This window comes from Streptococcus lactarius (assembly GCF_016642265.1).
In the GTDB taxonomy this organism is placed as follows: domain Bacteria; phylum Bacillota; class Bacilli; order Lactobacillales; family Streptococcaceae; genus Streptococcus; species Streptococcus lactarius.
The window spans coordinates 115,967-160,007 of the sequence record NZ_MRXX01000015.1; the positions used below are offsets into that span (position 1 = coordinate 115,967).

Consider the following 44,041-nt stretch of genomic DNA (forward strand, 5'->3'; position numbering starts at 1 on the left):
AGCCGATATTGGCAATCGCAAGACCTAGGTAGCGAGCAAAGTTCTTGTAGACGATCAAGGCAAGCGCGTCTCCTTCTTTTGCAAGGTCAAAGACGATCTTGGCTGTCACTTCTTCACCATTGTCGATCAAGGTTTTCAATTGAGAAGTTCCTTCATAGACATCTGCATAGCGACGTGTCAAGTTGACAATCCCTGTAGCAGAAGCAACGGTTTCAAGACAACCTTTCTTACCGCAAGTACATTGGATTGGATCATCAAAATCAACTGTGATGTGGCCAAGCTCTCCAGCCGCACCTTTGATCCCGTGCAAGAGGCGTCCTTCAGCGACGATACCGCCACCAACACCTGTTCCAAGTGTCATAAAGACTACGTCCGGTTGGTTTTCACCAGCCCCTTTCCAACGTTCACCCAAGGCAGCAACGTTGGCATCGTTGTCGATGAAGAATGGAATATGAAGCGCACTTTCGATTTTTTCTTTGACTGGTTGAAGAGTCTTCCAGTTCAAGTTGTAAGCACCGATAACGGTTCCTTTTTCGCGGTCCACAACACCTGGTGAACCCATTCCAATTCCTTGGAATTCAGCAGCATCCAATCCCAACAATTTCAAGCGATGAGCGATAGACTCGATCATATCGTCTACGATATGGCTACCTTCATCCAAAATATTTGTTTTGATAGACCATTTTTCTTGCACTTCTCCATCCAAGGTGAGAATGGCGAATTTGATGGAAGTACCTCCAAGGTCAATCCCGATAATCTTTTTTGACATCTGTTTCTCCTTTCGAATCGCGTCAATGCTTCTCCCTTATTATAGCAGACTTTCTGCCAAAGGAAAAGGTTTGCAATGCATTTTTTTATTTTCTTAATAAGAGGCTAAAGGACTGAAATCCTAAGAATAAAAAGATCAAGCCAATGATATTCAGCAGAAAAACACTGATAGACAATGGACTTACAATTAAAAACAGGCCGATAAAGAGTTGAATCAAGGCGAAAAAGATAAAGCGCTTGGCCAACTCTTCGATCTTTCCTGAGTAGAAATTAGCTTTCTTGAAATTGAGTACAGCTCTGTAGATCAACCAGATCCCTAAGGTCACTGGAAAAACAATTGGGAGCGTTTGGTAGCCATAAAGGAGCAGATAGACTGCAAAGACTAGAGCGACCATACTGTGAAAGAGCTGTTGCTGCTTGATGATGCCGACCTGACGATAGCGAAAATAACGGAAAAATCGCGAAAGCGAGATCAGAAAGAATCCGCATGAAATCAACCAACTAAAGGAGCCAATATGCTCAATCGGATTGATAAATAAGACAAGACCAATCAAGGTAAAGATAGTTGCTGAAATCCCAAGGGATATCCGGTTTAATGGATTCATAGTGCCTCCTTATTCGTCTAGTTCACTGAGATATTCGTAGCGATCGTATTTTTCAAGCAGGTCTTCATTGGCTTGGTCCAACTCCTTTTGAAGGGTTGATAACTTGCCAAAGTCTGATCCATTTTCATTCATCTCGGCTTCGATCTCTGCGATCCGCTGTTCGATTTTTTCGATATCTGCTTCGATGCTGGCCCACTCCTGCTTTTCCATGTAGCTCATGCGTTTTTTCTCTTCTTTGGGTTTGGCCGTTTTCTCTTTTTCAAGCTTAGGACTGGTTGCTGCTTGCGCTGTTTCAAAGGCTTTTTCATCCAGATAGTCCGTATAATTGCCAAAGAACTCACGAATGCCCCCATTTTCAAAAGCGAGGATTTTACTAGCGACCTTATCTAGGAAATAGCGGTCGTGGCTAACGGTAATGACGGGCCCACAAAAGTGTTGGAGGAAGTTTTCCAGAACTGTCAACGTGGCAATGTCCAAATCATTGGTCGGCTCATCGAGGAGAAGCACATTGGGCTTTTCGATCAAGAGTTTGAGCAAATACAAACGCTTCTTCTCCCCACCGGAGATTTTTTCGATCAAGGTGCCGTGCATCGAGCGCGGAAAGAGGAATTGCTCCAAGAGATCCGCGATAGAGGTGGTTCCAACATTCGTCTTCACTTCCTCAGCCACTTCCTGCAAGAAATTGATCACGCGCTTGCTCTCATCTAATCCTTCGATTTGTTGAGAGAAATAAGCGATCCGAACTGTTTCACCAATAATGACTTGCCCACTCTGAGGGTGGAGTTTCCCAGCGATAAGATTCAAAAGAGTGGATTTGCCGACCCCATTGTCCCCAACAATCCCGATCCGGTCTTTGTTTTGCACCAAGAGATTAAAGTCTTGTAAAATCGGCTTATTTTCAAAAGCAAAACTCACATCTTTAAACTCGATCACTTTCTTTCCGATCCGGCTGGTCTCAAAGTTCATCTCCAAATCCGTCTGACTACTTTGACCAGACAAGTCCTGCTTAAGATCATGGAAACGATTGATCCGCGCCTGTTGCTTGGTCGCACGCGCCTGAGGTTGACGCCGCATCCAGGTCAACTCCTGCTTATAGAGTTGCTGCTTCTTATGAAGAAGGGCCGCATCACGCTCATCTTGCTCAGCCTTTAAACGGACATAATCCTGGTAATTGCCTTGGTACTCAATCAAACAAGCCCGATCCAACTCAAAGATCCGTGTCGAGATATTATCCAAGAAATAGCGATCGTGGGTAATGAAGAGGACGGTTTTCTTAGAGTTTTTCAGGAAATTGGTCAACCATTCGATGGTATCAATGTCCAGGTGGTTGGTTGGCTCATCTAGTAAAAGCAGGTCGTGGTGAGACAGCAAAACCTGTGCCAGTTGCACCCGACGACGCAAGCCACCAGATAGATCCCCAACCTTGGCATTCAAGTCTTCTATTCCAAGCTTAGAAAGAACGGTCTTGACCTGACTCTCGATCTCCCAGGCATTAAGCGAGTCCATCTCTGCCATCACCTTTTCAAGACGAGCTTGGTTTTGCTCTCGGTAATTGGCCATCAAAAGCTCATAGTCACGAATCAGCTGCATCTCCCGCAAATCGCTAGACAATACTGTATCCAACACTGTCTTTTGATCATCAAAATCAGGCTCCTGCGTCAAGTAGCCAATTGTATAATCACTCTTTGCAGAAAAAGGACTAACATCCCCGTCAAAGCCAGAGCGACCGGACAAGACATCTAACAGAGTGGTTTTTCCGGTTCCATTGACCCCGATCAGACCGATCCGATCCAAATCGTGGATAATAAAGGAAATCTCACGAAATACGGTCTTATCTCCGACAGATTTGGTTAATTTATCGACAATAAAATCGCTCATTTTTCCTCCTCTTTGAGTTGCTGAATAAAGGTCAGGATAGCCTCTTTGTCATTGGCCAATTCCCCATCGACAATGGCATATTCAATTTTTGTCAAAATGTCTCCCAAAGCAGGCCCAGACTGAAAACCGTAGTCTTTGATCAGCATCCCACCATTGACCACAACCTCGTGCTTATCATGAATAGTCAGGCTGTCATAGACCTGCTCAATCGCTAGGTAATCGACACTTAATTCAGAAGCCTCCCGTAATTCTTCCGCTAGTAGCAACAAACGCTTGTCGTATTTGTAGCAATCTCGCTTATCTAGACTTCTCTTTTGACGGATATTTAAGATTTCCACGATCCGCTCCACAGTCTTTGCAAAATCACGTGAGGTCTTCCAACATTTCATGAACTTGGGAATATCTTGAATCTCCAATGCCAAGACCAAGGCTGCCCAGGCTTGCTCAGAGGTGGTAAAAGTAAATTCCAGCTCTAAGTCAAACAAACGCTCGATCGCTTCTTTGCGATCCTTCATCTCTGGCAGATAGTGATAAGCTCCACTTACCATCATAGCCTCCAAGCCTTGTCTCCAGTAGGGCGAAAGCAAGAGCTTATCAAACTCAATAAAAGTGCGCTCAACAGAGATCTTCTCTAGCAAAGGAGCACATTCCTTCATGGCGTCAAACGTTGCTTCTTCCAGATCAAAGCCGAGACTGGCCTGAAAACGAAAGCCCCGCATAATTCGCAAAGCATCCTCATGAAAGCGTTCGTGAGGGACTCCTACAGCCCGTAGAAGTTTATTTTCTAAATCTTCTAAGCCATCAAAGAGATCGACAATCTCTCCTTTTTCATTCAAGGCAAAAGCATTGACCGTGAAATCACGGCGTTTGAGGTCTTCTTCCAGAGAGCGTACAAAAGACACGGAGCTAGGGCGGCGGTAATCTACATAGACATCCTCCGTCCGAAAAGTGGTGATTTCATATTCCTGCCCATTTTCAAGGACCAGAACCGTCCCATGCTCAATGCCAACATCCACTGTACGATCAAAGATGGCCTTGGTTTCTTCAGGATAGGCAGAAGAGGCAATATCGACATCGTGAATCGGGCGCTCCAAAAGGGCATCCCGAACCGATCCGCCGACAAAGTAGGCTTCAAAGCCCGCAGACTTTATCTTCTCTAATATTGGTAAAGCCTCCTGAAACTCAGAAGGCATCTTTTCTAATCTCATAGTAAGTGTTCCAAACCATAAACAAGCTCATGACGCTTGACAACTTCTTTAATTCCTAGATTTACTCCTGTCATGAAGGAAACACGATCGTAGGAATCATGGCGGAGAGTCAAGCCTTCACCTTGGCTACCAAAAATCACCTCTTGGTGAGCCACTAGGCCAGGCAATCGAACCGAATGGATGCGCATCCCTTCAAAATTAGCCCCTCTAGCTCCAGGCATCAACTCTTCTTCATCTACTGCACCTTGCTGGATTTTCTCGCGATTCTCTGAGATCAGCTCAGCTGTCTTAATCGCTGTTCCACTCGGTGCATCTTTTTTCTTATCGTGGTGCAATTCGATGATTTCCACATTTGGAAAATACTTGGCTGCTTGCGCTGCAAATTGCATCAAGAGCACAGCTCCAATAGCAAAGTTCGGTGCAATCAAGCCACCCAAGCCCTTGTCGCGAGAAAGCTCTGTCAATTCTTGAATCTGCTCAGGGATAAAGCCAGTCGTACCCACAACAGGCGCAAAGCCATTTTCAACTGCAAAGCGAGTATTTTCATAAGCCACCTTTGGCATGGTGAAATCCACCCAAACATCTGCTTCTAGACCCACAAGATCTTCTTTGCGGTTAAAGACAGGAACTCCTGCGACATCTGTCTCTTCTGCGAATGGATCAATCAAGGCTGCCAACTCCAGCTCAGGATCTCCTGACACCATCTGATAGGCTGCTTGCCCCATTCTTCCTTTAAAACCTGCAATAATGACTTTAATTGACATAGATTTCTCCTTAAATGACGGGAATATACCCAACTGCTATACTATGGTCTCCAAGGTGAGTCCCGATAACACCACCAAAAGTCGCAAACGGAATCTCTCCTTCCACACCATCAGCCACCAACAGTTGGCGAAGCGCTTCGGCTTTTTCAGGTACATTGGCATGGATGATAAAGACTTGGAAATGCCCTCCCGTAATCCCTTCATCAACGATTTCCACCAAGCGCTTGATCGCTTTCTTTTCCGTACGGACTTTTTCAAAAACTTCGATGACCCCTTGGTCATTAAAGTAAAGGATCGGCTTGATGCTCAAAAGATTACCAATGATAGCAGCACCATTTGAGAGGCGGCCCCCTTTGACCAAGTGGTCCAAATCGTCCACCATGATAAAGGCACCAGTTCCATCGATTTGCGTCTGCACATGTGCGACAATCTCGTCAAACGAACGACCCTCACCGGCCCATTTCAAGCAATTTTCAGCCATCATTCCTAAAGGAGCACTGGTGATTTTTGAATCCGGAAATTCGACGGTCAAGCCTTCAAATTCATCCTTCAAATACTGGATATTTTGGTAGAAGCCAGAAATCCCGGATGACAAGAAGAGACCAATGGCATGCGTATACCCTTTGGCTGTCAATCCAGCTAAGATTTCTTCTAGCTCGGCTACACTAGGCTGGCTGGTCTTTGGCAATTCATTAGATGCAGCCATCTTTTGGTAGAACTCCGCTTCCGTCAAGTTCTTCCCTTCTACATAAGACTCCCCATCGATATAGATCGGGATCTCTAAAATAAATAAGTCGTCGTGATGGATCACATCCTGCGGTAAATAGGCAGACGAATCCGTGATCACTGCTAATTTCATCGATTAAAACTCCAAATTAATCCCTGGTAAATCAAGGGCGATTTCTGTGACTTCATAGGTCAAACGGTTGAGCATATTCAAGCAAGGGCGAGCCAATTCTTCCACTTCATCTTTGCTGAATTCGCTTGGTTCATTAACATAACGTCCAATCAAGTGGTTAATCTGAGTGATGGTTCCACTGATTACAAAACCATCAAATACAATCATGTAGCTCAAAATCACAATCAAAGAAGTTGTGTTTTGTTGTTGATCACGATTGATTAATTGAAAGTTCACATCCACCTTTGTTTCAGGAATGCCATTTTCTTTTTCCCATTCAAAATTACGAGCGTCATAGTGGTATTGGCTGACAAATTCTTTTTCACGTTGGATATCCATTTTTATTCTCCTAAAAATATGCGTTATGCTTATTATACCATAATTCAGATCAAGATACCATTTCAGGATGATGTCAGTTTTGAGGATCAGAAAAAGAAAAGGCCGGGTGACCGACCTTTATAAACAAAGAATACCTAGTTCCGCTCGACCAAAGCCTGACGTTGCTTGTTTAGCTCATTATCCTTTTGTACGTCATAATATCTGTCAAACTCATCCTTGGTATTTACTTGATGTACTTGTCCATCTTTACTCAATTCTGCTGGAATCGTAATTCCTTCATAGAGATTGGTATTAGCAGGAACAAAGAGTTGGTACAAGTCAATAAACTGTTGGACATTGCCGTAGACTGTATCATCTTCAAATTTTGAGTCTAATAAGATATAAATTTGAGAGTCCTTTTCACTTAGTAATTGATAGGCTTTTGGATCTTTTGTCTCTAGTACACTATTTTTTAATACATTTTTTCTAAAAGATAGCATATTTTGATTTACACTATCAACCCCAGTTGTCGTACTAAGATTATCCGTAGTTTCTGAAATTCTATCTCTTAATTTACCTAAATCTACAAAAATATCTTGACGATTATTTCGTTGCATTTTCGTATCTTCCCACTCAATTTGCTTGGTCTCTAGATTTAACCAAAGATATTTGGTTTTTACTTTCCCTCCAGTGCTTTGATAGGTTTCGATAGGTAGGTAATCTTTTCCATCTTTTTCAACAATCGCTCCAATTTCTACTGGCTTATAAGTCTTATTATATTTTTTTACAAAACGATAAAGGTCTAGATCTTCTTTTTGTAAGGTGTGATCTTGTATTTTATAGATTGAAAGTTTGAAATAACCTTCAGAATCATCTTTTGGAAAAGACATTGTTGGCATATTCTTTAATCTTTTTATATTCTGACGAATAATATAGCGTTCATTAGATGCCCCATGCACACCTAAATAATTTTCGCTTATTTCTGGATTGTACTTGGCAAATAACTTATCTTCTTCTGGTGTTAGAGACTTCCAGTGTACTACAACTCCTCGTCCATCATCCAAGTATTTATAAGAATCGATTTCCCACTGACCTGTATAGTAATCATAGTTCTCGTATTTCTCACGCTCCTGCTTGGCTTTTTCTTGTTGCTGGTGATGTTGATAGGTCGCTAAGCCAAACATTGCAACCGCAATGGCTAAAATCAATGAACTAGCAATGATTAATTTCTTTTTCATTTATTTTTTCCTTCCCAACTAAGAATCTAATAAATTTCGAAAAATTTTTAGAAGGCTACTCGTCAAAAAGTTTTCCTTCTACACGAAGTGGACTACCGCTACCAATTCCTTCGATTACATCTTTCTCGCCGTTTTTACCGTCCTTTAAATAGACCAAAACACTCCAACTTGAATTTTGGATATGGTTAAAGCCTCCAAAGACCATAACAATTTCGCCACCTCCTTGTGGCGTACCATTTCCTATCTCATCCCATTGCGTTTCATCCCAAGCGATCTGAACAGATTCAACTTTAGGACTTTGAGATTTTACAAAATCTTCGATTTCTTTTCCATGTTTCTTTACCTCTTCTAACTGTTGTCCTTTGCTACTGACATGCTTTGTTGGATAGATCTTTTTTGAAAACAAATTTGGATGTTGTAAGCCGATGATTGTCCCTCCTGATAGGATCATGACTAGTATTCCCAAAATAAGGTATTTCTTCTTTTTTCTCATTGTTCCTCCAAGAAAAAATGCTTTTTACTATCATATCGAAATCTATAGAGATCCGCAACTTCATCACTAGTTGGTGTTTTTGGTCAATAAAAAAGGTTAGGAAGACCCAACCTTTTAGATATGCTTAGTTTTTAGGTTTGCGAAGCAATCCGAACAAGATACCACTTACGACTGCACCGATCAATACGAATACGAGGTAAAGAAGTGGATTTGATGTAAGGGCGATAACGAAGATCCCTCCGTGAGGTGCCATGAGTTTCAAGCCTGCAAGACCAACAAGGGCACCTGTCAAAGCTGAACCTGCGATAAAGCTTGGAATCGCACGAGCTGGGTCAGCTGCACCGAATGGAATGGCACCTTCTGTGATGAAGGAAAGACCCATGATAATGTTTGTCAAACCAGAATCGCGTTCTTCTTGTGTGAATTTATCTTTGAATAAGACTGTTGCCACGAATACCGCTAATGGAGGAACCATACCAGCTGCCATAACGGCTGCCATAACTACTGAACCACCTGAAGTTAATGTGGCTGCAAGAGTACCTGTACCAAAGACATATGCTGCTTTGTTAACTGGTCCACCCATATCGACAGCCATCATACCACCGACAAGAAGACCAAGAAGGACTGCTGAGCTCCCTGACAAGCTTGTAAGGAAGTTATTCAGACCAGTATTGATTGCTGCCATTGGAATATTTACAGCAAGCATTGCAAATCCAGTTAATGCCACACCAATTAGAGGCATCAATAAAATTGATTTTGCACCTTCAAGCGAACGAGGAACCTTTACGTATTTTTTAACTAACAAAACAATTCCACCAGCTAAGAAACCACCAACGAGAGCGCCGAGGAAACCTGATGACACCTGATGTGAAATAATCTTCATAATCGCTTCTTCAGCTGCTTTTGGATCCAACTTAGCAATTTTTGCATAAACGACAATATTTCCAAATGCAAGACCTGCTTTTGCAATAGCACCAGCCACAAATCCAGCAATTAAACCTGGTTTTTCAGCAATTGAATATGCAATAAATCCAGCTAGGATAGGCAACATAAAACTAAAAGCAGTATCACCTATTGCTTTTAATAGAGCAGGTAATTCGTGGTAACTACCTAAATGCGACAATTGATCTTGAGGTACCCCAAGAATTTGGTCAATCAAGAAGGCAAGGGCGATCAAGATACCACCACCGATAACGAATGGAAGCATTTGAGAAACCCCACTCATCAGGTGTTTGTAGAAGGCTCCACCTAAGCTCAATTTTTCTTGACTAGTGCTTGCTTCTGCCGCATTTTCTGCGTGGAAGACATCTGCTTTGCCATCCAAGATCGTTTGGATCAATTCTTCGGTTTGACGGATACCGGCTGCGACTGGTTTAGAGATCAATTTTTTACCATCGAAACGAGCGGTTTCAACTGCCTTATCTGCAGCAATGATGACCCCTTCAGCTTTTGCGATTTCTTCAGCGGTCAAGCGGTTGCCGACACCTGATGCACCGTTGGTTTCAACGCGAACTGTAACACCCATTTCTTCCCCTTTTTTGATGAGGGCTTCTTCTGCCATGTAAGTGTGGGCGATACCAGTTGTACAGGCTGTAACGGCAACGATGAGCGGTTTGTCAGAAGATACGGCTTCTTTGGCTGCTTCGGCTTTTTTCGCTTCTTCTGCGACTGCTTCTTGCTCTTCTGCATCAAAAGTTGCGATCACTTCATCTGGGTTGCTTGCTTGGCGAAGTTTGTCCGCAAAACCTGGTTTCATCAAGTATTTAGACAATTCAGCAAGGGCTGCCAAGTGAGTGTCATTGGCTCCTTCTGGAGCTGCGATCATGAAGAACAGGTCTGTTGGTTGACCATCAAGTGATGCGTAATCCACACCCTTGTTTGATTTTGCAAACAAGACTGTTGCTTCTTTGACTGCTTCATTTTTGCTGTGAGGCATAGCGATCCCTTCACCCAAACCGGTTGAAGTTTGTGCTTCACGGTTCATGATACCAGTTTTAAAAGTCTCAAAATCTGTCACCACACCATTGTCAACGAGCGATTGGACCATCTCATTGATCACGCCCTCTTTGTCTGTTGCTTGAAGGTCAAACAACATCACGTTTTTATTTAAAACGTCTTGAATTTTCATAGTTTTTCTACCTCTACTTTTTCATAAGTTTCTTTAATATAGTCCGCTGTCGCCAAATCATCTGAGAAGGTGGTCGCTGTGCCACAAGCCACTCCCCATTTGAAGGCTTCGATGACATCACCCGTCGTTGCGAGTTTCCCAGTAAAGCCTGCTACCATAGAGTCACCTGCTCCCACTGAGTTCTTGACTTGACCCTTGATAGGCTTGGCAAAGTAGGTACCACTTGGACTGACAAGGAGAGCACCATCCCCCGCCATGGAAATAATGACGTTTTGTGCTCCTTTGGCCAAGATTTCTTTGGCATAGCGTTCAATTTCTGGCAACTCCGTCAAGGTTACTCCAAAAATGGCTCCCAGCTCATGGTTGTTGGGTTTGACCAATTGAGGATTGAACTCCAAGGAATCAATCAAGGTTTGGCCTTCGAAGTCGCAAACGACTTGCGCCCCTGTCGCACGAGTTGTTGCGATTAGTTCTTTGTAAATGGCATTTCCAAGTGAAGATGGGGCAGATCCTGCAAAGACAACGACATCATCTGCACTTAAGCTAGATAGAATCTTGAGTAGTTCTTGCAACTGAGCTTCTGTCACTTCTGGACCATTTCCATTGATCTCTGTTTCTTGATCAGCTTTGATCTTGACGTTGATCCGTGTATCTTGGTCCACTTCAACAAAATTGGTAGAGATAGCTTCATTATTTAGGACATCTTCGATGAAACGGCCTGTGAAGCCGCCGATAAATCCAGTCGCTGTGTTCTCAATAGCGAGGCGTTTCAAAACACGACTAACATTGATCCCTTTACCACCGGCGAATTTATCCTCTGAAGCCATCCGGTTGACTGCGCCTGTCTCTACATGATCGAGACGAACAATATAGTCAATCGCTGGATTCAGTGTAACTGTATAAATCAAACCTCTATAACCTCCGTTTTTTCTTTTAAAACCTGCAATCGTTGCGGATCACACTGACTGGTGATAATGACAGCTCGCTTGATCGGAGCCACTTTGACAAAAGATGTCACACCAATCTTAGAATCATCCGCCAAGATATAGGTTTTTTTTGCATTTTCGATAATCGCACGCTTGACAGACCCTTCTTCCAGGTCCGGAGTGCTGTAATAGTCATCATCGATTCCATTCATTCCAAGAAAGGCCTTGTCAAAGTTCAACTGACCGATCTGATTGAGCGCGATCCCTCCGATACTGGCATCAGTGGAAGATTTGACCTTGCCACCGATGATCACTGTCGGAACATTGCGCTCGACCAGCTTGGTTGCGTGGTGAATCGAGTTGGTCACCACCGTTACCGTTGGATTTACAATTTCTTGTACCAGTAGCTCATTGGTCGTCCCAGCATCGATAAAGATCACATCATGATCTTGGATCATCTCTGCTGCTTTCAAGGCTATCTTTGACTTAAATTGGATGTTTTTGATAGATTTTTCTGTATTACTTTCTTCCTCTTGGAGAAAGTGCAGGCTTTCCGCACCGCCGTGAACCCGGCGAAGTTTGCTTTCAGCCTCTAACTCATCTAAGTCTCGTCGGACAGTCGATTCAGACGTTCCCAGCTCTTGTACAAGGGTATCCAAGGAAACGAAGGTTTCCTTTAGCACCTTTTCGAGGATGAATTGTTTTCGTTCAGATTTAAGCATTGCTCCTCCTTTGCAATCGATTACAAGACCTATTATACTCTATTTATATTTTTTGTCAACAAAAAATTATCACTTTCTGTCATTTTCTTTCATTTTTTTAAAAATAGCAAAAAAGCCAGAATGGATTATCCTGACTTTTTCTATGTTCACACATGTATAGGTGTATGTTTTAATCAATTTTTGTATGTTGCTTTTTCTTCTTGAAGCCGAATAATCCAGCTACAAGCCCGACTAGTACACCTGTCGTCGCTACGAGAACATTTTTACTGTTATCTGCTCCTTCTGGAGCTTGACTGTTTGCTTTTTTAGGGTTGATCACTTCAACTTTTGCTTCCTGTTTTGGCGCCGCTTGAGCAACTTCATGCTGGACTTGTGAATGGCTGTCACTTGGCGGAAGAAGAGTCGGTGCATCTGACAGGGTTGTCGGATTGCTGGAGCGAATATCACTTGGCAGATCTGCAGCTTTCAAAACAGTTGGCTCAATGCGAGAGGCTAGTTCCTCATACCGGGAGTTCAATTGTTCGATAGTCTGATGATAAGACTGCAAGGTTGCAAATTCAGCCTCTAGTGTATCCTTTTTATTCTCCAGATTGGCGACAGAAGCTAGCAGGTCAGACTGGGCTTGCATCAGCAATTCTGGTGCATGTTGCAGGTCTGAGAGACGTTTTTGTGCATCCTCTAGTTTTTCTTGAGCTGCCTTCAGATGACCATGCGCTTCTTGGACCACCTGAGCTTTCTGCGCCTCCTCTTCCTTCAGCAAAGTTAATTTCTCACGCGCAGCAGCTAACAAATCTTTGGCCTTTTGAAGTGCTTCTTCTTTTGGCTGAATGGATGATTCGATCCGATTGCGTGACACGGCAAGCGTCGCTTGGGCTTTTTCGACAGCCGCATCTTTTTGCACAAGAAGGATCTTGTAATGTTGGATGGTCTGTTGAGTGGTTCCTTTTTCCACTTCCAGATTAGCAAGAGTATGGCGAGCATCCGCTAGCTTTCCTTCTAGAAGGAGGATTTGAGACTCTTGGTTGCTCTTATCTACTTTGAGCGAAGCGACTTCATCTGCCTTGCTCTTCACATCTGCTCTTGTCGTTGTAGCTCCAGCTCCTTGACGAAGGCGATAAGCTAAAGCACTCGTCGTCACAGCTGAAGTTACCGGTGTGTGTATGAAGGCTGCTTCAGACATGGCATTGGACGGATCGTAAGCGACGGACAAAGCTGTGGCTTTATTGTCCATCATTTGAAGGTAGTGCCCCACCTTGGCAAAGGCTTCAGCCCCGATCTTCATATAAATAGCATTGGCATCGATCTGTGTTTCATCTATTGACAGGTCAAACTGAGCAGCCACTTCTTGGTAGGCCGCCTTTTCGTTGTACCAAAAATCGACCGCACCAGCAGGTGAAAAACCATAGGCAATGTTCTCGTTAGGCAGATACTTGAACATATGCCAGTTGGCTTTTTTAAAGTATTCTAGCTGAATTTGGCTAGCAGGAAGGGAATAAGGATCGATTTCAAGCTCCGCAAGACCCGCATTGCGACGGTAAGTATTGATAGCATCTGCGATTTCAAGGGCGCGCAAGTTGGCATGGAGAGAGCTAGATTCACCCACCGTAATGCCGTCTTCTTCACGGCCGCGTTTGTAGAGTGCCAAGGCACTTGCTGCTGCGTCGTTACCTTGATTGGCTAAGACTTGCAAGTAGCTCTCGTAACTGGCTTGGCTGAGCTGGACAGGACTATTTGCAGCTGCTTGCTCAATAGCCACCAATTCTGCTTCCTTGGTGTTAATGACTGCTTTCAGGTCTTCTAAGTGGATCTGAGCACGTTGGATTTCACCTTCTAGATGACCAACTAAGTCTGTTTCTTCTTGTTGGCTGGTTTGTATAGAAGCAAGATACTGCTGTGATTCCCGAATGCTTCGTTCAACTTGACTTTGCTCAAGCAGGGCTTGTTGCAAAACCTGTTCATCGTTCGAAATTGGCGCCTTGGCTTTTTTCCATTCATTTTCCGCAACATCGACCAAAGATTCCTGAGCCGTCACCTGGTTTTCTTGCTGGCGAACTGCTTCCGAGACCTGAGCATGCGCATTTTCAGCCTCTCGAACCTTGTCTTCTTCAATGGTCACATAAGCTTGTGCAACTTTGACACCATTTTCCGCATCCCTAATCTGCGTATCTGAAGTGGTCACGACCAAGTTTTCAGCATCTGTCACTGCTGTCTTTTTCTCATCTAGCTCTCGGCCAGCTGTTTTGACCTCTGTTTGGGCCTCAGATACTTTTTGTGCTTGGTATTGAACATCCTTGGACACTTGCCCTTTTTGAGCTGTAATTTGCTTCAATTCATCGACTGAAGCAGGTTTATCCACAACTTCAGTACTATTGGTCTTTGTTGTATCACTTTGCTGCATCTCTTCCGCACGCGCCTTGTGGCTAAACAAACCTGATAGCAAGGTCGTCGCAGCAACCCCCGTCGTGAAAACCGATTTTCCTAATTTCTTTCCCATAAACTCACCCCCAAAACCGAATCCTATCTCGAATTTTTTCACCTTCCTAGCATACCACATTTTGTTACCAATAACTAGTGCATTGAATAAGATTTTTCAATAAAATTTAAGGGAAAAGAAAAACAGCTGACGCTGTTACTCTTCTTCCTGTTTGATTTGCTCTATCATCTTGGCTTCTTCTGGTGTGAAGTCATAATGTTCTAGCAGGTCAGGGCGACGCTCCAAGGTCTTTTTCAAGCTTTGATAAAGTCGCCACTGACGGATATTTTCATGATGACCACTCATGAGAACATCGGGAACTGTCATTCCTCTGTATTCATAAGGCCGTGTGTATTGAGGATATTCTAGAAGTCCAGACGAGAAACTGTCATCCTGGTGGCTGGACTCTTTTCCGATCACTTCTGGAATCAAACGGACTGTCGCATCAATCATGGTCATGGCAGCCAGCTCACCACCCGTCAAAACATAATCCCCCAGAGAAATCTCATCTGTCACCAATGTCTTGATCCGCTCATCGTAGCCCTCATAGTGACCACAGATAAAGATCAATTCTTCTTCCTGAGCCAATTCTTCTGCATAAGGTTGGTCAAAGGTCCGACCGGCAGGATCCAGTAAGATCACGCGCGGATTCTTTTTTTCGATGGCATCAAAGGCATCGAAGATTGGCTGAGCGCGTAAGAGCATGCCCTGCCCGCCACCATAAGGTTCATCATCCACATGACGGGCTTTCTCTGCGTTTTCACGGAAATTATGGTAGTTGATTTCGAGAAGTCCCTTTTCACGCGCCTTTCCGACGATCGAGTGCTCCAAAGGCGAAAACATCTCTGGAAAGAGGGTTAAAATATCAATCTTCATCGTCTAACCCTTCTAAGATGTCTACATCCACTCGATTTCCTGGAATATCAATATTCAAGACTACTGGTGGGATATAGGGCAAGAGAAGGTCACGTTTGCCTTTACGTTTTACCACCCAGACATCATTGGCACCTGGTTGCAGGATTTCCTTGATCTGGCCGATTAGCTGGTCATTTTCATAAACATCAAGGCCGATGATCTCATGGTAATAAAACTCGCCATCCTCCAAATCCGTCAAGTCTTCTTCCGCAACCTTGAGGCTAAAGCCTTTGAATTTCTCGATGGCATTGATATGGTACATATCCTTGAACTTGATGATATCAAAGTTTTTGTGATTGCGGTGACTAGCAATGGTCACCGTTTGGACAAACTGATCCTTCTCATCAAAGAGAGCCAACTCAGCTCCTTTTTTAAAACGCTCTTCCGCAAAGTCTGTCACAGACAAGACCCGCATCTCTCCTTGTAAGCCTTGGGTATTGACAATTTTCCCAACGTTAAAATAATTCATGATTTCTCCAGTGTAGTTTATTCACTCTATTTTATCACGTTCAAGGGATTTTCTCAAATGCTCTTTTCTGCTAGAAACTGCTCCAAATCCTTCTCGTGCTGGTATTTGACAGCTGCTGTTTTATCCTTTTCAAAGATGGTTTTAGTGAGGTCGATGTCATTGATAGCTGCGATAGCGACTGTATAGTGAATGATATCAGCCAGTTCTTTGGCCAATTCCTCATTTGAGTCCTGAACCCCTTCTTTTCGTCCAGAACGACCATTTAAGACCTCGGCCACTTCCCCAATCTCTTCGACAAGCTTGATAAACAGACCTTCTTCCGTACGACTGTCTTTGTAATGTTCTTTTAAATAGGCTTGTAATTGCCGAATGGTCACTTCTTTCATAGCTTCTCCTTGCAACAAATAAACGGGACAGAGTCCCGCCTTTTTATTTTTCGTCAATAACGATTCTTACTTTTTTATCTTCAGTTGGGACAGAGTAGACAATCGTTCTTATCGCAGAAATGGTGCGACCTTTTCGACCGATTACACGACCAACATCGCTAGGATCAAGGTCAAGATGGTACTCCAAAAATTCAGGAGTATCTTCGATCTTGATGGTTAAGGCATCCGGTTGTGAAATCAAGGGTTTCACAATTGCAATAATGAGATTTTCAATCGTATCCATACATCAACCTACTTAAAAAATTATTTTGAGAATTTAGAATCGTGGAATTTCTTCATCACACCAGCTTTTGAAAGGATGTTGCGAACTGTATCTGAAGGTTGAGCTCCGTCAGCCAACCATGCAAGGACGCGGTCTTCTTTCAAAGTTACTTGGTTTTCTTCAACAAGTGGATTGTATGTTCCAACTGTTTCGATGAAACGTCCATCACGTGGTGAACGTGAATCTGCTACGTTGATACGGTAGTAAGGTTTTTTCTTAGAACCCATACGAGTCAAACGAATTTTAACTGCCATTTTTATAAGTCTCTTTTCTATATTTTAATTTTCGGTGAAATAGACAAGCTATTTAGCACATGATCTATTATAACACATTTCATCAACCTGTCAAGAAAAAAACTTGACAGTATTTAAATTTTTTAATTAAGCAGTAAATCGGCGATTTCTTGATAGGTGCTTACTTCATAAGTTGGCACTACTTGGCTGGTATTTTCCTTGTGATCTGGATTATACCAGACTGTATCAATACCAGCAGCATTGCCACCCGCGATATCAGCAGACAGAGAGTCTCCGATCATGAGGGTTTGATCCTTACTGAAGCCTGGAATCCGCTGTCCAACTTTTTCAAAGAAGGCTGGATCTGGCTTTTGGGTCTGAAGCTGCTCGGAGATAAAAACCTCTTTAAAATAAGGGGCGATGGTAGAATGTGCCATGCGCCCTTCTTGAATGGCCGTTACTCCATTGGTCGCACCATAGATCTGGTACCCTACTTGGACAAGCTCCGCCAGCATTTCCTCGGCTCCTGGGAAGGATTGCCCCTGAAGGCTGATGTAATCTTGGTAACGCAAAGCTATCTCAGCCCCATCTACAGTGATCCCAAAGTGGGCAAAGCCGATCGCAAATCGACTATCGACTAGTTCTTGCTTGGTGATCTTCTTTTGCTCCAAATCCTTCCAGAGGCCTTGGTTCATGGGTTTGTAGTAATCTTTAAAGGCCTCTACATCTGGAAAATTCATGTCTTCTAACATCTGCGTCAAGGCAGTTTCTTCAGCAGATTCAAAATCCAACAAGGTATGGTCTAAATCAAATAGTAAAAATGTATAAGCCATTACAAGCGCTCCTTCAATTTTTCAACAAATAAATAGGCGGCAGGGCAAGTCAGGGTGTTTTTAATGGTCAAGTGATTGATCTGGTAGATCTTCTTGCGATCAGTATGGGGAAATTCTCGACAAGCTTTGGGACGCACGTCATAGATGGAGCAAAGATTATCTCCACCAAGAAAAGGACAAGGCATGGACTTAAAAACCTTATCCCCATCTTCATCCACTTGAAGAAATTCTGCCTCAAATGCCGGAAGTTTCATCTTGAAATATTTGGCGATGCGCGTGATATCCGCTTCCTTAAAATCAGGACCTAGGGTCTTACAGCAGTTGGCACAAGCTGTACAATCGATTTCTTGGAAAACCTCGTCATGAATTTCTTGAGCAATTTTATCTAAATTCTTAGGTGGCTTCTTCTTGAGATTCGCCAATACCTTGCGGTGCTCCTTTTGCTTTTGGAGCGCTAACTGATGGTATTTTTCAATATCAATTTCTTGAGACATCCTCTATTTCCTCTTTTAAACAATAGAAAGATTATACCATAAAGACAGTAAAAAAAGATAGATCGAGCGATCTATCTCATAAAGTAGACGAGCATTTTTAAAGTAGAATAGTTAAAGTGCCTCAAAAAAATGAGTCCTCATTTTGTAGAATGAATCAAGAAAATATCAGAACGATTATTCTTCATCCATTGATAATACTGACAAGAAGGCTTCTTGTGGTACTTCTACCGAACCAATGGCCTTCATCCGTTTCTTACCGGCTTTTTGTTTTTCAAGAAGCTTGCGTTTCCGTGAGACGTCCCCACCATAACACTTAGCTAAGACGTTCTTGCGAAGGGCCTTAATATCCGTACGGGCCACGATCTTATGACCGATGGCTGCTTGGATGGGCACTTCAAACTGTTGACGAGGGATAATCTTCTTGAGTTTCTCAACAATCAACTTCCCACGTTCATAGGCAAAGTCCTTGTGGACGATAAAGCTGAGGGCATCGACCGTATCGCCATTGAGAAGGATATCCATTTTGACCAATTTAGATGGACGGTACTCAGACAATTCATAGTCAAAGCTTGCATAGCCACGAGTAGAGGATTTCAATTTATCAAAGAAATCAAAGACAATTTCCGCCAGTGGGATTTGATAGATGACATTAACCCGATTTTCATCAATATAGTCCATGGTCACAAAGTCCCCACGTTTGCGTTGGGCCAATTCCATCACAGCTCCAACAAACTCTTGTGGCACCATGATTTGAGCCTTGACATAAGGTTCTTCGATCGAAGCGATCTTGGTTGGATCTGGGAACTCAGACGGGTTGGACACATCTAGCGCTTCGCCATCAGTCAAATTAACCTTGTAGATAACAGACGGTGCCGTCATGATCAAGTCAATGTTGAACTCACGCTCCAAGCGTTCTTGGATCACATCCATATGAAGGAGTCCCAAGAAACCACAACGGAAACCAAAACCAAGGGCTTGAGAAGTTTCAGGTTCAAATTGAAGACTGGCGTCATTCAATTGCAATTTTTCCAAAGCTTCCCGAAGATCGTTGTATTTATTGGATTCGATTGGATAGAGACCAGCAAAGACCATTGGATTCATTTGCTTGTAGCCATGAAGAGGCTCACTTGCTGGATTGGCCGCCAAGGTGACGGTGTCTCCAACACGAGTATCTACTACTGTCTTGATTGAGGCAGCAATATAGCCAACATCACCCGTCGCAAGGAAATCACGGTTAACCGCTTTTGGCGTAAAAATTCCGACCTCTGTCACATCAAAAGTCTTACCGTTACTCATAAGTTGGATGGTATCACCCGGTTTGACCATACCATTGACCACTCGTACTTGAAGGATCACTCCACGATAGGCATCATAAACCGAGTCAAAGATTAAGGCTTGAAGGGGCGCTTCAACATCACCCGTCGGTGCTGGAACTTTCTCAACGATCTGCTCCAAAATCTCTTCAATCCCAATACCAGCCTTGGCAGAAGCTAGAACTGCTTCACTAGCATCTAACCCAATCACATCCTCAATCTCTGTGCGTACATGCTCTGGATCGGCAGCTGGCAAGTCAATTTTATTGATGACTGGAAGGATTTCCAAATCATTATCCAGCGCTAAGTAGACATTGGCCAGGGTCTGCGCTTCAATTCCTTGAGCCGCATCCACTACGAGAATCGCCCCCTCACAGGCAGCAAGTGAGCGAGAAACTTCATAGGTAAAGTCAACGTGTCCCGGTGTGTCGATCAAGTGGAAGATATAGGTTTCCCCATCTTTAGCGGTGTAGTTCAACTCGATAGCATTCAGCTTAATGGTAATCCCACGTTCCCGTTCCAGGTCCATGCTATCTAGGAGTTGTGCTTGCATCTCCCGACTAGACACGGTTTCGGTTTTTTCTAAGATTCGATCGGCCAAGGTTGACTTTCCGTGGTCAATATGAGCGATGATCGAGAAGTTCCGAATCTTCTCTTGTCGTTTCTTTAGTTCTTCAAAATTTGGCATAATCATCTTCCTAGTAAAATTAATTGTCTCTTCATTATAACAAAAAAGAGCGTCCTTTGCCTACCTTAAATTCACTATTTTCGTCAAATTAGACCGCTAGTGGAAGGGATAGTGATTGGTTCGGAGTAAATTAAAATACGATTTATTTCAGATCTACTTATTTCATATTTTTCAAGACTTTCTATTTACTTTTTCGATTTAATTCATTATAATAGAATCTGTAAATACAAGGAGGTGAGTAGCTTGGCTAGAGGTCGAGGAAAAGCAAGTCCTCAAGACAAAGAGGCAATACGGATTATATCGGAAAAAATCCGAGAATTACTGAAAGAACAAGGAAAGAAACAGATCGAATTATCTCGTATTACTGGAATTCCTGCTAGTACCTTGACGGGATATGTCAAAGGTACTTCTCTTCCAATTACTGAAAATTTAGAGAAGATTGCGAGCTTTTTCCAGGTCTCCGTTTCTGAAATCGATCCCCGTTTGCGCAAGGATTTTATTGCTATCGATTCGGAAATTGAGAGATTATACAAACAACTGGATCAAGACAATCAAGATAAGTTCCTTTCCTATGGAAAAGGGTTGTTGACGCACCAAAAAGAAAGACAAAAAATTGAAAAACAATACTACCCGTATACTGTCTATGATTCTTTTGCAAGCTATCAACATCAAAAACAAGCAGACACTGTCTGGTTTGATCAAAAAATCCCCCATGATTTAGCTTTTTGGATCCATACGGATTCCCTAGAGCCTAAGTATGAAAAAGGGGCCGTTGTTTTAATCAAGCAGACTTACTATGATCAGGCAGGGGCTATTTATGCCATTGACTTTGATGGGCAGACCTTGATTAAACGTGTTTTTCGTGAGGCTAACGGTATTCGACTGGTTTCCCTCAATAAGAAATATAGTGATCAGATCATTCCGCTGGATGAGGAACCTGGAGTGATTGGAAAAGTCATCGATGGCTTTATTCCGCTAGATTTGGAGGAGATCAAATGATAAAATTAATCGCGATTGACTTAGATGGGACTCTTCTACATGAAGACAAGTCCCTTTCAAGAGCCAATATTGAAGCGCTTCACCTAGCCCATCAAGCCGGTTATGACATTGTGATCTGTACGGGCCGTCCCTTATCTGGAGTGCGTCCTATTTTTGAAGCAATTGGTCTCCCTGAGGGCGACTATTACATGATCATCAATAATGGTTGTACCACTGTATCTACAAAAAATTGGGAGATTATCGGTAAGGAAGAACTGTCCTTAGACGATATGCACCGCCTCTACCAGTTGACTGAAGACCATAAGGTTCAGCTTACCTTGTTTGATCTGGATCATTATCTGGTCGTTGAGGAGGAAGCAAGTCAATTGGTCGCAAAAGATGCTGACATGGTCCACAATCAACCTAAAACAGTTCATGAGAAGGATCTCAGCCAATATTTGCCGATTTTTCAAGCTATGTATGTGGGGGAACCTACGGCTATTGATGCTTTCCAAGCTCAGAACGAGGCTGGATTAGAGATGGACTTTAACACCGTTCGCTCGCAGGACATCTTATTTGAAGTACTGCCAAAAGGTGCTAGCAAGGCTTCTGCTCTTCAAGCCTTGAGCCAGAAATTGGGCTACAGGAGAGAGCAAGTCATGGCACTTGGTGATGCCAATAATGATTTAGAAATGCTTCGTTTTGCTGGCTATAGCGTCGCTATGGGCAACGGCAATACTGCTGTCAAGGAAGTCGCAGACTTCATCACCTTGACTAATGATGAGGATGGCGTGGCCCATGCTATTCACAAATTAATTGAAACTGAAAAAGGAGAATGATTATGAAATACGCAAATCTGTTGGACCGTTTTCTTACCTATGTAAAGGTCAATACACGTTCAGACGAAAATTCAACCACCACTCCAAGTACCCAATCACAAATTGATTTTGCAACCAAGGTCTTGATCCCTGAGATGAAACGCGTGGGTCTTCAAAACGTCTACTATTTGCCAAACGGCTATGCCATTGGGACACTTCCAGCTAACGATCCAAGCTTTACACGCAAGATTGGCTTTATCTCTCACATGGACACCGCTGACTTCAATGCTGAAAATGTCAATCCTCAAATCGTTGAGAATTACGATGGGGGTGTGATTGCTCTAGGGGATTCTGGTTTCACACTGGATCCAGCTGATTTTGCTCATTTGAACAACTACAAGGGACAAACCTTGATCACGACGGACGGTACTACTCTTCTGGGAGCAGATGATAAATCTGGTATAGCTGAAATTATGACGGCTATCGAATATCTGACAGCGCATCCTGAAATCAAACACGGGGAGATCCGTGTCGGCTTTGGTCCAGATGAAGAAATCGGCGTCGGAGCAGATCAATTTGATGCAGAAGATTTTGATGTAGACTTCGCCTATACGGTTGATGGCGGTCCTCTTGGGGAGCTTCAATACGAAACCTTCTCAGCAGCTGGAGCTGAAATCACCTTCAAAGGACGCAATGTCCACCCAGGTACAGCCAAAGGTCAAATGATCAACGCCCTTCAATTGGCCATTGATTTCCATAACAAACTACCTGAAGGAGCACGTCCTGAATTAACCGAAGGCTATGAAGGCTTCTACCACTTGATGAACATTGAAGGAACTGTTGAGGAAGCAAGTGCCAGTTACATCATTCGGGACTTTGAAACTGAAAGCTTTGAGAAACGCAAAGACCTCATGCAAGCTATTGCCGATCAGATGAATGCTAAACTTGGTAGCGAACGCGTTCTCCTTACCCTCAAAGATCAATACTACAACATGAAGCAAGTGATTGAAAAAGATATGACGCCGATTACCCTTGCTCAGGAAGTCATGGAAGATCTTGGAATCACGCCAATCATTGAACCAATCCGCGGTGGTACAGATGGGTCTAAAATTTCCTTTATGGGGATTCCTACACCAAACATCTTTGCCGGTGGCGAAAATATGCACGGTCGCTTTGAATACGTTAGCCTCCAAACCATGGAACGCGCTGTTGATACCATTATCGGTATTGTGACCAAAAAATAAGTAACAAAAAGGATTCGGATAGATTGTCCGGATCCTTTATTGTATTGTAGAAAGCTTAATAATATCTTTGACCTGATCAATGGTCTGAATCAGTTTAAGACTTGTCTCATTGATAGGGAGATAATAGACTTTATCTGCCAAAGATTCTGTAAAAGGACGATTGGTGAGTAAGATCACCTGTTGTCCTTTTTCTTTCACCTGCTTTCGCACCTTTTGGTAAAAACGCTCATCGCGGATTTCTAGATCATCCACCAAGACACAAGCAGCATTCAAACCGAATGATTCATTGGTCCCGTTATGGGTCAGATAATAGGCTGCTCCCGCTTTGACCTCATATAAGCCAGCTGATGGCTCAACCGGAAGAAATGCTGGACTTGTATCAGCCTCTACTCCTTTTTCTAACTCCACTAGATTGGCCAAGACCTGCAAATAAACAGGTGCTAATTTACTCAAATCCAAGAGTTCTTCAAACTCAAAACCACGTTTCAAAGCTTCTAAGATATAGAAGAGCCGATGGGGCATATGACGAGCAATTTTCTGAATTAATTCATCATCGCTCATTTCCTCAGGAAAAATCGTCAGCAAGTTCTTATCTTTAAGGGTTTCTAGGGCTTGTTGGTAAGCTTCGTCTATTCTCTTTCCAAATCCATAAACTGCCCCATAAGAGTGAATTTGGGTATTGAGACGGGCATTTTTAGCAGCATCCGAAAAAATCGGGATCTTAAAGAATATATAGTCCAAACTCGGTTCGTAAACGGCCTTTAGATCCTTTAATAAGGGGTGAGGCAAATGCTCGAGAGAACGACCCAATTGCAACTGCACGCCTTGCTCAAACAAGGAATAGCCCAAGCCCATCGAGGCCATCGAGATACTATCTGAAGCAAATGGATTAACCTCTAAGATATAAAAAGCGTAGCTCGTCGGATCCAAGGCAAACTTAATGGAGATGGCTCCTGTTAGCTTCAAATAGCGACTGATGTGGATCGCTGCTTCACGAAGATTTTGAAACTCCCGGTCAGTCAGGGTGACTGCTGGCATAAATTGGTAAGAGTCACTAGAGTGGATCCCAACAGGATCAATGCTTTCAATAGAGGCCGCCAAGTAGTGATTGTCTTCACGATCCCGCATGACTACAAAATCCAGTTCCTTAAAGCCATAAGTCGAAAACTCCAGCAAACACTGCTGACTTGGAGAGACCGCAAGTCCCATTTCTACAGCTTCGCACAAGTCATCCAGGTTATGAGCGATCTTTCGCCCTTGCCCTTGCTTACTCGCTACTGGCCAGATCATAATAGGAAATTGAATGCCTTCAGAAAACTCGATAGCTTCTCGAACCGAACCAATCAGTGCTGAAGCCGGTACCTGATAGCCCAGCTCTTGAAAGAGACGTCGTTGATCTGCCTGCTGATAAAAGTTCCGGTAGCGTTGGAGGCTAGGTCCGACAATCGTAATCGATACTTCTTTGAAAAAACCAGTTTCTTCCAATCGAAACAAGAGATTCAAAATCTGTTTATCCGCAAAAGCTAGGAGCAAGCGAGATCCAGTATAAGAAAGAAGAGTCATCCTAAGAGCATCCAGCTTGAGCTTACAGGCTACAACTATATCTGCAGCTTCTTGGGTAATAGCATTTTCTTCGCCCAGATAAAGGACAAGAGCATTCCTATCCTTGGCGTTGAGTTTTTGTGCTTCATTTACCGCAGCTAAAAGGCTAATATCCTGATAAGAATCTCCACACAGGAGAAGCAATTTCTGGTTTTGTTTCATCATTCCTTCTCCCTTCTACTTTCGTGAATTTTGGCATCAATCAACTCTAAAAATTCATCGTAAAAATAGAGATTCTCTCTTGGACCTGGACTAGCATCTACTTGGAATTGAACTCCTAAAATTGGTTGGTAACGATGACGAAAAGCTTCAATACTATGGTCATTGACATTTTCATGTGTGACCAATAAATCATGGGGCAGACTGTCCCTCGCTATACTATACAAGTGATTTTGACTGGTTATCTCGATTTTTCCTGTCGCAATTTCACGCACAGGTATGTTCAAGCCGAAATGTCCGACTTCCATAGGGGCCAGCTCAGCCCCGTAAGCTTGTGCCAACAATTGAGCTCCCAAGCCCATACCCCAGATCGGAATCTGACCATTGAGCTTTTTGATCAAGCGGCAGAGTTTTTTTACCTGATGGGGATCGCCTGGCCCACTGGATAAAATAACCCCGTCTGGTTGCTGCTCCATCAGTTCATCATAAGAGATATCATAGGGATAGACTGTCACATTACAGTCCCTTTGACTCAGCTGGCGTAAGACAGAGTGCTTGACCCCTAGATCAATCAAGGCAATACTCTTTCCAAATCCAGGTACAGCATAGGCCGTTTTGGTCGAGACTTGACGCACTTGGTCTTTTGGAAGGACTGTCGCTCGCAACTGATCCAAGATATGCTCGATCGAATCTCCCTTGTTAATGACAGTCGCCTTCATCCGTCCATACTTGCGGACAATTCTTGCCACCTGGCGCGTATCAATCCCTACAATCCCAGGGATTTTTTTTCGCTTCAAGAATTCATCCAAGGTCATCTGTTGCCGCCAATTGCTCGGCATCTCCACTAAATGCTGAACCACCACTGCTAAACAAGTGGGTGTAATGGATTCAGAATCATCCCGATTGATCCCTGCTGCGCCAATAACCGGGAAGGTAAAGGAGAGAATCTGGCCACTAAAAGCCTGATCCGTGAGCAATTCTTGATAACCTGTCATGGCTGTAGTAAAGACCAACTCACCAGTCACATATAGGTCTGCACCAAAGGCTTCTCCTTCGAATACAGTCCCATCCTCTAGGACCAATAATCGTTTCATTGAACCCCTCCCATCTTTTTCAACTATTCCCATTCTATCATAGATCTGCAAAAAAAGGAAAGTCAGATTCCATGTAGCTGTCTACTCTGTCCTCTTTCTTTCCTTTCAATGAATCGTCAGTTATCTTATTTTGCTCCGCGACCTTTAAGGACGGCTTCAATGATGGCCATACGGACAAAGACACCATTGGTCATTTGTTCTACGATGCGAGATTTAGGAGCTTCTACCAAGTGGTCTGCTATTTCAACGTCACGGTTTACTGGTGCTGGGTGCATCAAGATCGCTGTATCTTTCATACGATCATAGCGTTCTTGTGTCAAGCCATGAAGACGGTGGTAGTTTTCTTTAGAGAAGAGTGATTCGTAATCATGACGCTCGTGTTGCACACGCAAAAACATCATCACATCAACTTGGTCAATCACCTCATCGATCGTCACAAATTTTCCATAATCTTCAAATTCTGCACTTCTCCATTCGTCTGGACCTGCAAAATAGAGGGTCGCACCCAAACGTTTCAAAATTTGCATATTGGATTTTGCTACACGGGAATGATCCAAGTCCCCTGCGATACAAACTTTCAAGCCATCAAAGTGACCAAATTCTTGATAGATAGTCATTAAATCAAGCAAGCTTTGACTTGGGTGTTGACCAGATCCGTCCCCCCCATTGACAATAGAGGCTGTAATCGTTGGGCTTTCCACCAATTCTTTATAGTAGTCCACTTCAGGGTGACGAATAACACAGACATCGACCCCAAGAGCTGACATGGTCAAGATCGTATCGTAAAGCGTTTCCCCTTTGTTGACTGAGCTTGTCTTGACATCAAAATCAAGCAAATCACATCCTAATTTCAATTCAGCGACTTCAAAGGCTTTGTGAGTACGAGTAGAAGGTTCAAAGAAGAGGTTTGAGATGATATGTTGGTCATCATAGGAAACTTTCGCTCCATTCTTGAACTCGATCCCCCGTTTGATCAAGGCCATTACTTCTTCATTGGTAAGAGTTTCCATTGAGACAAGGTTTTTAAGAGCGATTTGATTTTCAGACATGTTGATTCTCCTTTTAAAATGTGAATGCAAATAGTTTACAAATTGATTAGGCTTCTTTGATGAGGACTCGGTCTTGACCGTCTAGCTCCACCATCTCGACAATGATTTCCTCTGACTTACTGGTCGGGATATTTTTCCCAACAAAGTCTGGACGAATCGGCAACTCCCGATGCCCACGGTCGACTAGAACCGCAAGACTTACTCGAGCAGGACGACCGTGACTGACCAGATTATCAATGGCAGCGCGAATCGTGCGACCTGTATAGAGGACATCATCGATCAAGATGACTTCTCTATGAGCGATATCAACTGGTAAGACCGTCGTATCTTCTGTTGCCTTCATATCATCTCGGAAAGGCTTGGTATCGAGTTCTGCAACAGGGACATCAATTTGTTCCAGCTGAGAGAGGCGTTCTTGGATCCGACGAGCAATGTAAACACCGCGCGTCTTGATCCCCACCAGCACAATCTGGCTTAAATCTTTGTTTCGTTCAATGATTTCGTAGGTGATGCGGGTAATGGCCCGTTTCATCGTCAAATCATCAACGACTTCTTTGGTTTTCATTCAGTCCTCCTTAGTTGTAAAAGAAAAACCTCCTTTTTCAAGGAGGTTCAGCAAATGAATGGTCTAAGAGGATAGAGTCTCGCCCTATACTCCTAGCCATTGTTTTTCACAGTCTCCTTGCCTGACTCACGGGACAGGATTAAAGGATTTATTTAATTGAGATAACTATATCACAGTTTAAAATGACATGCAAGAAAAAACTCAACATTTTTCAAAAAAATTTAAAAACATGACTTTTCATCTGAATAATGTTCGCTTTTTTCTGAAAAACAGCCTATTTTCGCTTGATATTTTTGATCCCATAGAGGACATAGCCAGCCAAGAGGTAGGCGATAAAGATGATCACCACCCATTTGCCAACAAAAGCCCAGCCGTATTTATTGACATTGATAAAGAAATAAGCAAAAGGACTATCTTTTGCACCTGGAATCGGCCACTTCAGGACCAAACCATTGAGAAGGGCAAACAGCATATAAGCCAGCGGAATCAAGGTCCAAAGGAAAGGATCGAGCTTGCGGTATTGCTTGGCTTTATCAATCACTAGGGTATCAAAGAAGAACATCAAAGGAACGATGTAATGACAAAGGAAGTTTTCCAAACGATAAAACTTCTCAGGCGTGGCAAGAGGCGCCAGCATGAAATGGTAGATGACAAAGGTAATCATAATAGCCATGGTGACCGCTCCCTTCATGCGAAGGTAGCCCTGAGTCTGAGTCGAACGACTACGAAGCATGCGCCAGACCATGTCTCCCATGAAGAACATGACCAACATGTTAGACAAAATGGTGTAATAAAGCATCATACCAAAGCCACCATGCTTGGTCAGTTGCAGATAAACGCCGAGCACACTGAAGATAAACAATAGAAAACGATAGCTAAACAATAGTTTGAATTTCATAGTATTCTCCTGAAAGAAAAGGGGCTAGGCCCTTCTTCTTATCTTTAAATCTTCTTGACAAATTCTGATTTGAGTTTCATTGCGCCAAAGCCATCAATCTTACAATCGATGTTGTGATCGCCTTCTACGATACGGATGTTTTTCACGCGCGTTCCTTGTTTCAAATCCTTTGGTGCACCCTTGACTTTCAAATCTTTGATCAAGGTCACCGTATCGCCATCAGCCAATTTGTTTCCGTTGGCATCAACCGCTACGACACCTTCTTCTTCTACGACTTCAGCCGGGTTCCACTCATAAGCGCACTCTGGGCACACCAAGAGCACTCCATCTTCATAGACGTATTCAGAGTTACATTTTGGACAATTTGGTAGGTTATTCATTTCAATCTCCTTAGCAAAATTAACTCTCATAGTATACCATGAATGAGAATATTTGACAAATCTGGCTTGACTGTATAAAAAGGAGACAAATCGGCCTCCTTACATGGATGATATCTTTCAATCTTCTTGCAATTCTTGAATATCCCGAATCACGCGCACGCCTGCTTGATTCTTCTCGCGCAGTTCAGCATCAGAGTATGGGAAGGTATTGATCAAGATACTCTCCATACCGATACTTTGGGCGACAGCGACATCTGTCGTAAAGTCATTCCCCACCATGACCGTTTTCTCAGGGTTCAACTGGTGTTCTTTCAGCACTTCCAAGAGAAACTCTGGCTGCGGTTTGCGAATACCTGCATCAGATGACAAGTAAATGGCATGGAAAAATTCTCTCAAACCAACCAAATCAATTTCCGGATTGGTAAAATCTGCTTGGGCGTTGGATAAGAGATAGATCCGGCAACCGGCAGCTTTCATATCCTCTAAAACCTCTTTCGTGTGTGGATAAAGCTCCAATCGTTTGCGAGAAAGGATACGGAAGGTCCGTGCAATCAAACGTCCCCACTCTTTGAGGTGGGCAACACTGTTTCCACTAGGATGACTTTCTAAATACAATTGCACAAAAATGACCGTCAGATCAATCTCAGGATAGGTAACTTGTTTTTCCTTAGCCAAGTCTTCTTCAGCTTGCCGCACCAACTCTCTAAAACGCAGGCGCAGACCTTCTCCTGTGTAACTTGCCCCATAGGATTGGTAGATCTGGGCCATGGTATCCCATAAGACTGGACTCGACTCATCAGTTTCGATGTCGACCAAGGTTCCATAAAAATCAAAAATATAGTTTTTAAATGCGTACTTGTGCGGATTCATCTATCACTCCCGTAACAAACATGGTAAAGGTTGCCTTGCAGACATTGGCACCGTCTTGATTGGTAATATCCACATCCACAACTCGAGTCGTCCGTCCACTGTGGACACATTCGCCATGAATCGTGAGGACATCTCCCAGACGTCCTGCTTTCAAGTAATTGATGGAGGATTGCAAGGTCACACCATCGACCCCCTGAGAAACCACGACCAAACCACTGACTTGGTCACACAGGGTAAAGAGATAGCCTCCATGCGCATTTCCATAATAATTGAGAGAGGAATCAACGACCTTGGTTGTCACCACTACATGGCCATCTCTCATCTTTTCGATTTCGTAATTTTCAAATGCAGCAATTGCATCAAAGTGAAAATCTTTCATATACTTGCCACCTTTTCTAGCATCTTTTCAACTCCTCTATCATACTACAATTAAGGTATAGATACAAGCGAAGGAGCAATTCCTTAGAAACAGAAAAGGAGACTCCAACTAAGTAAGAAGACGATACTAGGAACAATGTATTTTCGTGGGTGCTTCCAACATTCCCTCTTTAAATTCCATTTTCTTAAAGGGAAATAGATTTCAATAAGTAAGTGCAAAAAAGCTTCCATTACTGCTAGAATCATGACTTCTAGTAAAAATAGAATCCCCAAGTCAGGCATGACCACTATTTTTAATAATAGAGCAACAAATAGATTCACAGCTAAGAAATAAGTCAGCAATACACGGTAATACATCAAGTAAAAGAACCGACTCTTAGGAAGGGACTTAACATGATCAATCAAATCTTTATCCGCGGAAATGAGGGTGGTTAATGGCGTATTGACAGAAGCCATCGTTAAAAGAATGATGATTTTTAAAGGAGCATCATAATCCTGTATCAGAATGAGAATGAGGAATATGAGAGTAAATACAAAATTGATGAAAAAATAGCGCTCTTGAAACAAGGAAATCCAAAAATAATTGCCACTTCTTCTCTTTGCGACGAGCAACTGATCATTTTTTGAAATCGCGACCAGGTCCTCATTTTTAAAAATTAAGACAGCAAGGAGGGCTGACAGTAAGATCATATAGGACACTTGTTGGACCCATAAAGAAGAGACTGTAAGAGCAGTCGTTACAAAAATGAGCACCCCTCCTAGAAAACTGGACCGTGTATTGAACTGGATAAAGACATAAAAAACACAAAATACCACCAGTAAAGATAGGAGGACAAGTTTAAAGGATTGTGGCAGGTCTAACTTGACTCCCAAAAAAAGGATCAATAACAGCACGCGCTCTAACAAATTGAGAAGAAAGGTTACCGTCAGAAAAGAACCTTTGAAACGAGTGAGAGACAAAGGAAGCTGGTAATAAGCCTGGACCCTGTTCATCGAAAAGTAGGAATAGAGCAATTGGAAGGTTGATAGAGCAGTGACAATAGCCGTACTGATCAATAAGACTTGAAAGCTCGTAGAAAATTTGGCCCCAACAAGATGGTAATAAAGAGCAAAGGCTAAGGAAGTCAAGAACAAGAAGAGCCGATTTTTGGATACCAAATCCCTAAAAATTGCTAGTAGCATGCTCTACCCCCTCTGACGATTGACGTCATGAAACCAATCTTCTAAATTCGATTCGATCGCGTCTAGGTGACCATCTTCAATAGAATAAGCTGTATCACAGACTCGAACGATACTCTCTGCGATATGCGAACTCATCAGAATAGATCCTTCTTCTTTATACTGCAATAGCAAACCATATAGAAATTCTGTCGCATCAAAATCAAGGCCATCAAATGGTTCGTCCAAAATAAGGAGGGGAGGTTTGAGATAGAAAGCTGTGATCAAGAAGACTTTCTTCTTATTTCCCGTTGACAAACTACCGATATCAGTGTTGAGAAATTCTTCAAAATGAAAACCTGAGATCAGGTCCTGCAATACCTTTTCATCTCTCTTTCGATGATACAAACGACAGACAAAATTAAAATAATGAACAAAATCCCAGTTTAAAAAACTATTGTTTTCAGTAAAAACTGTATAGGTACGGCTCTTATAGAAATTCGTATGAAAAGAGGTCGCCTTATCTTCTATGGTAACAGTCTCAACTGCATACTGCCGATGATCAAAGACACTACTTAAAGCTTTTAGCAAGGTTGTCTTCCCAGCTCCATTTCGACCAATCAACCCTACTACAGAATGATTAGGTACCAGCAAATTCGTGTCTTTTATAACGGGCTTGTCTTTTTTATACCAAACATTTAGCCCCTTAATGTTTAAACACTCAGTCTTCATCGACGCACTCCTTTATAAAGGTAGGAAGCCCCAACTAAAAGCAACAGCAAAGCGTATAACCATTCCTTTTGAAAGGCAAAGACTAAGGCACCGATCAAGAAGCAAATTCCTATAAGGATTCTAAATTGTAATTTCATATCTTGCCTTCTTTCTATTCACAGTATGAAAGATTACAATTGTATTTTATGCTTATACTATAGTACTTTTTAAAAGCAGATTCAAGCACGAATGGAACATTCTCAATGCTTTAGGCAACATTTTATCTTTAAAGATGAAAAAAGAACTAGATACCTCTAGCCCCTTTACTTAAAATCTTAATTTTTCCCAATCATCGTCTGTCCGTTTGCGATAATAAAACTCAGACAAGTCCGGGTCTTCCATCACTTCCAGCAGAGGAAGCATGTCGTAGGACAAGTCCAACTGTTCTAAGTTATCCTTCTCAACCCAAGAAACTTCTCCTTCTTCAGACGATCTGAGCTGGCCTGTAAATTCTGTCGCTTTGTAGCAAAAGACAATATAGCGGCCTCCCTCATCTGGCTCCCAGTCTTTAACTGCGACCAGTTTTGGATCTGCAATTGTCAGTCCTGTCTCTTCGTAGACTTCACGAATGACGGATTCAGCAATACTTTCTCCTTCTTCGATATGGCCTCCAGGAAAGGCATAGCCAGACCATTTCTTGTAACGCTCTGGTGACCGGTATTGGAGGACTACTTTATTCGTTGTACAGTCTTCGATCAGACATAGATTTGTTAAAATGGTAGATGTTTCGCGTGACATATATTTCCTTTCTATGATATTGACAATTAATCAATATAAACTTTTTTCTTTATCTTTTTTTTCATCACAAAGGGATTTACCAGCTCATGGTATTCATCATAAGCATCCAAAAGAGAGCCTCTCTGAAAGACAATTGTTTTCTCCTTTATATAATATTCCGAGTGAATTGTTACCAAATCGTGGCCATCGAAGCTAAAGAACAACTCAATGAAAAATACCAGAATCGCCATAGCAAAGAGACTCAAAAGAACACTAACAAGATTCTGCCAATTTGGAGCATGATTTCGATAGAAGCGATACCAGATGTGACAAAAAACCGTCACTGCACCTAGATACAACCACGGATTCCACAGGAGCGGCGTAAAGGCGTATCCATAGAAGCCCAAAAGTAAGTTGACAAAAACAAAAAGCAACAAAATCAGATACAAGATCCGAAACAGGTGCCGATACTTTCTCATGGTGATCTCCCTTTCTTAGTAATTGGTTTAAACTGGATCTCCTAAAGTAACATCAATAGAATATGATAACCAAACCGGAGCCAATGTTCTATAAGGGGCGTATCCGGATCACTTTTTTTGCTGTCTAAGAATAGACTGAGCGATAACAAAAGTAAGGCAGTAGCTATAACAATTCTCAGAACGAATCTCATACCGCCAAGAGCAAAAGAGACTATAGTGCCAATTAATGGTAAAGGGGAAAATATGAGTGCTACTAAGCCGAAATAGATCTTAATCAATGATAAAACCAATAATCCATAAACGACAATCTTCGTAAAAAGAGAGACTCTTTTACCTTCTTTTTTCAGTTGTGAAATGGAATAGATGACATAGATCATATACATAAAGAGCAACATATTTATTTCTTCTATTTCCCATAAATTTTATTTCTATTTTAACAAACATCCGTTAAGAATACAACCGCTTGCCTAGAAATGTCCAACAAAGACAAGGACAGGATCAAAGTTTCTTCACTTCTGCTGCGACCTTTTGGAGATGCTGTTCCCGCATGCTAGCAGTATTCACATTGCGGCCGACTTCTCCCAAAATGTTGACACGCTTGGTTTTAATCCCACAATGGTTCAAGACAGCATTTTTCAAAACAGAAATGCCATAACTATCTGGAATGTTCAGAGGGCCTGAAAAAATCTTGTACCACCAAGTAGGCGCCATGGAGGTCGCGTAAATACTGGCCGTTTTCCCTTTGAGTAACTTCTTGAATTGCTTGCCTCTCAGGTAATTCCAGATAAAGCTTCCCTGATCATTAGCCGAGTAGGCAATCCCCGGTGTAAAGACCCGATCAATCCAACCTTTCAGAAGGCTCGGCATACTACTCCACCAGATGGGATAGACAAAGATCAGGTGATCCGCCCACTGGATTAATTCTTGGGAACGAAGAATAAAAGAATCTTCCTCCATCCGTTTTCGATAGCCATAGCGAAGAACAGGATCAAAGTCCTCTTCATTGAGACTGATCACTTTCAGCTCGTGGTGATTTGGATCAATCGTTTCGACAATGGTTTGATAAATAGCCTGGCAGTAACTTTCCTTATCCGGATGCCCATTGATGACTAAAATCTTCATTCTTCCCTCCTACTAATCCAAGGCCTTGACTTCCAACATCATATCGCGGATTTGAGCTGCCAGCTCGAAATCAAGCACTTCGACAGCTTCTTGCATTTGACCTTGCAGTTTCTTGACCAGTTCCTTGCGCTCTTGGCGGTTGAGGCTGGTGATATCCACTTCCTTGTCCTCTTCCTTGGCCACCGCCTTGGTAACAGAGATGAGGTCACGGATTTCCTTCTTGATGGTTTGTGGCACAATACCATGCTCTTCATTATAAGCCATCTGGATTTTCCGACGACGGGCTGTTTCATCGATGGCTTTTTGCATAGACTGGGTCATGGTGTCCGCATACATGATCACGTGACCCTCACTATTACGGGCAGCACGACCAATGGTCTGGATCAGACCACGTTCATTACGGAGGAAACCTTCCTTGTCAGCATCAAGAATAGCAACCAAACTTACCTCTGGTACGTCAATTCCTTCGCGAAGAAGGTTGATCCCGACCAAGACATCAAAAACGCCCAAACGCAAATCACGGATGATTTCCGTCCGCTCCAAAGTCTTAATGTCCGAGTGCATGTATTTGACCTTAACACCCATTTCCTTGAAGTAGTCGGTCAAGTCTTCTGCCATCTTCTTGGTCAGGGTGGTGACAAAGGTCCGCTCTCCACGTTCTACACGCGCATTGATCTCACCCAAGAGGTCGTCCATTTGTCCCATAGTCGGACGCACTTCCACCTCGGGATCGAGTAGACCTGTCGGACGAATGATCTGCTCGATGACAGTATCTGTTTGTTCCATCTCATAGTCACCTGGTGTCGCAGACACATAGACAATCTGGTGGACATGGCTTTCAAACTCCTCACGACGGAGTGGTCGGTTGTCCAAGGCAGACGGTAAACGGAAGCCATAGTTGACCAGCATCTCCTTTCGCGACCGGTCTCCATTGTACATGCCTTTGATCTGTCCCATGGTCATGTGACTTTCATCAATCATAATGAGGAAATCTTCTGGGAAGAAATCAAGAAGGGTGTAGGGAGGCTCTCCTTCACTCCGGCCATCCATGTGGCGTGAGTAGTTTTCGACCCCATTGGTGTAGCCCATCTCCCGTAGCATTTCAATATCGTACTCGGTCCGTTGTTTTAGACGTTGAGCTTCTAGCAACTTGCCTTCTTTTTCAAAGACCTTCAACTGTTCTTCCAGTTCCGCCTGAATCTTGGCAATGGCCACTTCCATATGGTCGTCATTGGTCACGAAGTGAGTAGCTGGGAAAATGGCCAAGTGATCCACATCTCCTAGAACCTGGCCAGTCAAAGCTTCAATCTCACGAATCCGTTCAATCTCATCCCCGAAAAACTCCACCCGGAAGGCATGTTCATCACGCGAAGCAGGGAAAATCTCAACCACATCTCCACGAACACGGAATTTCCCCCGTTGAAAGTCGATGTCATTGCGCTCAAACTGGATATCCACCAAGTCATTCAGCAGTTTATCACGAGAAATCTCCAGACCTGGACGCAGGCTCACTACGCTATCTGAGTATTCCTTAGGCGAACCCAACCCATAAATACAGGAAACAGACGCGACGACAATGACGTCATTGCGTTCTAAAAGAGCGGAGGTTGCGGAGTGACGAAGCTTGTCAATCTCATCATTGACCGAACTATCCTTTTCGATATAGGTATCGCTCGATGGTACATAAGCTTCTGGCTGGTAGTAATCGTAGTAGGAGACGAAATACTCGACGGCATTTTCAGGGAAAAATTCCTTGAACTCCCCATAGAGCTGGCCCGCTAGCGTTTTATTGTGGGCGATGACCAGGGTCGGCTTATTGACCTGGGCAATGACCTGACTCATAGTATAGGTCTTCCCCGTACCAGTTGCCCCCATCAAGATTTGGGCCTTTTCGCCACCTTCGATGTTATCCACCAACTGTTCAATGGCCTGCGGTTGGTCCCCAGACGGTTGGTATTTGGATACTAGTTTAAATTTGTTGTCTGTTACTCGATTAATCATCTCTTTGTCCTCACATATATAGACCTTATTTTACCATAAATCAGCAGAATTCTCTGAGATGAGGAATGAAGAGTAAAAACACCATGTTACAAAATGATCCATTAAATCGGTACATGACAGAATTTAAGTATGATTAATTGGACACGCATTAGCATAAAAACTAAACAAGACTCTCGCAATTACTTCGAAAGTCTTGTCTTTTATTCTAAAACCATGCAATACGTAACAAGAGGCTGGGACAAAAGTCATAGCCTCTTAATTATTTTTGGATTGTCGAGCAAGACGCAGTGGTTGNNNNATTTCTGTCCCACTCTCGCAAAATTAGAAAAGTTTGCTTATCAGTATCATTTTTATTTACTACTTAACTTCTTGATTCCTTACCAAGAGGTAGAGAGTTGCTCCAAGTGAGCATACAAGTCCAATAACGTACGTACAGAGTTGCAAAGAGGAAACTCTCCCTAATATTGTTTCCGCAATAATATTATAAAATAGATAACTAGTCACTGGTTCCATTACTCTTTCTATGAATGGTTGTACTAAAATAGGAAATAGTAGCAAAATAGCTAAACTACCCATTGGACTTTTGAAAAAATAACTTAAGAAGTAAGAAATCAAAAAGTATTGGATGGAGCCAATCAAATAGAAACTGAAAATTTCTAAACTGACACCATTTTTGCTACTAAAAAAATGAAACCATATAAGCAGTACAATGAAATTTAAGGTTGATTGGAGTAGTACATCACATAACTCTACGAACAGGATCCGAATTGAGCTTAAGATCCTTTTTCCACTTACCAAATAAACTAGTTTTGTTTCGTGTGATTGTAACTCAACAAATGCATTAACACACCCAATACTAACAGATAGCATTGATGCAAAAACAAGAGCTTGCTTTATAGATAATTGTACAACAGTATCATTGATTGAAACTGGTAAAACACCTAAGAGACACACAAAACTTATCAAAAGTGACTGTATAGCTATCTGGTACTTTACGGGTTTTAAACTATATTTTTTGACGATAAGACTAAAAAATATTCTTGCCATTCTTCCTCCTCATTCGAATCATTTCTACAAGCATTATGAATACCAAGAACAAGATTCCTTCTACTACTAAAAGTGTAAATCCATACAATTGGCTCGTTTGAGTCCCTTCAATTCGGCCAAAAGCAAATGACTTTGCTCCAATCAAAGGCAATAGATTTTCTAATTTAGAGGAAATTCCTCTTAGAATACCTGATAAACTGATTACCAATAATAAAACGTCTGCAATTAATGCAGTCATTGATTTTTTCGTTACGATTACGAAAAGTAAAGCTAATAAAGTAAGAACGATTGCAAATATCATAACTCTTACCGTAACATCTAAAAACAAAGTCAATTCTAAATAATTCTTTAAAGTTGAATCTAGAAAAGTGAGTAAAACAACAGCATTGACTATAGAAAATACTAAAGTAGAAAGTATCGATAAGACAATCGAACTTGCAATAAAACCAGTAAGGCGAACTTTCCAGCTAGGAATCAATAATTGGCTAAAATAATCATCTCCAAATTGGTAATGGGTTGAATAAACAAGTGAAACCAAGATTGGCAAGAAAATAACACTTGCTTGGTAGGGTGAAGATAAGAGAGCATCCCTGACTGTATAGACTGGATTCGATGATAACATAGACGGATCAAGGTTAACTGCTTGTCCATTTCCTTCTACTAAGGCATTTATCACCTGGATATTTTGAATTGTAAAAAATATGCTGACTCCCAAAATAAGAAAAAAAGTAATTTTAAAAGCAGGTAAACTACTATATTTATAAAGGTCACTAAAAAAGGAACGCTTTAACATATTATTCACCTTCTTTCCCTTCGAGCGCCTTAAAATATGCTTCCTCAAAAGATCCAAACTGTTTCAAAATATCTTTTGTAGGAGCATCAATAACAATTTTCCCATTAGAAATACCAACTAGATGATCTACAGTTAATTCTAACTCACTCATATAATGACTTGTCATTAATACCGTCTTACCTTCATTGACAAAAGACTGCAAAAAATTGCGTACCCAGCGTATTCCTTCTGGATCTAGTCCATTGATTGGTTCATCTAAAATTAAGATGTCAGGATTTGCTAATAAGGCTGTTGCTAACCCAAGACGTTGCTTCATTCCTAATGAATAGTCTTTTACTTTTTTATTTTTAGCTTCACTTAACCCCACCAACTCTAAACATTCCTTGCACCTATTTTTGTCAACGCCACAAGCCAAGCCAATCCACCGAAGATGCTGAAATCCTGTTCTAGTTGGATAAGGTTGACAACTATCTAGGAATGATCCAACAATACAAAAAGGATTATCTCCCAATTGAGAGTATTTTTTTCCATCGATCAACGCCATTCCCATTTGACTATTTTCTAAACCAAGTAAAATTCTGATTAAAGTTGATTTTCCGGATCCATTCGGTCCAATCAATCCAGTAATCTCACCTTTTTTGGCTTTGAAAGACACGTTTTGAAGGACAATTTTATTATTATATTCCTTATGTAGCTTTTGAATTGTTATCATTCATTCTTTTTCCTTTCTGACTTTTAGTGAAATCCCACCTTCACTTTGAGCAAGTATAACAGGAGAAAATCAGGAAATTCTCAGAATAATTATTTTTTTCATTTTCAACAAATTACATTCTATATTTGCTATAATATGCTCATATAATTGGAGGAACTATGAAGTATAAAATTTTAGCCATTGACGATGATGAAAAAATCTTACGATTAATAGGGAATGCATTAGAAGCAAACAACTTTCACGTGGAAACTCGTAAAAACATAGAGGAGATCAATATCTGTGACTTTACTGGATTCGATCTAATTTTACTTGACGTCATGATGCCAATTTCTGGTTTAGAAATTTGTCGTTACATTCGTTCACAAATTACTACTCCAATCTTATTTCTAACTGCAAAAGATTTTGAAGAAGATATACTAAAAGGGATACAAGTCGGAGCTGATGATTACATCACAAAACCATTCAGCATTAAAGAATTGATTGCAAGAATTCAAATGCATCTTCGTAGAGAAGAAAGATCTCACCCTGACTCTAAAGAAGAAATGAATTCAGATATAACTTTTTATCGAAATCGTCAAGAAGTTTATTATCAATCAAAGAGAATATCACTAACTAAGCGAGAGTTTGATTTACTTTATCTTTTAGCAAAAAATAAGAACCGAATATTTAGCATAGAAGAACTTTACAATTATCTCTATCCTGTAGACTCTGATGCACAACTACGATCCATTACTGAATACATCTATCAAATCAGACAAAAATTTAAGATTCATCAAATTGACCCCATCAAAACAGTATGGGGAGGAGGATACAAATGGAAAAAGAATTGACAATCAAGCAACTCATTAAACGTACCTACCTCAAAATCATTTGGCAATTTCTTCTATGTCTGATACTTTTTTACATAGTTCCAGCTCTTCTATCTTCTGTATCTGGAATCAATGAGAAAAATGCCAGTCACTTTGCTTTATTTTTTAGCGTCAGTTCTTGGATTTATCTTTGCATCATTTTAATTTTTATCATTGTAATAAATATTAGACAATTATTGACCAAGATTCAAAAAGAAATGAACATGGTTTATCATAGTGGTCTATATTTCACAAAAAATGAACATCACCATTTGCAGATTAAAGAATTTATTGAAACAAATGATCTAATAGAAAAAATGCAATCTGATATAAAAAATAGAATTCAAAATGAAAAAGATCAAAAAAAAGAACTCATGTTTCAAGTATCTAGCGCTGCGCATGATCTTCGAACTCCTCTAACTGTCATAAGAGGAAATGCCGAATTCTTACAATCCACCGAGCAAACACCTCAAACAATGGAATGTCTAAAAGATCTTGAGCAAGCAAGTATTCAGTTAAACGATTATTTTAACCACTTTATCCAATATTCCAAAACCTTTTACGACCATGATATTCAACTTGAAAAAATATCAATTAAACAAGTAACTCATCAATTGAAGGAACAGATCACTCCTTTACTCCCCAGAAATACACATTTTGTTTTTTCAAATACAGTAACTCCATCAACACAAATTGCAATTCATCCCAATCTATTTTTTCGAGCAATCACCAATATTATTAATAATGCAATACAACATCAAAATGAAAATGATGCAAAGATCCAGCTAACAATGTCACAAGAAAATAATCGACTAGTTCTAACCATATGGAATAATCAATCTACTTTTTCAAAAAGTGTTTTACAACATGCTGGAAATCTTTTCTATAAAGAGGACCTAGCAAGAACACCCTCTCATGAAAGTCACTTTGGACTTGGTTTATCTTTCGTGAAACGTGTCATGAAACTTCATAATGGGACTATGCATTTAGAAAATATTCATAATGGTGCACAAGTCAAGCTAATCATTCCCATTATTATATAGGAAAAGCCGAACTCATCAATATGTGTTCGGCTTTACTTCATTAACAATTCCAAAAGATCAGCAATGCACGAAACTTCATGTCATAAAACCTAACATGAAAACTCGATTTTTCTTGCAAAGCAAAGTCTTTTCTGATATAATAGCTTTTGTAGAAAAACATAAGACCATTCATACTCGTTTTGGTATGAATGATTTGTTTTTTTAAGGCCATCCTTTGGTCAATGTGCTCATGGGTCAAATACCCTAAGAGAAAAGAATTAAAAGGAGACAGAAATGAAGAAAAAATTACTAGCATGTTTGCTTTTCTTATTTCCATTCGTTGCATTTGCTGGTCATGCTCATGCTGAGACGATCAAGGTCGTTTTCGACACAGCATATGCACCGTTTGAATTTAAGGATTCAGATCAAACCTATAAAGGAATTGACGTAGAGATCTTGGACAAGGTCGCTGAAATCAATGGCTGGGATTTGGATAAATCCTTCCCTGGATTTGATGCAGCGGTCAATGCAGTTCAAGCTGGTCAAGCGGATGCCATCATGGCAGGGATGACCAAAACAACAGAACGTGAAAAAGTCTTCACCATGTCTGATACTTACTACGATACAAAAGTTGTCATTGCAACTACGAAAGCTGATAAAATCACGAAGTACAGCCAATTAAAAGGGAAGACAGTCGGTGTCAAAAACGGAACTGCAGCCCAACGCTTCCTTGATAAAAATAAGGACAAGTACGGCTACAGTATCACAACTTTTGATACTGGTGATCTCATGTACAACAGTTTATCAGCTGGTGCAGTTGATGCAGTCATGGATGATCAACCCGTCATTCAATACGCCATCCAAAAGGGTCAGGACCTAGCGATCAATATGGACGGGGAAGCAGTCGGTGGCTTTGCCTTTGGTGTTAAAAAAGGTGGAAATCATGAAAAGTTGATCACTGAATTTAACAAGGCTCTCGCTCAAATGAAAGCTGATGGAACACTTGATAAGATCATCAAGAAATGGACAGGTGAAAGTCAATCATCAAGTAACAGTGCTGTTCCAGAAACAACTACTCCTGCTGGTCAAAAAGCAACTCCTAAAAAATCAAAATATGTAATTTCAAGTGACTCATCTTTTGCGCCATTTGTCTTCCAAAATGGAAAAAACAAATACACAGGGATCGATATGGACTTGATCAAGGCTATTTCCAAAGACCAAGGATTTACCATCGAGATTAATAATCCTGGATTTGACGCAGCGGTCAGTGATGTCCAATCCGGCCATGCGCAAGGAATGATCGCAGGGATGACCGTAACAGATGCTCGGAAATCAACCTTCGATTTTTCTGAACCATACTACACAGCCAACTCTATTCTTGCAGTCCAAGAAGATAGCAAGATTGATTCATATGATGACCTAAAAGGGAAGACGGTCGGTGTTAAAAACGGAACTGCATCGCAGACCTTCCTTGAAGAAAACCAAAAGAAATATGGTTACAAGATCAAAACGTTCTCTGATGGGGCTTCTATGTATGACAGCTTAAATTCTGGTTCTGTCGCTGCGATTATGGACGACGAACCGGTTATCAAATACGCTATTAAACAAGGACGTAAATTCAAAACACCTATCGAAGGAACTCCAAGTGGTCAACTAGCATTTGCCGTTAAAAAAGGTGAAAATCCTGAATTGATCGAAATGTTCAATAACGGTCTTGCGAACTTGAAGAAAAGTGGGCAATACCAAAAGATTCTCGATAAATATCTTAAGTCAGATAGCAAATCAAGTACTTCAAGTACAGCCGTAGATGAAACAACGATCTGGGGCTTACTTCAAAACAACTACAAACAATTGTTAAGTGGTTTGGGTGTAACCCTTGCCCTTGCACTTCTCTCTTTCGCCATTGCTATGGTGATCGGTGTTATCTTTGGGATGTTTAGTGTTAGCCCTTATAAATGGCTCCGCTGGACAGCAGAAATCTTTGTCGATGTTATTCGTGGAATCCCACTCATGATCCTTGCTGCCTTCATCTTTTGGGGAATCCCAAACTTGATTGAATCTGTCACAGGTCATCAATCCCCAATCAACGACTTTGTCGCAGGTACCATCGCCCTCTCCCTCAATGCTGCTGCTTATATCGCAGAAATTGTTCGTGGGGGGATCCAAGCTGTTCCGGTTGGACAAATGGAAGCCAGCCGAAGCCTTGGAATCTCTTATGGCAAGACAATGCGCAAAATTATCTTGCCTCAAGCAACTAAACTCATGCTTCCAAACTTTGTTAACCAATTCGTCATTGCGCTGAAAGATACGACGATCGTTTCTGCCATCGGATTGGTCGAACTCTTCCAAACTGGTAAGATCATCATTGCTCGAAACTACCAAAGTTTCAAGATGTATGCGATCCTTGCCGTTTTCTACCTCGTGATTATCACCTTGCTAACACGATTTGCAAAAAAATTAGAAAAGAAGGTTAACTAATGACTAAATTAAAAATTGATGTCCATGACCTCCACAAATACTATGGTGAAAATGAGGTCTTAAAAGGAATCTCAGCAAAATTCTACGAAGGGGATGTGGTCTGTATTATCGGACCGTCCGGTTCTGGTAAATCGACCTTCCTTCGGAGTCTCAATCTTCTCGAAGAAGTGACAAAAGGTCAAATTACCGTAAATGGATATGATCTAACCGATCCAAAAACCAATGTTGATTTGGTCCGTGAAAATATCGGGATGGTTTTCCAACACTTCAACCTTTTCCCTCACATGAGCGTCCTTGAAAACATTATGTTTGCGCCAGTAGAGCACAAACTGATGACTCGCGAAGAAGCTCAAAAAGTCGGGATGGAATTATTGGAAAAAGTTGGTCTCGCAGATAAAGCCGATGCCAATCCAAACAGCCTTTCCGGTGGTCAAAAACAACGGGTGGCCATTGCGCGTGGACTCGCCATGAATCCAGATATTATGCTCTTTGACGAACCGACTTCTGCCCTTGACCCTGAGATGGTTGGAGATGTATTGAACGTTATGAAGGACTTGGCCAAGCAAGGGATGACCATGATTATCGTCACCCACGAGATGGGATTTGCCCGCCAAGTAGCCAACCGCGTCATTTTTACAGCAGATGGGGAATTCCTCGAAGACGGCAAACCAGACCAAATTTTCGATAACCCCCAACACCCACGATTGAAAGAATTCTTGGATAAAGTGCTAAACGTTTAAAAAGATAATATACCCTCATGGTTTCTGAGGAGGCTGGGACAAAAGT

Annotated in this window: 45 protein-coding genes (1 of these 45 only partly in view); 7 read left to right on the plus strand and 38 right to left on the minus strand. The window is 41.8% G+C overall.

What is annotated here, in order from left to right:
* From BTU61_RS09560 to lepA, 21 genes are all read right to left on the minus strand, one after another.
* Positions 1 to 769 carry the 5' portion of an ROK family glucokinase gene (locus BTU61_RS09560; RefSeq protein ID WP_200773330.1) on the minus strand. 191 nt of this gene lie to the left of the window's left edge, so the window shows 769 of its 960 coding nt (coding positions 1–769); it begins with the start codon at positions 767 to 769; its stop codon lies off the left edge, out of view.
* Positions 770 to 854: 85 nt separating this feature from the next.
* Positions 855 to 1,373 carry a hypothetical protein gene (locus BTU61_RS09565; protein ID WP_187539907.1) on the minus strand — a complete coding sequence of 173 codons (519 nt, stop codon included), beginning with the start codon at positions 1,371 to 1,373 and terminating at the stop codon, positions 855 to 857.
* A 9-nt stretch (positions 1,374 to 1,382) separates the two neighbouring features.
* Positions 1,383 to 3,251 carry an ABC-F family ATP-binding cassette domain-containing protein gene (locus BTU61_RS09570; RefSeq protein ID WP_200773331.1) on the minus strand — a complete coding sequence of 623 codons (1,869 nt, stop codon included), beginning with the start codon at positions 3,249 to 3,251 and terminating at the stop codon, positions 1,383 to 1,385.
* Positions 3,248 to 4,459 carry a CCA tRNA nucleotidyltransferase gene (locus BTU61_RS09575; RefSeq protein WP_200773332.1) on the minus strand — a complete coding sequence of 404 codons (1,212 nt, stop codon included), beginning with the start codon at positions 4,457 to 4,459 and terminating at the stop codon, positions 3,248 to 3,250. The genes BTU61_RS09570 and BTU61_RS09575 overlap by 4 nt, the downstream gene beginning before the upstream one ends.
* Positions 4,456 to 5,223, minus strand: coding sequence for a 4-hydroxy-tetrahydrodipicolinate reductase (gene dapB / locus BTU61_RS09580; protein WP_200773333.1), 768 nt, complete (start codon positions 5,221 to 5,223; stop codon positions 4,456 to 4,458). The genes BTU61_RS09575 and dapB overlap by 4 nt, the downstream gene beginning before the upstream one ends.
* Positions 5,224 to 5,233: 10 nt before the next feature.
* A complete protein-coding gene (locus BTU61_RS09585) occupies positions 5,234 to 6,082 on the minus strand; it encodes a DegV family protein (protein ID WP_200773334.1) in 849 nt (282 codons plus the stop codon).
* A 3-nt stretch (positions 6,083 to 6,085) separates the two neighbouring features.
* On the minus strand, positions 6,086 to 6,460 hold the full coding sequence (locus BTU61_RS09590) for a DUF1149 family protein (protein ID WP_200773335.1): 375 nt from the start codon (positions 6,458 to 6,460) through the stop codon (positions 6,086 to 6,088).
* 134 nt (positions 6,461 to 6,594) lie between these two features.
* Positions 6,595 to 7,677, minus strand: coding sequence for a hypothetical protein (locus BTU61_RS09595; RefSeq protein WP_200773336.1), 1,083 nt, complete (start codon positions 7,675 to 7,677; stop codon positions 6,595 to 6,597).
* A gap of 55 nt (positions 7,678 to 7,732) precedes the next feature.
* Positions 7,733 to 8,170, minus strand: coding sequence for a hypothetical protein (locus tag BTU61_RS09600; protein ID WP_200773337.1), 438 nt, complete (start codon positions 8,168 to 8,170; stop codon positions 7,733 to 7,735).
* Between the two features lie 124 nt (positions 8,171 to 8,294).
* The gene (locus BTU61_RS09605; protein ID WP_200773338.1) at positions 8,295 to 10,298 is read right to left on the minus strand and encodes a PTS fructose transporter subunit IIABC; all 2,004 of its coding nucleotides are present in this window, start codon (positions 10,296 to 10,298) and stop codon (positions 8,295 to 8,297) included.
* A complete protein-coding gene (gene pfkB, locus BTU61_RS09610) occupies positions 10,295 to 11,206 on the minus strand; it encodes a 1-phosphofructokinase (RefSeq protein WP_200773339.1) in 912 nt (303 codons plus the stop codon). The genes BTU61_RS09605 and pfkB overlap by 4 nt, the downstream gene beginning before the upstream one ends.
* On the minus strand, positions 11,203 to 11,946 hold the full coding sequence (locus BTU61_RS09615; RefSeq protein WP_200773340.1) for a DeoR/GlpR family DNA-binding transcription regulator: 744 nt from the start codon (positions 11,944 to 11,946) through the stop codon (positions 11,203 to 11,205). The genes pfkB and BTU61_RS09615 overlap by 4 nt, the downstream gene beginning before the upstream one ends.
* 169 nt (positions 11,947 to 12,115) lie before the next feature.
* Positions 12,116 to 14,440: a CAP domain-containing protein gene (locus tag BTU61_RS09620; RefSeq protein WP_200773341.1), complete on the minus strand. Its 2,325-nt coding sequence runs from the start codon at positions 14,438 to 14,440 to the stop codon at positions 12,116 to 12,118.
* A gap of 135 nt (positions 14,441 to 14,575) precedes the next feature.
* A complete protein-coding gene (gene trmD / locus BTU61_RS09625; protein ID WP_200773342.1) occupies positions 14,576 to 15,295 on the minus strand; it encodes a tRNA (guanosine(37)-N1)-methyltransferase TrmD in 720 nt (239 codons plus the stop codon).
* Positions 15,285 to 15,803: a ribosome maturation factor RimM gene (gene rimM, locus BTU61_RS09630; RefSeq protein WP_049472536.1), complete on the minus strand. Its 519-nt coding sequence runs from the start codon at positions 15,801 to 15,803 to the stop codon at positions 15,285 to 15,287. Before rimM ends, trmD begins: the two co-directional genes overlap by 11 nt.
* Positions 15,804 to 15,856: 53 nt before the next feature.
* Positions 15,857 to 16,189, minus strand: a complete 333-nt coding sequence (locus BTU61_RS09635) for a MazG nucleotide pyrophosphohydrolase domain-containing protein (RefSeq protein WP_200773343.1) — start codon at positions 16,187 to 16,189, stop codon at positions 15,857 to 15,859.
* 43 nt (positions 16,190 to 16,232) lie between these two features.
* Positions 16,233 to 16,472 (minus strand): RNA-binding protein KphA, encoded by a 240-nt coding sequence (gene kphA / locus BTU61_RS09640; RefSeq protein ID WP_003001620.1) that lies wholly within the window; start codon positions 16,470 to 16,472, stop codon positions 16,233 to 16,235.
* A gap of 20 nt (positions 16,473 to 16,492) precedes the next feature.
* Entirely contained in the window at positions 16,493 to 16,765 is a 273-nt protein-coding gene (rpsP, locus tag BTU61_RS09645) for a 30S ribosomal protein S16 (protein WP_003007475.1), read from the minus strand.
* A gap of 122 nt (positions 16,766 to 16,887) precedes the next feature.
* Entirely contained in the window at positions 16,888 to 17,577 is a 690-nt protein-coding gene (pynA, locus tag BTU61_RS09650; protein WP_200773344.1) for a pyrimidine 5'-nucleotidase PynA, read from the minus strand.
* On the minus strand, positions 17,577 to 18,071 hold the full coding sequence (locus BTU61_RS09655) for a YkgJ family cysteine cluster protein (RefSeq protein ID WP_200773345.1): 495 nt from the start codon (positions 18,069 to 18,071) through the stop codon (positions 17,577 to 17,579). Before BTU61_RS09655 ends, pynA begins: the two co-directional genes overlap by 1 nt.
* 174 nt (positions 18,072 to 18,245) lie before the next feature.
* Positions 18,246 to 20,072 carry a translation elongation factor 4 gene (gene lepA / locus BTU61_RS09660; protein WP_200773346.1) on the minus strand — a complete coding sequence of 609 codons (1,827 nt, stop codon included), beginning with the start codon at positions 20,070 to 20,072 and terminating at the stop codon, positions 18,246 to 18,248.
* A 243-nt stretch (positions 20,073 to 20,315) separates the two neighbouring features.
* Here lepA and BTU61_RS09665 point away from each other — a divergent pair, with 243 nt between their 5' ends.
* The 3 genes from BTU61_RS09665 to pepT are packed head-to-tail and all read left to right on the plus strand — an operon-like array spanning position 20,316 to position 23,112.
* A complete protein-coding gene (locus tag BTU61_RS09665; RefSeq protein WP_200773347.1) occupies positions 20,316 to 21,071 on the plus strand; it encodes a LexA family transcriptional regulator in 756 nt (251 codons plus the stop codon).
* The gene (locus BTU61_RS09670; protein WP_200773348.1) at positions 21,068 to 21,889 is read left to right on the plus strand and encodes a Cof-type HAD-IIB family hydrolase; all 822 of its coding nucleotides are present in this window, start codon (positions 21,068 to 21,070) and stop codon (positions 21,887 to 21,889) included. Before BTU61_RS09665 ends, BTU61_RS09670 begins: the two co-directional genes overlap by 4 nt.
* A 2-nt stretch (positions 21,890 to 21,891) precedes the next feature.
* Positions 21,892 to 23,112: a peptidase T gene (pepT, locus tag BTU61_RS09675; RefSeq protein ID WP_200773349.1), complete on the plus strand. Its 1,221-nt coding sequence runs from the start codon at positions 21,892 to 21,894 to the stop codon at positions 23,110 to 23,112.
* Between the two features lie 36 nt (positions 23,113 to 23,148).
* On the opposite strand, the gene BTU61_RS09680 is transcribed toward pepT, so the two are convergent.
* The 17 genes from BTU61_RS09680 to BTU61_RS09760 form a co-directional block, all read right to left on the minus strand.
* On the minus strand, positions 23,149 to 24,879 hold the full coding sequence (locus tag BTU61_RS09680; RefSeq protein WP_200773350.1) for an ATP-binding protein: 1,731 nt from the start codon (positions 24,877 to 24,879) through the stop codon (positions 23,149 to 23,151).
* Positions 24,876 to 25,967: a carbamoyl phosphate synthase small subunit gene (locus tag BTU61_RS09685; RefSeq protein ID WP_200773351.1), complete on the minus strand. Its 1,092-nt coding sequence runs from the start codon at positions 25,965 to 25,967 to the stop codon at positions 24,876 to 24,878. Before BTU61_RS09685 ends, BTU61_RS09680 begins: the two co-directional genes overlap by 4 nt.
* Positions 25,968 to 26,092: 125 nt before the next feature.
* Complete coding sequence (locus tag BTU61_RS09690) at positions 26,093 to 27,016, minus strand: aspartate carbamoyltransferase catalytic subunit (RefSeq protein ID WP_187539951.1); 924 nt, start codon at positions 27,014 to 27,016, stop codon at positions 26,093 to 26,095.
* 46 nt (positions 27,017 to 27,062) lie between these two features.
* Positions 27,063 to 27,581 carry a bifunctional pyr operon transcriptional regulator/uracil phosphoribosyltransferase PyrR gene (gene pyrR / locus BTU61_RS09695; RefSeq protein WP_003001719.1) on the minus strand — a complete coding sequence of 173 codons (519 nt, stop codon included), beginning with the start codon at positions 27,579 to 27,581 and terminating at the stop codon, positions 27,063 to 27,065.
* A gap of 274 nt (positions 27,582 to 27,855) precedes the next feature.
* A complete protein-coding gene (locus BTU61_RS09700; RefSeq protein ID WP_200773352.1) occupies positions 27,856 to 28,479 on the minus strand; it encodes a Pr6Pr family membrane protein in 624 nt (207 codons plus the stop codon).
* 44 nt (positions 28,480 to 28,523) lie between these two features.
* Complete coding sequence (locus BTU61_RS09705) at positions 28,524 to 28,859, minus strand: zinc ribbon domain-containing protein YjdM (protein ID WP_200773353.1); 336 nt, start codon at positions 28,857 to 28,859, stop codon at positions 28,524 to 28,526.
* 117 nt (positions 28,860 to 28,976) lie between these two features.
* The gene (locus BTU61_RS09710) at positions 28,977 to 29,729 is read right to left on the minus strand and encodes an HAD family hydrolase (RefSeq protein ID WP_200773354.1); all 753 of its coding nucleotides are present in this window, start codon (positions 29,727 to 29,729) and stop codon (positions 28,977 to 28,979) included.
* Entirely contained in the window at positions 29,704 to 30,108 is a 405-nt protein-coding gene (locus tag BTU61_RS09715; RefSeq protein ID WP_200773355.1) for a PaaI family thioesterase, read from the minus strand. The genes BTU61_RS09710 and BTU61_RS09715 overlap by 26 nt, the downstream gene beginning before the upstream one ends.
* An 83-nt stretch (positions 30,109 to 30,191) precedes the next feature.
* On the minus strand, positions 30,192 to 31,289 hold the full coding sequence (locus tag BTU61_RS09720) for a hypothetical protein (RefSeq protein ID WP_200773356.1): 1,098 nt from the start codon (positions 31,287 to 31,289) through the stop codon (positions 30,192 to 30,194).
* A gap of 3 nt (positions 31,290 to 31,292) precedes the next feature.
* Positions 31,293 to 31,997, minus strand: coding sequence for an ATP-binding cassette domain-containing protein (locus BTU61_RS09725; RefSeq protein WP_200773357.1), 705 nt, complete (start codon positions 31,995 to 31,997; stop codon positions 31,293 to 31,295).
* A gap of 306 nt (positions 31,998 to 32,303) precedes the next feature.
* Positions 32,304 to 32,774, minus strand: a complete 471-nt coding sequence (locus BTU61_RS09730) for an 8-oxo-dGTP diphosphatase (protein WP_200773358.1) — start codon at positions 32,772 to 32,774, stop codon at positions 32,304 to 32,306.
* 26 nt (positions 32,775 to 32,800) lie between these two features.
* Positions 32,801 to 33,232: a hypothetical protein gene (locus BTU61_RS09735; protein WP_200773359.1), complete on the minus strand. Its 432-nt coding sequence runs from the start codon at positions 33,230 to 33,232 to the stop codon at positions 32,801 to 32,803.
* Positions 33,233 to 33,730: 498 nt separating this feature from the next.
* On the minus strand, positions 33,731 to 34,354 hold the full coding sequence (locus BTU61_RS09740; protein WP_200773360.1) for an NAD(P)H-dependent oxidoreductase: 624 nt from the start codon (positions 34,352 to 34,354) through the stop codon (positions 33,731 to 33,733).
* Between the two features lie 12 nt (positions 34,355 to 34,366).
* On the minus strand, positions 34,367 to 36,355 hold the full coding sequence (gene uvrB / locus BTU61_RS09745; RefSeq protein ID WP_155198901.1) for an excinuclease ABC subunit UvrB: 1,989 nt from the start codon (positions 36,353 to 36,355) through the stop codon (positions 34,367 to 34,369).
* A 357-nt stretch (positions 36,356 to 36,712) separates the two neighbouring features.
* Positions 36,713 to 37,402 (minus strand): hypothetical protein, encoded by a 690-nt coding sequence (locus BTU61_RS09750; protein ID WP_200773361.1) that lies wholly within the window; start codon positions 37,400 to 37,402, stop codon positions 36,713 to 36,715.
* Entirely contained in the window at positions 37,383 to 38,195 is an 813-nt protein-coding gene (locus BTU61_RS09755; RefSeq protein ID WP_200773362.1) for a hypothetical protein, read from the minus strand. Before BTU61_RS09755 ends, BTU61_RS09750 begins: the two co-directional genes overlap by 20 nt.
* Before the next feature lies 1 nt (position 38,196).
* Positions 38,197 to 38,907, minus strand: a complete 711-nt coding sequence (locus BTU61_RS09760; protein ID WP_200773363.1) for an ABC transporter ATP-binding protein — start codon at positions 38,905 to 38,907, stop codon at positions 38,197 to 38,199.
* A 158-nt stretch (positions 38,908 to 39,065) separates the two neighbouring features.
* Here BTU61_RS09760 and BTU61_RS09765 point away from each other — a divergent pair, with 158 nt between their 5' ends.
* The 4 genes from BTU61_RS09765 (at position 39,066) to BTU61_RS09780 (ending at position 43,995) form a co-directional block, all read left to right on the plus strand.
* The gene (locus tag BTU61_RS09765; RefSeq protein WP_200773364.1) at positions 39,066 to 39,737 is read left to right on the plus strand and encodes a response regulator transcription factor; all 672 of its coding nucleotides are present in this window, start codon (positions 39,066 to 39,068) and stop codon (positions 39,735 to 39,737) included.
* Positions 39,722 to 40,798, plus strand: coding sequence for a sensor histidine kinase (locus tag BTU61_RS09770; RefSeq protein WP_200773365.1), 1,077 nt, complete (start codon positions 39,722 to 39,724; stop codon positions 40,796 to 40,798). Before BTU61_RS09765 ends, BTU61_RS09770 begins: the two co-directional genes overlap by 16 nt.
* Positions 40,799 to 41,071: 273 nt before the next feature.
* Entirely contained in the window at positions 41,072 to 43,255 is a 2,184-nt protein-coding gene (locus BTU61_RS09775; RefSeq protein WP_200773366.1) for an amino acid ABC transporter substrate-binding protein/permease, read from the plus strand.
* Complete coding sequence (locus tag BTU61_RS09780; protein WP_200773367.1) at positions 43,255 to 43,995, plus strand: amino acid ABC transporter ATP-binding protein; 741 nt, start codon at positions 43,255 to 43,257, stop codon at positions 43,993 to 43,995. Before BTU61_RS09775 ends, BTU61_RS09780 begins: the two co-directional genes overlap by 1 nt.
* Positions 43,996 to 44,041 lie beyond the last annotated feature (46 nt).

Excerpts from the sequence above, each read along its gene's own strand:
- BTU61_RS09590 (WP_200773335.1), bottom strand. The coding sequence starts at position 6,460 with ATGGATATCCAACGTGAAAAAGAATTTGTCAGCCAATACCACTATGAC.
- BTU61_RS09585 (WP_200773334.1), bottom strand. The coding sequence starts at position 6,082 with ATGAAATTAGCAGTGATCACGGATTCGTCTGCCTATTTACCGCAGGAT.
- dapB (WP_200773333.1), bottom strand. The coding sequence starts at position 5,223 with ATGTCAATTAAAGTCATTATTGCAGGTTTTAAAGGAAGAATGGGGCAA.
- BTU61_RS09700 (WP_200773352.1), bottom strand. The coding sequence starts at position 28,479 with ATGAAATTCAAACTATTGTTTAGCTATCGTTTTCTATTGTTTATCTTC.
- BTU61_RS09775 (WP_200773366.1), top strand. The coding sequence starts at position 41,072 with ATGAAGAAAAAATTACTAGCATGTTTGCTTTTCTTATTTCCATTCGTT.
- BTU61_RS09615 (WP_200773340.1), bottom strand. The coding sequence starts at position 11,946 with ATGCTTAAATCTGAACGAAAACAATTCATCCTCGAAAAGGTGCTAAAG.
- pyrR (WP_003001719.1), bottom strand. The coding sequence starts at position 27,581 with ATGAAAACCAAAGAAGTCGTTGATGATTTGACGATGAAACGGGCCATT.
- BTU61_RS09705 (WP_200773353.1), bottom strand. The coding sequence starts at position 28,859 with ATGAATAACCTACCAAATTGTCCAAAATGTAACTCTGAATACGTCTAT.
- BTU61_RS09655 (WP_200773345.1), bottom strand. The coding sequence starts at position 18,071 with ATGTCTCAAGAAATTGATATTGAAAAATACCATCAGTTAGCGCTCCAA.
- BTU61_RS09760 (WP_200773363.1), bottom strand. The coding sequence starts at position 38,907 with ATGATAACAATTCAAAAGCTACATAAGGAATATAATAATAAAATTGTC.
- BTU61_RS09765 (WP_200773364.1), top strand. The coding sequence starts at position 39,066 with ATGAAGTATAAAATTTTAGCCATTGACGATGATGAAAAAATCTTACGA.
- BTU61_RS09635 (WP_200773343.1), bottom strand. The coding sequence starts at position 16,189 with ATGAAAGAAGTGACCATTCGGCAATTACAAGCCTATTTAAAAGAACAT.
- trmD (WP_200773342.1), bottom strand. The coding sequence starts at position 15,295 with ATGAAGATTGATATTTTAACCCTCTTTCCAGAGATGTTTTCGCCTTTG.
- BTU61_RS09770 (WP_200773365.1), top strand. The coding sequence starts at position 39,722 with ATGGAAAAAGAATTGACAATCAAGCAACTCATTAAACGTACCTACCTC.
- BTU61_RS09750 (WP_200773361.1), bottom strand. The coding sequence starts at position 37,402 with ATGGCAAGAATATTTTTTAGTCTTATCGTCAAAAAATATAGTTTAAAA.
- BTU61_RS09755 (WP_200773362.1), bottom strand. The coding sequence starts at position 38,195 with ATGTTAAAGCGTTCCTTTTTTAGTGACCTTTATAAATATAGTAGTTTA.
- pepT (WP_200773349.1), top strand. The coding sequence starts at position 21,892 with ATGAAATACGCAAATCTGTTGGACCGTTTTCTTACCTATGTAAAGGTC.
- BTU61_RS09715 (WP_200773355.1), bottom strand. The coding sequence starts at position 30,108 with ATGAAAGATTTTCACTTTGATGCAATTGCTGCATTTGAAAATTACGAA.
- BTU61_RS09565 (WP_187539907.1), bottom strand. The coding sequence starts at position 1,373 with ATGAATCCATTAAACCGGATATCCCTTGGGATTTCAGCAACTATCTTT.
- BTU61_RS09725 (WP_200773357.1), bottom strand. The coding sequence starts at position 31,997 with ATGAAGACTGAGTGTTTAAACATTAAGGGGCTAAATGTTTGGTATAAA.
- BTU61_RS09620 (WP_200773341.1), bottom strand. The coding sequence starts at position 14,440 with ATGGGAAAGAAATTAGGAAAATCGGTTTTCACGACGGGGGTTGCTGCG.
- BTU61_RS09570 (WP_200773331.1), bottom strand. The coding sequence starts at position 3,251 with ATGAGCGATTTTATTGTCGATAAATTAACCAAATCTGTCGGAGATAAG.
- BTU61_RS09595 (WP_200773336.1), bottom strand. The coding sequence starts at position 7,677 with ATGAAAAAGAAATTAATCATTGCTAGTTCATTGATTTTAGCCATTGCG.
- BTU61_RS09720 (WP_200773356.1), bottom strand. The coding sequence starts at position 31,289 with ATGCTACTAGCAATTTTTAGGGATTTGGTATCCAAAAATCGGCTCTTC.
- BTU61_RS09740 (WP_200773360.1), bottom strand. The coding sequence starts at position 34,354 with ATGAAGATTTTAGTCATCAATGGGCATCCGGATAAGGAAAGTTACTGC.
- rimM (WP_049472536.1), bottom strand. The coding sequence starts at position 15,803 with ATGAATTATTTTAACGTTGGGAAAATTGTCAATACCCAAGGCTTACAA.
- BTU61_RS09780 (WP_200773367.1), top strand. The coding sequence starts at position 43,255 with ATGACTAAATTAAAAATTGATGTCCATGACCTCCACAAATACTATGGT.
- pynA (WP_200773344.1), bottom strand. The coding sequence starts at position 17,577 with ATGGCTTATACATTTTTACTATTTGATTTAGACCATACCTTGTTGGAT.
- BTU61_RS09730 (WP_200773358.1), bottom strand. The coding sequence starts at position 32,774 with ATGTCACGCGAAACATCTACCATTTTAACAAATCTATGTCTGATCGAA.
- uvrB (WP_155198901.1), bottom strand. The coding sequence starts at position 36,355 with ATGATTAATCGAGTAACAGACAACAAATTTAAACTAGTATCCAAATAC.
- lepA (WP_200773346.1), bottom strand. The coding sequence starts at position 20,072 with ATGCCAAATTTTGAAGAACTAAAGAAACGACAAGAGAAGATTCGGAAC.
- rpsP (WP_003007475.1), bottom strand. The coding sequence starts at position 16,765 with ATGGCAGTTAAAATTCGTTTGACTCGTATGGGTTCTAAGAAAAAACCT.
- kphA (WP_003001620.1), bottom strand. The coding sequence starts at position 16,472 with ATGGATACGATTGAAAATCTCATTATTGCAATTGTGAAACCCTTGATT.
- BTU61_RS09685 (WP_200773351.1), bottom strand. The coding sequence starts at position 25,967 with ATGAAACGATTATTGGTCCTAGAGGATGGGACTGTATTCGAAGGAGAA.
- BTU61_RS09600 (WP_200773337.1), bottom strand. The coding sequence starts at position 8,170 with ATGAGAAAAAAGAAGAAATACCTTATTTTGGGAATACTAGTCATGATC.
- BTU61_RS09690 (WP_187539951.1), bottom strand. The coding sequence starts at position 27,016 with ATGTCTGAAAATCAAATCGCTCTTAAAAACCTTGTCTCAATGGAAACT.
- BTU61_RS09710 (WP_200773354.1), bottom strand. The coding sequence starts at position 29,729 with ATGAATCCGCACAAGTACGCATTTAAAAACTATATTTTTGATTTTTAT.
- BTU61_RS09575 (WP_200773332.1), bottom strand. The coding sequence starts at position 4,459 with ATGAGATTAGAAAAGATGCCTTCTGAGTTTCAGGAGGCTTTACCAATA.
- BTU61_RS09735 (WP_200773359.1), bottom strand. The coding sequence starts at position 33,232 with ATGAGAAAGTATCGGCACCTGTTTCGGATCTTGTATCTGATTTTGTTG.
- BTU61_RS09605 (WP_200773338.1), bottom strand. The coding sequence starts at position 10,298 with ATGAAAATTCAAGACGTTTTAAATAAAAACGTGATGTTGTTTGACCTT.
- BTU61_RS09680 (WP_200773350.1), bottom strand. The coding sequence starts at position 24,879 with ATGATGAAACAAAACCAGAAATTGCTTCTCCTGTGTGGAGATTCTTAT.
- BTU61_RS09670 (WP_200773348.1), top strand. The coding sequence starts at position 21,068 with ATGATAAAATTAATCGCGATTGACTTAGATGGGACTCTTCTACATGAA.